This window comes from Halosolutus amylolyticus (genome assembly GCF_023566055.1).
Classification (GTDB): domain Archaea; phylum Halobacteriota; class Halobacteria; order Halobacteriales; family Natrialbaceae; genus Halosolutus; species Halosolutus amylolyticus.
Map to the genome: position 1 here is coordinate 1 of NZ_JALIQP010000001.1, position 54,184 is coordinate 54,184.

Sequence of the window (54,184 nt, forward strand, 5' to 3'; positions counted from 1 at the left end):
CGCCGATGAGCGGCGCTCCTTCGCTCTCTCAACTGCACCTCCACTCACTGGATCAATTACTCCGTCACTTTCGGTGACGAAGCAATCTGTTTCAGCTTGTTCTACATCTTGGTTCGGCAACGACTGTAAACGGCGAGGTTTTGCGCCTGTTCATCCCATAACCCGATCGGTCCCGTTCGACGCCGGTGAACTCCGCCGTCGGGTCGGGACGACAACCGCACGCTTTTGGGCGGTCCCTGTGAACTGACAGACATGGATTCCGCGGCGTGGCTCGCGGACGACGACCCGATCGTCGGCGTCGTCGATCCCGATCCGGACGCGATCGACCCCGAAGCCGACCGAGACGCGGTCACAGCGATCGACGCGGCGCTCGTCGATCGAGACGCCTCGATCGCGACGGGGACAGTCGAGGAAGTGCTCGCCGCAGCGCCGTCGATGCTGGTCGCGATCCGAGAGGCCGGACTGACGGCCGTCGCCCGAGCGGAACCCGACGCCCCCGTCCTCCCGATCGGCCCCGTTCCAGGAGTCGAGACGGTCCCCGTCGACGCGATCGAGGCCGGCCTCGGGGCGGTTCTCGACGGCGACGCAGTCGAACGGGATCGGCCCCTGCTCGGCGTCGAACGCGAACCGGGATCGACGACGAGCGGGAGCGACCGCAAGCGCGCGCTGTTCGACGTGACGCTGGTCACGGAAGAACCGGCCCGCATCTCGGAGTACAGCGTCCGGAGCCGCGGCGAATCGATCGCGCAGTTTCGCGCCGATGGGGTCGTCGTCGCGACGCCGGCCGGGAGTTACGGCTACGCCAGCGCGGTCGACGTGCCGCGTCTCTCCGCGGCCGTCGACGCCGTCGGCGTCGCACCGATCGCACCCTTCGTCACCGCGACGCGCCGATGGGTGCTCCCCGCGGACGACCTCGCGCTCGCCGTCGAACGCGACGAGGGCGACGTCTCCTTGCTCGCCGACGATCGGATCGTCGAGACGATCTCGCCCGGCGAACGCGTCACCGTCGGCGTCGACGGGACGCTCGCGACGCTCGTCGTTCCCGAATCGAGTCTGTAACCGACAGCGTCCGCGTTGGCGCCGTTCTAGCTGTTGTACGGCTCCTCGTCCCGGTGGTTGTCCGGGTTCACGTTCTCGAGCGCGTCGTCCTCTCGATCGTCGGACTTGTGTTCGATGTCCTGTCGGCGCTGCTCCTCGTCGTGCCGTTCGCGTGCCTCTTTTTCCTCCTCGGTGAGTTCCTCTTTCTCGTCCTCGGCGTCGGCGTCCTCGTGTGCGAGTTCGACGTCCCGTCCGTGCTCGTCCTTGCCGGTCTCGTCGCGGTCGTCACTGTCGTTGGACATAGTGATCCCGATCGGGGCTACCGTCGGTCTCCGAAAAGGCATTGGGCTTGCGACGGTCGGCAAAGCGGACGGCCGATGCGATCGCCGTCGTCTCGACTACCAGGGCTCGCCGGACGCGAGATCGATCTCGCTGTCGCCCTTCTCCGAGGGGCAGACGTCCGCGAGTACGCAGTCGCTACAGTCCGGGTTGCGGGCCGTACAGACCGCCCGCCCGTGGTCGATACAGAGGTGGGTGAACTGCTGCCAGTAGCCCTCGGGGACGATCTCCATCAGCTCCTGCTCGATCGCCTCGGGACGCTCCTCCTCGGTGAGACCGAGTCGGCGGGAAAGCCGCTGGACGTGCGTGTCGACGACGATCCCCTCGACGACGTCGTGGCCGTGCTGGAGGACGACGTTCGCGGTCTTCCGGCCGACCCCCGAGAGGTCGGTCAGTTCGTCCATCGTGTCCGGGACCTCGCCGTCGTGGTCCTCGACGATCGCCTGGCAGGCGCTGCGGATGTACTCGGCCTTGTTGTTGTAGTAGGTGATCGAGTTCAGGTCCGCCGCGAGTTCCTCCTGGGGCGCGTTCGCGTAGTCTTCCGGGCCGTCGTACTTCTCGAAGAGTGCCTCGGTCTCCTGGTTGACCCGCTCGTCCGTACACTGGGCCGAGAGGATCACGGCGATCAGGAGCTCCAGCCGGTTCGAGTACCGGAGCGAGATCGTCGAGTCGGGGTAGGCCTCCTCGAGTCGATCGACGATCTCCGCCGCCTGCTCGCTCCGCGTCGCCAGTGGGGTTCCCATGCGCGACCGATGGACTGTCCGTACTAACTATCTGTTGGATTCGTCGGCGTGGGGCCGATCCGCTCCGGGTCGGTGAACCGCCGTCGCGTCACCGGGGAGCGGCCGTCACTCCGGCCTCGAAGATCGGCCGTCGCGGGGCGGGCGTGCCTGTCTCTCCCATGTCACTTCGTGGGACACTATTATTACGATGACTGTCGTACGTATCGAAACGACTCACGGAGGGATACGGATCGTTGTAACGGTTTACCGGTGATCGCCGCCTCAGTCGGGCGATCTCCGGTGACGAATTACAACAGACCGTACGAGTCGCGCGTCGATCACACGGTGGGGACCGAAGGGATCGACGGTGGGGGGAGAACCATGACGGTACAGGACGACACACTCACGCTCGACACCGAATCGCCAGCATACCACCGCGACAGCGTCGTCGACGCACTGCTGACCGAACTGAAAGACGACCAGGGGGGAATCAGGCGCGCGGCGCTCAAGCGCGCGCTCGAAATCGATGCCGGCGTCGACGGCGACGCCGAGACGGCGGGGACACCGCACGACCCGACGACGGCCGCGGCCCCGACCAGCACGAGCGACGCGGTCCGCATCGAACGACTGCAATCGACCGTCGAATCGCTCGCCGCCTACACCGACGCGCTGGAGGCGTTCCTCGACGAGAACGGGACCGCCGAGACCGTCCTCGCGGAGGTTCAGGAGGGACTCGATCGGGCTCACGACGAGATCGACACGCTACACGCGGACCTCGACCGTCTCGACGACGCCGGCACCGAGCGGACGGACCGCATCGACACGCTCGAAACCGAGGTCGAACGCGTCGACGACGCCGTCGATCGCCTCGACGATCGAACCGCAGCTCTCGAGACTGCCACCGAGGAACTCCAGGCGGACGTGGCCGAAACCCACGACTCGATCGACGACCTCGAGTCGACCATCGAGACGGTCGCCGACGAGATGGCGGCCCGCACCGACGCGCTCGAGGACCGGATCGCGTCGCTCGAGGATCGCGTCGACGACGCCGAGTCGACCATCGAGTCCCGAACGGGGACGCTCGAGTCGGCGATCGTGGACCTCGAATCGACGCTCGACGATCGGCTCACCGAACTCAGGACGGCCCTCGAGGGCGACGTTCGGAACCTCGAGGCGGACCTGGCCGACACCGACGACGAGTTGCGATCGGAACTGGGCCGCATCGAAACCCGCCTCGACGATCGGCTCGGGGAGTTCAAAACCGACGTGGACGAGGACCTCGAAACCCTGGCGGAGACGATCGACGCGTCGGTCGCGGATCTCGAGGGCGAGTTCGACGACCTCGAGTCGGACCTCGAGTCGCTCGCGGCCGACCTCGACGACGTCGAGACGTGGCGGGAGTCGCTCGAGACGGCGCTCAAGTAGCGGGTCGCCGTGATGACGGGCGATCGCCGCGCCAGCGCGGCATGCCGTGACCTTTAAGCGGCCGTCTTGCGCGTATGCGGGTATGAAAGCAACGGCCATGGCCCACCCGATCCAGGGGCTGGTCAAGTATCACGGGATGCGCGACGACATCGAACGGCTCCCATATCACGACAGTATCAGCGTCTGTACGGCCCCGAGCCACACGCGAACGACCGTCGAGTTCTCGATGGACCACGACGAGGACACGTTCGTCGTCGACGGCGAGGAACTCGACGGGCGCGCGTACGAACGCGTCGAGGCCGTCGTCGAGAAGGCCCGGAACATGTCGGACGCGGCACACACCGTCTACCCCGTCCGGCTGGAGAGCGAGAACAGTTTCCCATCGAACGTCGGGCTCGGCTCTTCTTCCTCCGGGTTCGCCGCCGCCGCGATGGCACTCGCAGAGGCGGCCGAACTCGACGCCTCGAAGCAGGAGATTTCGACGATCGCGCGCGTCGGCTCCGCGTCGGCGGCCCGCGCCGTCACCGGCGCGTTCTCTCAGCTTCACACCGGGCTCAACGACGAGGACTGTCGCTCCCGTCGGATCCCCTCGAACCTCCACGAGGACCTGAAGATCGTCGTCGGGCTCGTCCCCTACCACAAAGAGACCGAGGACGCCCACGACGAGGCGGCCGACAGCCACATGTTCCAGGCGCGCAACGCCCACATTCACGGCCAGATCGCCGAGATGCGCGACGCCCTCCGCAACGACGACTTCGATCGGGCGTTCGAACTCGCCGAACACGACTCGCTCTCGCTCGCCGCGACCACGATGACCGGACCCTCGGGCTGGGTCTACTGGCAACCCGCGACGCTCGCCATTTTCAACCGCGTCCGCGAACTCCGCGAGGAGGATGACATCCCGGTTTACTTCTCGACCGACACCGGCGCCAGCGTCTACGTCAATACGACCGAGGAACACGTCGATCGCGTCGAGGAGGAAATCGCGGACTGCGGCGTCTCCACCACCGTCTGGGACGTCGGCGGCCCCGCGAAGCTGTTGGACGAGGAGAAGCACCTTTTCTGAGCCGACCTTTTGCTCTGCGTGCGGTCGCTTCGCGACCGTACTCGGCAAAACGTCGGTGAAAAGCCTCTTCCCTCTATTCCGGGCCGCTTCACGGCCCGTTGCATCGGTCGTCGGCCCGCGCTCCCATCGGTCGTCGGCCCGCGCTCCCGTCGGTCGCTCGCGGTCGGCATCGATGTGGCCGGCCTGCCCTCCCCCGGATCGCACGATCAGCCACGGGCCGTGGCTGATCGAGACTCTCGGCCGTCGGGTTCGAGTTCGTACTCCTCGAGCGATCCGAGCGCTCGAACGCACTGTCTCGACCGACCGAGAAACCGCGGCCGATCGGTCGGCTCCTCGAGTCCGTTGACTCCGACCTACTTCTCCAGCGGTCGCCACGTCCGCGGCGAGTCGTTCAGTCGCTCGCAGCCGTCCTCGGTGACGACCACCAGATCCTCGATGCGGACGCCGAACTCGCCCTCGAGATAGACGCCCGGCTCGACGCTACAGACCATTCCCGGCTCGAGTTCGCGGTCGTTCTCGCTCGTGACGTACGGCGGCTCGTGGACGTCGAGTCCGACCCCGTGGCCCGTCCGGTGGACGAACGCGTCGCCGTAGCCCCGATTTTCGAGGACCTCGCGGGCGGCGCGGTCGACCTCGCGGGCCTCCACGCCCGGTTCGACGGCTTCGACGCCGGCGTTGTGGGCCTCGAGGACGGCCTCGTGGACGTCGCGGAACTCGTCGGACGGCTCTCCGTCGAAGACGACGGTGCGGGTCTGGTCGCCGGGGTAGCCCTCGACGCAGGTGCCGAAGTCGAGGACGACGGGGTCGCCCGACTCGATCGTGCGCTCTCCGTGACGGTGGTGGGGCCGGGCCCCGTTCGGGCCGGAGCCGACGACGGTCTCGAAGGAGACGCCATCACCGCCGGCCGCGGCGAGTCGATCCTCGATTTCGGCCGCGAGCTCCCGTTCGGTCATTCCGATCGCGTCCGCGCCGAGCGCGCGAATCGCTTCGCTGACCCCGTCCGATATTCGTGCCGCCTCGCGGAGCCGGTCGAGTTCGGCCTCGTCTTTCCGGACCCGGAGGTCCTCGAGAACCTCGCTCGCGAGGCCGAACGTGGCCTCGGGGAACGTCGCCCTGAGGTCCTGGGTGAACAGGGCCCACATGCGATCGTCGACCAGCAGGCGGCCGCCCTCGAGCCCGAGTTCGTCGCCGATCGTCTCGAGGGACTCCGTCGGATCCTCGTCGTCGCCCCACGTGCGGACGTCCGTAATCGGAGACCCGTCTCTGATCTGCGCGTCGTACATCTCGGGCGCGACGAACAACTCCGTCTCGGGCGTGACGAACAGGAACAGGTGGCGTTCCATCGGCTCGTCGTCGAACCCCGAGAGGTAGTACATGTTCGAACTCGGGAAGCAGACGACGGCGTCGGCTCCCGCGTCGATCAGCGCCTCGCGGACTCGCTCGAGTCGGGTTTCGATGGCGGTGTTCTCGATCATGTGCCGTTTGTTTCTATCACTCCGACTAGTGCGTGTATACCCTACATTTCTCCCTGACTATAGTTTCGAGGTACCGTCGCTCTCCGACCCGCGTCGAGCGCTGGGAGAGTCGGCGTCGCTGGATCGCCGTCGCCGCCCAGTATATGTAACTCGAGCCACTCTGTGAACCTATGCACGTCGTCGTGCTCGGCGCGGGCTACGCCGGCCTGACGCTGACGCGCCTGCTCGAGCGAGACCTCCCTTCGGACGTCGACATCACGATCGTCGACGAGTCTCCCGACCACCTCGTCCAGCACGAACTCCACCGCGTGATCCGCCGCCCGGAACTGGCCGCCGAGATTACGGTGTCGCTGCCCGCGGCGCTCGATCGGGCGACCGTTCGCGTCGCGCGCGTCGAGGCGATCGATCGGGACGCGCGCGTGATTTCGCTGTCGGACGGCGATCTCTCGTACGACCTGGCGGCGATCTGTCTCGGCGCGCAGACCGCGTTCTACGGGCTCGAGGGCGTCCCCGAGTACGGGACGCCGCTCAAGCGACTGTCACACGCGTCCCGGATTCGCCGGCGCGCGCTCGCGGTGTGCCGGCGCGACGACGCCCGGATCGTCGTCGGCGGGGCTGGCCTGTCCGGGGTACAGGTCGCTGGCGAACTCGCGGCCCTCGCACGCGAGGAGGGCAGTACGGCGTCGGTGACGGTCCTCGAACAACTCGATCGGGTCGCGCCGGGGTTTCCGGCGAACTTCGGGCGAGCGGTGCGGCGGGCGCTCGAGGACTGTGGCGTCGAGGTTCGAACAGACGCGACCGTCATCGAAGCCGACGCGGAGCGAGTGACTCTCGAATCGGACGACGCCGTCCCCTACGACCAGTTCGTCTGGACCGGCGGGATCCGCGGACCCGACGCGCTCGCGGGCGATCGACCGACCGTGGACGGCGACCTGCGCCTCGACGAGCACATGTTCGCGCTCGGCGACGCCGCACGGGTCGTCGATGCGGACGGCGACGCCGTGCCGGCGAGCGCACAGTCGGCCGTCCGCGAGGCCCGGACCGCGGCCGAGAACATCGCTCGTCTCGTCGACGCCAGATCGTCCGAGAGCGCCCCGCTCGACCCGCACCTCGAGACGTTTTCGTTCGACTCGCCGGGCTGGCTGGTCAGCGTCGGCGACGACGCGGTCGCACAGGTCGGCCCGGCCGTCTTCACCGGCCGTCCGGCGAAGACGCTGAAGACGAGCGTCGGCGTCGGCTACCTGTCGTCGATCGGCGCCGCCCGCAACGCGGTCGACCTCGTCTCCCGGGAGTTCTCGTCGGAGTCGTCCGACTGATTCGTCCCGATCGACGGTCCGGGTGAGGACGAGACACAATAAATTAGGGATGAGACGGTCGAGCAATGATTGTGAGCGAGACGGTGGAGATTCTCCTCGGACTGCTCGTCGGCGCGGCAGTACTGGCCGTCGTCATCGGTCTCTGGTTCCTGTGACGGCCAGTTCGTTCCCGCCGATCGAGAGCGGGACCGATCGAAACGGGGACTCAATCGGGACAGGATGCAGTCGCGCCGCGTCGATCGGCCCGGACCAGACCGTTAGCCGACGTACCGCAGTCGCGATACTGCGACCGGAGAGAAGGCGTTCGAACGTGCCGATGGGATCGTCGACTGCGGACGCCGTCAGGTCCAGCGGTCGAGCCCCGTCTGGGTGACGCTCTCCTCGATCCGCTCGAATCCGCGTTCGACCTCGTCGGCGTGGACCTCCCACTCGTCGGTGACGTACTCCCGCGCCGCCGCGAGGTCGGGGTCGAGCGTCGTGTCGAACTCGTAGTCGTCGGTCACGTTCGGGTCCCGGAACAGCTGGCGGACCCGATCGCCGTACTCGATGCTCTCGCCGCGGGCCTCGAGAACGCTCCAGAGGTCGCCGTGGTCGGTGATCTCCGCGATCGCCGTCTTCGGGCCGATCCCCCTGACCCCCTCGTTGAAGTCCGTCCCGATCAGGATCGCCGCGTCGATCAACTGTTCGAGGGTGAGGTCGTGGCGATCGAGCGTCGCCTGGAGGTCCATCAGTTCGGGATCGCCCTTGCTCGTCAGCTGGCGGAGCGTCCGAGGCGCGCCGAACAGCAGGGCGTCGTAGTCCTCCGACCCGACGTAGTCGGCGTCGCCCCGCCGGGCCATGTGCGCGGCCTGGGCCTCGCCCTCGGCCGGCGCCTCGACGATCGGGACGTCGAGCAGGTCGAAGAGTTCCCGGCTGGTCTCCTGGATCGTCGACGTCAGGCGCTGGGTGCGCGATTCCAGTTGCGCGATGGCGACCTCGTCGCCCTCCTCGCGGGCAGTCTCTAGTTGCGCCTCGTAGCTCCGTCGCTGTTCGCGCCGGGACTCGATCTCGTCGTCCTTGAGTTCGGAGGGGCCGCCGTCGAAGACCATCACCGGGACGACGTCGTTCTCGAAGAACTTGGGGAGCCCCTGGACGATCCCTACGAGGTTCGCCACCTCGGTTCCGTCGGCGGTCGTGTACACGTCGCCGTTCGTCCACTTGACCGTCGTCGTCAGGTACCGGTAGAGCCAGTTGTGCGCGTCGACGGCCACGACGCCCTCGATTTCGTCGAACGGGATCTCCTCGATGACCGCGATGTCCCGGAGTGCAGCGTTGCCCATTACCGGGGAATTGTCGGGGCTGGGATTTGAAACGTTGGCTTCCACCGTTGACCCGTCGTCTTCGAAATTATTACCGCAACTCGTGAGCCGCCGGCTGATTCGGATAATACTGTCCAGTAGCTCACCGCTTTAGCCCGTCTGGGACGTTTCTCCAACTGTGAGTCAGCCAATGACGCAGCGACACGACCGCAAGCCGTTTGCCAGTTCCCTGTTCGTGACCGGCGTTACGATGGTCCTCGCGAGCGTCGCCACGGCCGTCTGGATGTTCAGACTCGGCGACATCGTCACCGCGCTGGGGCTCGGACTGCTCGTCGTCGCCGGACTGCTACTGGCGGGGATCGGGCTTCCCCCCGAGGCGGCCGCCAACTGAACCTCGCGTGGTACTGTCTCCGTTCCTGCGAGACACGCACGCCACTCGATCAGGCGACCCGAAGCACCCTTCCAGGAGCGATCGCAGTCGTCTCTCCTCGCCACTGTCGGGGTGTGAGCCCCTGAGAGTGGATCCGACGGACGCAACCGACACTTGGGTCGCCGGGTCCGGACGACGTCAGACCGGACACCGCTCGCGGAGTCGTTCGACGGCACGGCCGATGCGCGACGCCGCGTCCTGCAGACCCCGCCGTCCCGCTTTCGCGCGCCGGGCGAGCGCGAACCGGACCCCGTCGTAGGTGTTGCCGAGCAGGTTTCCGAAGTAGATCGCGCGGACGAACGCGAGGACGTCGGCCGCCGTCTCGCGGCCGTAGGCGTCTCGCAACGCCATCACTGCCTCCCGGCCCGGCTTCTCGTCCGTTTCCGCGTACTGCTGTGCGAACAGGAGCGCGGGCAGTTCGGTGTCGTCGACGGCCGCGTCGACGTCGTTCTCAAGGATCCGGGCGATCGTCTCCCCGTCGACGCCGGTCTCCCGTGCGAGATCGGTGTGATACCGGGTACAGTACTGGCAGTCGTTGACCGCCGTGACCGCGAGCATGATCTTCTCCGCGAACTGATCGCTGACTCTGTCGGCACGCTTTGCCCGCACGAGTCGTGGGACGTTATGCACGAATCGAACAATACCGGTGGCCAACGATCGGATCGTGAAGGTTTTCTTCTGGAAGTCGCCTGGAGATCTCCCTGTAGCGCTCATCTAGATATCGGCTTTTCGGGACACCCAGTAAGTCGATTTCGATCCCCTGCTCTGGCTGGCCACGTTCCTTCCTGGACGCCAGCCGGCTCGTTCCCAGTTCCTTATCTTGCTCTTTGTGGGCAATTCTGGTCGGTAGGTAAGCGCCCGAGTCATCCGTCGTGTGACTCGATCGCCGGTGGCTCACTGTGACGTCGCGAGTCGAGAAACGTCTCCTCCTCGGCGGAGAGATCCCGATCGCGGAACTCGTCGAGGCCGGCCTGGTAGCGCCCGCGGCTCGGCGGTCCCTGGCCCGGTTCGTACGCGAGAACGAGTTCGGCGATCCCCGTCTGCTCCCCGGTGTACTCGAATCCCGTTCGATACAGGGCCTCGTAGGCGAACGGGTTGTTGACGGCGATCCGGAGCCGATCGTAGCCCCGCTCGAGGGCCCGATCGCGAACCCTGCCGAGTAGCTCTGGCCCGATTCCCTCGCCTCGGCGATCGTGCGCGACCGTGACGTATCGGAGCCACAGGGTGTCGGGGTCGGTACGGTCCTCGTTGAACGCGACGGCGGCGACGACCGGCTCGTCGGCCTGGTCGTCGTCCCGCGCGACGGCCTTCCCCGTGTTCGTCATCACGAACTTGCCGGCGTAGCTGAACCGCTCGTGATCGAGTCGCAGTTTCGGCCCGTCCGGCGGCCACCCCAGTAGCTCGTACTCCACGGTCGGCGTTCGAGCCCCAGCCACTACAATTCTCCTGCCGAGCGTCCTGTCGGGTTCCGGAACTACCGCCACGCTCCGATCCGCGTTCGGCGGGCCCTCGCAGTCGCGACCCCCGATCGAGCGTTCGAGACGCCGCTCTCGCGCTTTCGATGGCGAATGCAGGGACAGTAGTGATCCATCCCAGTCGCGTAAATCGTGCCAATGAGTGGCAAAGATGGGGCCGGGGAGGCGGACCCCGACCGGGCGACGATCGACCACGGGTTCGTCGCCCTCCGGAACCAGGAGCGGCGGTACGCGCTCTACTTCCTGCTGGAACAGGAGACCGCCTCGGTCGCGGAACTCGCCGACGTCGTCGTCGGCTGGATGGGGGCGTCGACCAACGGCATGGCGACGCGCCGGGAGCGCGATCGGGCGTACCGGACGCTGGTCCACCAGCACGTACCGGTCCTGGTCGAGTTCGGAATCGTCGACTACGACGGCGGAACGAAGACAGTCTCGATGACGCCCTGCCCTGACGCGATCCGCGAGTTCGTTCACCTGGCCTGTCTCGCCGAAACCGGAGCGTAATCGTCACGAGCCCTATAATGACTCTCTCCGACGTGTTCGACCGACTGGAACACCCTCGCCGGACGATCACCGTGTACGCGAGCACGCCGCAACCGGACGTCACGGCACAGTTCGAACCGAGAGGGGTCACGGTCCGCCACTGCTCGCTCCCCGAGGAGACGACCCAGGGATTTCTCGTTATCAGGGACGCGGACGGGTTCGCCGGTGCGATCGGCCTCGAGGAAGCCCGCGACTTCCTCGAACCCCCAGTCTACCGGCCCTGGGACGAGGCGTTCGTCGACGCCCAGTACCGGACGCTACTCGAGGTCCTCGACGCGACGCTGTGGCACTCGCTCGATCGCCGACAGCTGCTGGCGACGACCCGGGAAATCGAGGACCGGGCGTGGCGAGTCGGCCGCGGGACCTTGCGGGTCGGGTTCCAGCGCCTCTCCGCGATGCGGGCACAGCTTCCGGTGTACGCACGGATGGCCGACGAAACGGCGCTCGGGATCCACGTCTACGGCAGCGACGACTGGAACCCGCCGACACTGCCCGGCGTGACGATCCACACCGACCCGAGCGACGAACTCGCGCAGTTCTGGTTCCTCGCGTTCGACGGCGGTCCGGACGATCGGCAGGCCTGCGGGTTGCTCGCCGAGGAGCGCGATTCCGGTTCGTTCGCCGGGTTCTGGACCTACGACGCCGATCTCGTCGACGAGATCGCAACCCGGGCTCGCGAGACCGCCGACTGACGTCCGCCGGTTCGAACGGTGACGACCGCGGGGAGCTTTTTTTCGGCCCGGTGGTAGCCCCGATCAATGACCGACGACGAACTCCTCGAGATCGAACGGGAACAGACGCTGGCCGAGGTCGCGGACTGGCTTCGGGCCTTTGCCGACGACCTCGACCGGAACCGGCGACTTCACCGTCGCGGGCGACGACAACTCGGTCACGATCGATCGGCCAGACGAAACCCTCGAGTTCGAACTCGAGGTCGAACGCGAACCGGGCGAAGACGCCGACGAATCGGACGACTAACGTCCTGCTCCTCGAACGCAGAATCGGCACCCACGTTCCGGTTGCTGCGGCTCACGGAGTTGTTCGCCGCAGAAATGTGCGGACCGGGATTTGAACCACGCGAAGACGGTCGCGTTCGCTTCGCTCACGCGCTGCGACTTCTCTAATTCAAATCCCTCTATCGCGCATTTTCTCCTCACGTCCGTTCGTCGAAAAGTGCGCGGACCGGGATTTGAACCCGGGCCATGAGCTTGGAAGGCTCAGGTCCTACCACTAGACCATCCGCGCGCATCTCCCGCTTTTCGCTCTACCATTAAGGCTCTTGCTTTTCGGATCGAGTTCCGGCGGGCGATTACGTCGATCGCGATCGCTCGAAACCGAAACGAACGGCCGCTCGAAACCCGATCGTGACGGGTGGTCCGGATTAGCGCTCGGCGGGAGTGACTTCGGCGTAGCAGTTCCCGCTCGAAAGCTCCCACTCGAGCACGTCGAGGTCGCTCGCCGCGAGATCGCGCTCGAACTCGTCGGGGGCGTAGATGTGGTAGAACCGATCGACCGTCTCGCCGCCGGGGAGGGTCCACTCGATCGTGGTGTCGAACCCCTCGGTCTCGTCGAACCGATCGTGGGCGGTCGACCACGCGCTGACGAGAGCGCGCCCCTCCGGAGCGAGCACGCGGGCGAGTTCGTCGAGGCTCGCCCGGCGCGCGTCGGCCGTCGGCAGGTGGTGAAGCGTCGCGACGTAGACGGCTACGTCGACGCAGCCGTCGGCGATCGGGAGCGTCGCGGCGTCGCCCTGGCAGAGTGCGACGTCGAACTCGCGATCGGCGGCCCGCTCGCGGCCCGTCTCCAGCAGGCCGCGGCTGACGTCGAGGCCGACGACGGGCTCGAGGCCGGCCCCGGCGAGCAACTCCGCGTGCCGGCAGTTTCCGCAGCCGAGATCGAGTCCGACGCCGTCGCTCTCGTCGACCGACTCTCCCACGAAGGTCTCGACCTCGGGCCAGGCGTACTCTCGCGTCGAGGCGAAGTGGCTCGCGATCCGATCGTACGTGTCGCGGACGGCCGCCCGACGTTCCATCGGTTCGCACTCCGGGTGGCGGGTGCAAAAAGCGTTCGCGATCGATCGCGCAGACGGATTGCTGTACTGATGTCCCGGCGCAACCGCAACCGAGTCGTGATTGGGCCGGGCTGACGCACAGCAAGTCCGCATCACACGACGACGGCGAACAGGAGGACCGAGAGGCCGACGAGCACGACCGCGTGTTTCGCGCCGGCCCGGACGTCGCCGGTACTCAACTGGCCGGCGATCAGCCCGGAGAGCAGCCCCTGAATGAGCGTGGCGTGGTAGAACAGCGTGCTGTAGGCGGCGGTTTCGCCCTCGGAGAGGCCGCCCAGTCCATCAATATCGCCGCCGGCACCGCTCGCCGTCTCGACCGTTTCCGCCGGAAGGTTCGGCAGGAGATAGGCGCCCAGTACGGTGATGATAAACAGGAAGACCAGAAACGAGACGTAGACGACGATCGTGTACTCGACCATCGCCTGCCGGCGCTCGCGTTTGAGTCGCCGATCGGCCGCCGCCTGGCGGGCCGCGATCCGGAGCACCGTCGCGAGGTTCCCGCTCGCGTTCATCGCCTCGGTGAGCAGCGTGACAACGCGGGACGTCGAGCGCGTGCGGACGCGTCGTCCGAAGCGGCGGAGCGCCGTCTGGATGTCGGCACCCCACTGGACGTCGGCCCAGACCCGATCGAGTTCGCGCCCGAGCGGCCCCAGGTCGGAGTCCCGGATGTGGTCGACCGCCGAGATCATCGGCATCCCGGCCTCGTTGACGCTGGCGAGTCGATCGAGCAGGTCGGGAATCGCGGCTTCGATGGCGTCGATCCGACGACGGTGGCGTTCGTAGAAGCCGGCGAACACCGCGAGGACGAACAGGAGGCAGAGCGCGACGACGTCGTCGATGGCCGTCACGTCGAACCCGGCCCCGGCGACCGCGGCGGGAAGCCGGGAGAGAACCGCCGCGAGCGCGATCGGCACGGTGACGACGAGCGTCAGGCCGGGTCGATCGAGAAACGTTCGGAGCGGGTCCCCGATCCGATCGCGAACCCCGTCGAGCAACCGGTAGTAGCGGAGGCGATCGACGTTCTCTCGCTGGCGGGCGTGTGAGACGCCGCCGTCGGTCGCGGCCGCCGTCGGGACGGCGCTCGTCGGGGTCTGAGGGGTCGACTCGTCGTCGGTCGCCTGCCCCGGATCGATCGAGTCGGTGATCATACTCAGGTAGATTACGAACGCGAGGTTCCCGAAGGGGAGGATCAGGTAGATCAGGACCTGGAGCGGATCGAGCGTGTCACCGACCGCGATTCCGATGATCACCAGGATGGTGATCAGGAAGAGCGGACCCGCGACGAGTACCGTCACGTAGGCCTCGGCGAGCGTGGCGAGCAACTCGAGCATCTGCTCTTGCTGGGACTCGGACTCCTCCTGGTAGTCGTGGTACTGGCGCTCGAGAAAGTCAGAGAGGCTGTGACCGCTCTGGAGGACGCTGACGAGGTTCTCGGAGAACTCGCGAAACTGGGGGCTCGGACTGCGCCGCCCCATCTCCTGGACGGCGGAGATGACGTCCATGCCGAAGGTGTCCATGTTCCGGACCGCGACCTCGAACTCCGCGGCCGTCGCCCCGTAGGTGCCACGCTGTGCGGCGACGATCCGGATCACCTTCGGGAACTCCATCCCGCTTCGCGAGAGGGCGTAGATGAACGCGACCGTCGACGGGAGTCCCGATTCGATCCGTCTGGCACGGGCGTCGGCGGCGTAGGTCGGGTACCACCACCGGAGCCAGTACGTGCCGCCGCCGGCGATCGCGCCGAGCGTGAGACAGGACCCAAGCAACAGGACGAACAGTTCGGCGAGCGACAGCGCCGGCACGCCCCCGAGGTTCGCGAGGACGGAGAGCGCGCTCGGCAGCGCTTCGCGCATGGTCTCGGGATCGATCGCGAGCACGAGCAGGCCGGCCCAGATGACGTAGATGCCGAAGATCGCGCCGGCGACGCCGAGTAGCCCGGCGTACAGCAACGTCCGGGCGCCGTACTCCCGGTAGGTCGTCGGGAAGTGGGCAGCCCGGAGGGCGGACTGGCGGTGGGGGTGTTCGCTCCGGAACTCGTCGACGTAGCCCCCGAACACCTGCACTGCCGCCCGCGTGAGGACGCGATCGACCCGGTCGCTGACCCTCGCGACGACGAGCGGGGAACAGCACAGAAGTGCGATCACCAGCGGGACGAAGTTCGAGAGCGCCACCGGTGGTCACCCCGTCTCGAGCGTGCCGTCGCCGTTCCCGCCGGTCGCCGCGCCGTCGCTGCTCCTTTCGGTCGCCGCGCCGTCGCCGTCCCGGATATGCCCCGCGTTCCGGTTCGACGGCGCATCGTCGGTTCGAGCGCGCCGACCGCTCGCGACGCGACGGTCGCCGTCCCGGTCGTCCGACTCGTCCGCGTCGATCGCCTCCAGCACGCTGTCCCTGTCGGTGTAGTACTCGTTGACGAGCGCGGTGAACCGTCGGTAGTCGGCGATGTCGTTCTCCCGGAGGTACTCGAGGAACCGCTCTCGGTGCTCGAGTTCGGTGAGCAACTCCCGCTGGGACCAGCCGCGTTCGTCGCGGATCGCTTCGAGGACGTGACTGCCGCTGCCCCGGAAGCTGTCGGTCTCGCCGTCCCACGTGTACGCGGTGGAGTAGTCGAGTTCGCCGGTCCGCTGGTCGATCCCTTCGATTTCGGCCAGTACCTTGTTCCGACGGACGCGACCGTCCTCGAGCCGGGTGAGCGTCTGGACGGAGAGGATGTCGAGGCTCTGGACCATCGATCGGGGGACGTTTATCGGCTCGTTCTCCAGCCGATTGATGACCGTCTGGACCGAGTCGGCGTGCATCGTCGAGTAGGTCGTGTGGCCGGTGTTCATCGCCTGGAAGAGGGTCATCGCCTCCTCGCCGCGGACCTCGCCGACGACGATGTACTCGGGGCGGTGCCTGAGCGCGGATCGGAGCAGGTCGTACATCGTGACGTCTTTTCCCTCGTGGATGCGCTCCCGGGTGACCGAGGAGAGCCAGTTGTCGTGGTAGAGTTCGAGTTCGCGAGTGTCCTCGATCGTCAGCACCTTCGATCGGGGCGGGATGAACATGGAAATGGCGTTCATGCTCGTGGTCTTGCCCGACGCCGTGCCGCCGGCGAAGATGAGGCTCTTGTTGTGTTCGATCGCGAGCCAGAGGTAGGCCATCTGTTCGACGCTGAAGGTGCCGTACTCCAGCAGATCGACGGGCGTGAACGGCTCGTCCGCGTACTTGCGGACCGTAAAGGCCGATCCCCGCGGGGTCACCTCCTCCCCGAGCGCGAGTTCGGCACGGGAGCCGTCGGGCAGGGTCGTCTCGACCATGGGATCGCCGATCGAGATGTGCCGCCCCGAGTGCTGGGCAAGCCGGACGACGAACCGATCGAGGTCCTCCTTCGCGAAGGAGACGTTCGTCTCGACGTCGGTGTACTCGTCGTGGTAGACGAAGATCGGGAGGTCGTAGCCGTCACAGGAGACGTCCTCGACGTGGGGATCGTGCATGATCGGCTCGAGTCGACCGTACCCCCGGAAGTCCCGATGCACGTAGTAGAACAGCCGGTAGAACGTCGACATATCGATCTCCGCACCGTACCGCTCGAGGTACTCGTGGATCGTCTCCAGCAACAGCGTCTCGACGTCGTCGGTCCCGTCCTCGCGGTACAGCAGGGGGTCCCGGACGTCGTCCAGCAGGGTCTCGAGCAGGGCCCCCTCGTCCTCGCGCAACGTCGGTTCGACGGTGTAGTACCGGTACTGGTTCGTCTCGGGATCGTCCCGGATCGAGACGAACGAAAACGGCGCGTCGACCCAGTAGCGATCGATCTCGTCGAACTCCGAGGGGCCGTCGAACTCGAGCAGGGGGCCGTGGGTGGCCGGATCGTAACTCGTGACCTCGATGGTCGACCCCTGGAGGACCTCGACGACGCGTCGGATCGTCCGGCGACCCCGCTCGATCGTCGACGAGAACCGTCCTCCGCTGTCGCCCCTCGCGGTCCCGGTGGACGAGGAACCGTCCGCGTCGGGATCGTCGGCCGATCGAGCGGGGTCGCTCGCGTCTGACGGGTGTGGGTCTACCATCTGGGTCTCCGTCGGTGCGCCGAACCCGACCGTTCTCGTGCTACCTCGCGACCCCACCCCAATAAATCAGATGGCCGATTGGCGGGCACCGCTACCCCGTCAGCGATCGGATCCGTTCCGATCGGCTCCGGTTCGTCGTGCGTTACGTTCATACGGCGGGAGTGCGAACCAACTGATACGGAATGAGGCGCGAGCACTTCACGTTAGACGTCAGCAATGTCGACTGGGTCGAAACCGACGGCCAACCGAAAAAGCCCGCGGTATCGATCGATTTCACCGGCCCAGCGACGGAACTTCGCGAGCGCCTTACTGGTCCCGACGGAGACGTTCTCGACGCTGCCGAAACCGATGCGGCCCTTCGCCTGCAGGAACCGCTCGGGAACGACACTGCGGGAGTAGTGAGCGTGACCAACCGGATCACCGGCGAGTACGTCCTCGAACTGAACGAGGAGGCGGAAGACGTGCTCCGGTTCATCCGTGCGGCCCGCGGCTACGGCGAAGAGGCGACGGACGAGGAGGGACGGTACGAGGTCGAGATCACGCTGGACGGCGAACCGTTCGTCACCTTCGACAAGAAGATGTTTCTCGTCTACGACGACGACGGCAATCTCCTGCGCCAGCACAGTCTCATCCCTGGCGGCGTCGAACTGTAGCCGCACCATCAGCTCCCGACCCGCTGGAACCAACCGGCAATTATAAGTGTTTTAGGGCCGCCTAAATCGAATGTGCGCCGGCTGACGCCGGGGAGTCGAGAATGGCAAACGGACAACTGCTCACGACGGCGACCGACGAAACGTCTCCAGAACCCACGAAAGCGGCGTCCACGGCGGACGACGTAGTTCTCGAACTGGACGACGTCGCCAAACAGTACGGGAGCGAAGCCGTCATCTCGGACCTCTCGCTGACCGTCCGGGACGGCGAGATTCTCACGCTGCTCGGTCCCTCCGGGTGCGGCAAGACCACGACGCTCCGACTCATCGCCGGCCTCGAGGAACCTAACGCCGGCCGAATTCGACTCCAGAACGATTCCGTCGCGGGGAACGGGCGGTTCGTCCCGCCCGAGGACCGCGGTGTCGGCGTCGTCTTTCAGGAGTTCGCGCTCTTCCCTCACCTCACCGCCCGCGAGAACGTCGCGTTCGGCCTTCAGGACTGGGACGAGTCCGCCCGCGACGCCCGGGTCGACGACCTCCTCGACCTCGTCGGCCTCGCGGACCACGGCGAGAACTACCCCGACGAACTCTCCGGCGGCCAGCAACAGCGGATCGCCCTCGCCCGATCGCTCGCGCCGGAACCGGAGATGCTCCTGCTCGACGAACCGTTCTCGAACTTAGACGTCGACCTGCGCGTCGAGATGCGCGAGGAAGTCCGCCGGATCATCAAGGAGGCGGGCGTCACCGCCATCTCCGTCACGCACGACCAGGAGGAGGCGCTGTCGATCTCCGATCGGGTCGCCGTAATGAACGAGGGGCGGATCGAACAGGTCGACACGCCGGAACAGGTGTTCCAGCAGCCGGAGTCGCGGTTCGTCGCGGGCTTTCTCGGCCACGCGAGTTTCCTCTCCGGCGCGGTCCAGGGCGACCACGTCGACACCGCGCTCGGGCGGGTCCTCCGCGACAACGTCAACGGCCTCGCCCAGGAGTACGACGGCACCGACATCGATCTCCTGGTTCGGCCGGACGACGTGACGGCCTTCCCCGCCGACGAGACGGGCGAGGAGGCGGACGGAACCGTCGTCTACCGCCGATACCTGGGTCCGACCGTCCTCTACCGGGTCGAACTCGACACCGGCGAGACGATCGAGTGCATGCACAACCACTCCGATCGGATCGACCTCGACGAGCGGGTCCGCGTTCGCGTCACCGCGGATCACGAACTCGCGTGGTTCCCCGCTGGCCAGCGCAACAGGGCCCCCTCGGTCGCGGCGGACTGAACGCGGATTCGTTCGGCAGTTCTGTACCGGCAGTATCGAGTCCCCGACCGGTTGTCGTTCCTGAACGATCAGATACTTGTTTTTCCCCGACGATTTCGTCCCATGAGCGACAGGGACTGGAACCGGATCGCGACGCGGTGCGGGATCGCGGCACCGATCGTCGCCCTCGGGGCGGTCGTCCTCGCGACGATCGTTGCCTCGCCGGAGACGTTCACGTGGCGCGGCCGGGCGCTCTCGGACATGGGCCGGTACGGTGCGGAGACGTTCGCGCTGTTCAACGGCGGGTTGATCGTCGGCGGACTGCTCGGCCTGCCGTTCGCGTGGCGCCTCTGGCAGACCAGCCGCGGCGTCGTCGAGCGCGTCGGCGTCGCCCTGCTCGTCGTCGCGGTCGCCGGACTGATCGGCGTCGGCGTCTTCTTTCTCGATCACACGGCGGTCTACCTCGAGACCGAACGCCACTTCCTGGCGGCGCTGACGTTCTTCGGCGTGGCCCCGATCGCCCAGTGGGTCTACGGGACGGGGCAGGTCCTCGCGGACGATCGGCGGGGCGGGCTCGTCTCGATCTGGCTCGGGATCGCCCACCCGATCGCGTGGCTCGGGTGGTTACTCTATCGCGCCGGTTCGGCCGATCCGTGGGCGTGGTTCGCCGTCCCCGAGTTCGTCGCCGCGCTCGCGTTCGGCGGCTGGATCCTCGTGGTCGCGGTCGATCGGCCGTCGGCGGTCCCGGGCGGCCCGATACCGTCCCGTTGAGCACGTGACGCCGGCTTTGCGATCGATCGGCACACAACGCTTAAACCGAAACCCTCCCTATACGCGTCCATGCATAAAGACGAACTCCTCGAGCTCCACGAAGAACTCGTCGTGATCATGGAGTACTTCTCTGAGCGCGAGGAGGTCGACGAAGAGCTGTTCGACCCCTACCGGGAGCTCGACGTCGATCCCTCGCACGTTCACAAGTCGAAGAGTGAACACAAACACGCCGTCTTCGTGCTCGGCAACGCGCTGGCGAAGGCGATGAGCGAGGACGAGTTCTCGAGCGCGGGTCGGATCGGCAAGCGGATGAAAGAACTCGCCGAGGACGCCGAATCGAAAATCTAGGCGTCCCGGAGTGTTAGGCAAACGGGATATCTAGGCGAAACGTATTTGGTGCGGTTCCCGCTTGTTGGCGTATGGACTCGCGCACGCAAGAGCGCGTCGAACGATGGGACTCTCGTCCGTTCAGTGGCGGTTACGACGGTCTCTCTGATCTCGCTGCGGCGGACTTCTCGGGTGCCGTGACCGCGGCCGGCACGTGGCTGTTCATGCTCAACGGCCGAATCGTCGGCGTCGTCGACGGCGACATCGAGGACTTCGAGAGCGCGTCGGGAACCCGCTACGATGCACCGCACCCGTCACTCCCCCTGCTCTGTGCGATGGAGGAACGCGGCGGCGAGACGAGAGCGAAGTACTACACCAACGAGACGCCGCTCCAGGAGGTCGATCGCACCCTCCAGGACGGGTCGTTCACCGGCTACGTCGAACTGAGCGAGAACGTGCTCAGCGGCGACTACTACGCCGTCTACTACGGCGGTCGCCGGATGGCCGCCGCCTACATCGGCAACGCCGAACGGCTGATCACCGGGGACGAGGCCTTCGAACGGGCCGACGACGAGGTCGGCATCTACGAAGTGCTCACCGTCGACGTCGAGGTCACCGACGTCCCGGGAACCGGCGGCACCGACCCGAGCGACGCTGCGACGGACGCCGATGGAGCCGCGACCGACGCCGGCGGAACCACCTCGACCACCGCAACCGAGACCGGCGGGACCGCCGACACCGGCGGAGCGACCGACGACTCGTCCGCGATCGACGACGCGACGTCGACGATCGAGTCGATCGACGTCGGCGGGCTCGACGGGTCGACGGCGGACGCGCCCGAAGACGACGCCGCTACGGATTCGTCGTCGCTGATGTCGGACATCGATCTGACGGAGGATCCGACCGGGATCACCACGACTGAGGAGACGGAACCGGAACCGACCTCGACGGGGATCACCGACGCCGATCCGGAGTCGACGCAGACGTCCGCTCCCGGTCCCGACACCGCGGACGACCACGGCCTCGACTCGACCGTCGACATCCCGGGCGTCGACGATGCGGCCGACGACGAAGCCGACGAGACGGCGTCCGGGTTGCCGATCGACGAAGCCGAAGCCGATATCGACGACGCGGACCCCGAACCCGGGATCGCGGACGACGGACGGGATCGCCACGGGGACGTCCGGGACCGGAACGCCGTCGAGAACGCGACGTCGACGGCCCCGGAGGTCGAGTCGGAGCAGGCGGAGACGACGGAGTCGGCGACCGCGACAGGGTCGGAAGCCGACGCATCGGCGGGGATCGAGTCGGCCTCGACCGAGACGGACGACTCGGCGTCCAGTCCCGATCTGGCCGAGGTCGAGGCCGCCGCCGAGGAACTCGATCGAAACGACATCTCCTGGGTCGCAGACGAGTCCGACGAGTCGCCGGCCGACGACGACGCGGCAGGCGCCACGTCGGAGCCGGCGACCGAGGAGGCCGATCTCGAGGAGCGATTCCAGGAGGAAGAGCAGTGGCGCGAGGCCCGGAGCATTCCGTCGATCGATCCGGACAACAGCGAAACGCCCGCCTCGCCGAGGTCCGAAGCGCAATCGGCCGGCGGTCCCGACGGGTCCCAGCAGGCCAGCGCCGGGGGATCCGGTCCCGATCGAAGGGCCGGCAGCGAGCAGACGGCGACGGCCGAGTCGCGGGGTCGGTCCGAGCAGCCGTCGGCCGGCGGGGACGCCACGGGCCGCACGCAGGAGGCCGATCGGACCCGATCGGAGGCTCAGGAACGGATCGCGGCGTTGACGGAGCGCCTCGAGCAGTACGAGGAGCAACGCGACGCGCTCCGGGCGAAAGCCGAGGAACTCCAGACCGAGCGCGACCGGCTCCGGTCGAAGAACCAGGAACTGGTCTCGACGGTCGAGCGACTGCAGTCGCGGATCGACGAACTCGAGACCGAACTCGATCGGGCACGGGACGCGGCCGCGACGGCCGAGACGGCCGGGACCGGCGTCGACGCCCGGACCGAACTGCAGCCCCAGCGAGCGCTCTCGGAGACGAACCTCTTCGTCAGGTACGCCTCGAAGAGCCAGCCGACGCTCGAGCGGGCCCACGGCGGCGAGGCGAATCGCGACGAGGTAGCCGGGAACCTGCGGCTCGAACACCACACCGGGTTCGACGCGGCCGACGTCGCCGTCGCCGGACAGCCCTACGAAGAGTTTCTCGCCTCGACGATGGAGTACCGGTTCGTCGACTGGCTCACGGAGATGGTGCTCTTCGAGATCAGGGACACCGGCCACGCCGACGGGCTGGGTGACCTGTACGACGCCATCCCCCGGATCGATCGGGCCGAACTCCACGCGTCGATCTCGCTCGAAGACGACGACACCGAGGAGGTTCCCGACCAGGTGACGTTCGACGTCGTCGCCTACGACAAGATGGGGAACCCGCTGGTGGTCGCGAACCTCAACGATTCGCGGAGTCCGGCGACCGAGGGAATGCTCGCGGAGATGGAGGAGGCCGCCTCCGCGGTGAAGGCGAACTATCCTGATCTCGCGGCGGCGATCGTGGTCACGTCCAGTTACTTCGAACCCGGGGCGCTCGAGGTCACGGAGCAGGCAACGAGTAGCGGATTCCTCACTCGCGGCTCGAAACTGAGCTACGTCAACCTCTCACGGAAAGCGGGCTATCACCTCTGTCTGGTGGAGTCCCGGTCCGAGGGATTCCACATGAACGTTCCGGAACTGTAGAGGAACGACCCGTTAGCCTTCGATCTCTGCGACGTCTTCGATCTTCATGCCCTCGAGCTTGTCGACGATATCGTCGAGTTTGCCGTCGAGTTCGTCGACGAACTCAGCGGTGCGCTCGGTCTTGATCGCACCCTGGCTGGAGGGCTCGATGAGGTTTTCCTCTTCGAGGACGCGGAGGGAGTAGCGAACTTTGTGGTGCGGGTAGCCCGTCTCGTTCGACATCTTCACGATCCCGATCGGCTCGTTCTCGATGACCATCTTCAGGACCTGCAGATGTCGTTCCAACATATCGACTTCCTTCTCAAGTCGGTCTATCATGGCATTTGTTAACTTGTCTTTGGACCCTTTAAAAGTTACTCTCGACAACTGAAAGGACCACTCTCAACTCGATGGTCGTTCCTGTCAGTAGTTAACGCTTCCGTTCCCGGTAACCGATTTCCGGGGGCGATCGACGGAACGCGGTCCCGGCGCGCGCCGGAGTACCACACGTCCGTGTATATCCGAGATCGAGCCACCCGGCAATACCGTAATCTGTTTATCGACCCGGCAAGAATCCGCCGCTGTTATGACCGTCACAATCGTCGGGTCGCAACTCGGCGACGAAGGCAAGGGCGGAGTCGTCGACCTCTACGGCGACGCCGCCGACGTCGTCGCCCGGTACCAGGGCGGCGACAACGCTGGCCATACCGTCGTTCACGACGGTGAGAAGTACGAACTGTCGCTCGTTCCGTCGGGAGCCGTCCGGGGGAAGATCGGCGTGCTCGGCAACGGCTGTGTCGTCAATCCACGAACGCTGTTCGACGAGATCACCACGCTCCAGGAGCAGGGGCTCGATCCGGACGTCCGGGTCGCAGAGCGTGCCCACGTCATCCTGCCGTTCCACCGCGTTCTCGACGGCATCGAGGAGGACGTCAAGAGCGATTCGGACCAGGAGGTCGGGACGACGGGACGCGGTATCGGCCCGACCTACGAGGATAAGGCCGGCCGCCGGGGCGTCCGGGTCGGCGACCTGCTCGACACCGACGTCCTGCGCGAGCGACTGGAGTACGTCGTCCCCCAGAAACGAGCGCTCGTCGAGGACGTCTACGGCGTCGACGTCGACGAACTCGAAGATCCCGACGCGTTCGACGTGGACGCGCTCTTCGAGGAGTTCAGCGAGTTCGGCCGACGGCTCGAAGCGGAGAACATGACCGTCAACGCCAGCGCGTTCCTCACCGACGCGATGGCCGACGGGAAGACCGTCATGCTGGAGGGCGCACAGGGGACCATCATCGACATCGACCACGGCAACTACCCCTACGTCACGTCGTCGAACCCGACCGCGGGCGGTGCCGCGGCCGGGACGGGCCTCAGCCCCGGCGTCGTCGGCCGGGGAGAGGTCATCGGCATCGTCAAGGCCTACCTCACACGCGTCGGGAGCGGGCCGCTCCCGACCGAACTCGGCGGCGTCGTCGGTGACACGCCGGGGTACGACGAGGAGACGGACGGTCCCGACGAGGAACTCGCGACGTACATTCGCGAAGAGGGCGGCGAGTACGGCACCGTCACGGGTCGGCCCCGCCGCGTCGGCTGGCTCGACATGCCGATGCTCCGTCACTCCGCCCGCGTGAACGGCTTCACCGGCCTCGCGGTCAACCACGTCGACGTCCTGGCCGGACTCGACGAGGTCAAGGTCGGACACAGCTACGAGGTCGACGGCGAGGAAATCGAGACGATGCCGGCGACCACCGAACGGTGGGCCCGCTGTGAGGCCACGTTCCGGACGTTCGACGGCTGGCCCGACGTCGACTGGGGTGCGGTCGCCGAGGACGGCTACGAGGCCATCCCCGAGAACGCCCGGACCTACCTCGAGTACATCGCCGACGAACTCGAGACGCCGATCTACGCCGTCGGCGTCGGCCCCGGCCGCGACGAGACGGTCGTCGTCGAGAACCCCCACGAGTAGCGACGCGAGGGGCCCTATCTCGGATCGATCGGTTCGAACGATCCCGAAACCTTTTGCTGACGGCGGAAATGCTGTATACCATGAACGAGTCGTTGCTGGAGATCCTCTGCTGTCCGCTGGACAAACACGACCTGGAACTCGAAGACGCCGAATACGACGACGACGAAGTCGTCGCGGGCGACCTCGTCTGCACCGAGTGCGGCGAGCGATACCCGATCGACGACGGTATCCCGAACCTGCTGCCGCCGGACATGCGCGAAGAAACGCCGGCCTGAACGACCGTGTCTCCCCTCGACGTCACCGTCCACGTCAATCGCGGGTCCGCCGACGCCGTCCTGGAGACTGACGTGGATACCGTCGAGACCTGTGAACCGATCCAGCTGGTGTTGCGGGGCCACGAGACGCCCGCCCACGTCCACTGCCGGCTGGACGAGCGCCTCGATCGCGTCGCGTCGATCGACGGGTCGAACTACTACGTCGAACCCGACGACGTCACGCCCGTCCCGATCCGCGTCGACGCCGAGGCCATCGAGAGTCCGGTCGAGGGAACGCTCGAGATCGTCGGCGGCTACGGGGCCGAATCGGTTTCGATCGACGTCACCGTCACGCCGGGCCCGCCACAGGTCGACGTCGACGACTCGCTGGCCGAGCCGACCCGCTCGGAGCCCGAACCGACGCCGATCGAGCGAGCAGTGACCGGCTTCTCGGCGCTCACCGGCATCGAAATGGGGACGATCGCAGTCGTCGCGCTCGGCCTCGTCGCGATCGGGATCGCGACCGCGACGGCGGCGACGATCGGCGGTCCCGTCGCGATCGGCGGGCTCGCGATCGTCGTCGTCGGCGTCGCCGTCGGTCTCGGCCTCTTGATCCGGTAGCCGCTCGCGTTCTGTACGGATCGCTGTACGTCAGTTCCGGCACAACAGCGACCCGCTCGCGGTTGCGCCGGGACATCGGTACAGCAATCCGCATTACCCGTCGACCGCGACGATCGCACGATACCGCTCCCCGTCGAACGCGGCCGGCGTCTCGAACCGCGTCTCGAAGTCGATCGCAGTCTCGTGGTCGACGTGCCGGGCGATCGTCTGGAGAACCATCCGGAACTCCATGGTGATCGGTTCCCGTCCCGGGATCGATCCCCAGCTCACGTCGTCTTCGGCGTAGGCCCCCGTCCGAACCGCCTCGTCCACGAGCTCCCGCTGGCCGAACGACAGCCCCTCGTGGTCGAAGTCGAGGATGGCGCTTCCGTCGGGATCCGGCCTCGGATCGGCCATCGACAGCGTGTACGAGCGGACCGCGTCGTCGTTCGACTCGCCGAGTCCGGCGGCGGTACAGCCGGCACCCAGCGCGGGCAGCGACGCGACGGAGAGACGACACAGGAACGCGCGCCGGTTCACACTCCCGTCTGTTCGGCGCGAGAATACCAAGATTGTGGCCGTTCCGGTGGCGGCCACTGGTCTCCGTAGACGGGCGTTCGCGATCGTCTACTCGTCGACCTCGCGGGCCGCGAGGGAGTCGTCCTCGTCGAACCGCTTCGCGCGGAGGTAGCGCGCGCGATACCGGTTGGCCCCGTCGTAGACGTCCGCCTCGCGGATCTCGTCGGTCCGCCCCTCCGCGACGGCGTCGATCAGTTCGGTGAGCTGATTCAGTTCGCTCGTGGTCAACTCGAGTTCGTAGGTCCGCTCTTCTTCGGACTCGAGGACGGTCCACTTGCGGGCGGCGGCGACCACGAGCGAGCAGGGTTCACGGCAGGGGAACGGGCCGTCGCCGCCGTCGGGATCCAGTTCGCCGCCCTCCTCGTACTGCCACTCCCGGCGGCGGAGACACTGTGAATCGACGCAACAGGCCTCGGCCATCCAGTCGACGGCTTCCCGGGGGAGTTCGTCGATGACGTCGTAGATGCCGCTCTGGCGCTCGGCGGTCTCGAGCCAGTGGTCGACGTCGAGTTCGCCCCGCAGTTCGCGGTGCCAGTTGGCGATCGTGGCCGGGTAGAAGAACTCGATCGTCTCCACCAGTTCTCCGCCCGAGAGGCCGGTAAACGCCCACCCCGAGACCAGCGTCGGGGCGGTCTTCAGCGGTCGGTACCGATCGTCCGCGTCGTAGGTCGCGATCTCGCGGGCGTCCCGCGGATCGTCGTACACCTCGAGGGCCGCGAGATCGGTGTCGGCGTCGTCGACGTGCCAGAGGTCGTAGACGCGTTCGCCAGCGGGTTCCTCGCCCGCGTCGCTCTCGACGAGTCGAGCCGTCACGCAGATTTCACCCCACTCGCGATCGAGGCCGTCCCGGAGCAACTCGTACCGCGCCGGGACGGACAGCGTCTCGCCGTCGTCGGGCACGTGGGGGTGATCGCCGCTCCCCGCCGCGTCCTCGAGTTCCCCGTCCGCGATCGGGGCCCGCTCGCACCACCGGAGGAACGCCCGGCGGGCAGTCCCCTCGCCGCCGACCGTCTCCTGCCAGTATCGCCAGTTCGTCACGTACTCCCCGATCGTTTCGAGAGCGTCGCGGAGAGCCGCTTCGTCGAGTCCGCACCAGTCGCCGTCGGGAGTCTCGAGGACGTACCCCTCGTCGCCGCGTTCGAGGTGGAGGCCGTCGAACGCGATCGCGCCGTCGGCCTCGACGGCCGCACGCAGGTCCTCGACGTCGGCTGTCGCCACCGTCACTGTCAGTCCCCCGCCTCTGCGCCGGGGTTCGGACCCCGATCGCCGTCCGGGCCGGCGGTCGTCGCTGCGTCCTGGATCACGTCACGGGCGTCGCCGACGTCGGCACCGGCGTCCGCGGCCCGCTCGAGGATGACCTCGGCCATCAGTTCCTCCGTACCGACGGCACCGGCGTACCAGATCCGGTGGCCGTCGACCTCGGCGGGAACGTCCCACCCGAGGCGGTAATTCTCCGTGAGGTCCATGTCCTCGGGGATGTCCTCCTGCGTGTGGTAGCCGTCCGCGACGAACAGCGGGACGACCACCACGTCGTCGCTCTCGAAGTAGTCGGTAACGTCGTCGACCTCCGGCTCCTCGTCCATGAACAGGGCCTTCGCCTCGTCGAACCGATCGCGCTCGCGGATCCGTTCGGTGTGGTACTCGATCGCCTTCGCGGAGTTCTCGTTCCGCTCGGTACCGTGGCCGACGACGGCGAGTCCGACCCCCTCGCCGACGTCGGGATCGTCCGTCACGCTCTCGGCCCGCTGGACGATGACGTCCGTCATCGCGTCGTGAGTTCCGGTCGGGCCGCAGTAGTGGATCGTCTTGTCCACGTCCGTCGCCTCGAGCGTCACCTGCGAGGCGTCGGTGCCGTCCGAGTCCCACAGGTCCGGGTCCCACTCCTCGAGTCGGAGTTCGCGGGGAATGACCTGCTCGGTGAAGTACCCCTCGCTGATAAACAGCGGGACGACGAACACCTCGTCGGACTCGAGCGTCCGGATCACCTCCCGAAAGTGGGGTTCTTCTTTCCAGAACGCCTCGCGGACCTCGTCGAACGCGCCCGTCTCGCGGACCGCGTCCGCGTGGGCGTACGTCGGGTCCGAGGCGTCCGGGTTCAGGTGCGAGCCGTGCGCCGCGATGACCAGCGCTTGCATAGCCGGGCGTTAGGATGGGGACGGTTTAGTGACTTCGCTGGCGGCCCGCGTCGCCGCTATAGTCGCCGCCGAAACTGGTCCGCACCGATCGAACTCGAGTGGGGACGGACTGTCAGTGGCTCCTACAGGTCGACCCCGCCGTTGATGTCGATCACTTCGCCCGTGATGTACGACGACTCCCGACTCGCGAGATACCGGACGAGACCCGCAATCTCCTCGGGTTCGGCGAACCGTTCCAGCGGGACGTCCGATCGGATCCGCTCTTTGATCTCCCCGGGGATCCCCTCGACCATCGAGGTCCGGGTAAAGCCCGGCGCGACGCAGTTGGCGGTCGATCCCCACTCCGCGAGTTCCAGCGCGAGCGATCGCGTGAAGCCGAACAGGCCGCTCTTGGCGGCCGCGTAGTTGGCCTGCCCGACGTTGCCCTGTTTGCCGATCACGCTCGAGACGGTGATCAAGCGGCCCTCGTCGGCCGATCGGATATCGTCGTAGAAGACCTTCGTGGTGTTGAACGCGCCGTGGAGCGAGACGTCGATGACGCGGTTCCAGTCCGCGACGGTCATGTCGTCGAACGTCCGATCGACGTTGATCCCCGCGTTGGTGACGACGACGTCCAGGTCGCCGACCGCCTCGTGGACTCCGGTCCGCATCTCCTCGACCGCATCGAAGTCGGCGACGTCGGCCTGTGCGGGGAAGCCCCGTCCGTCGCCGTCGGCCTCGTCGATCCGGTCGGCGACCTCGTGGGCGGCCGCCTCCGACGACCGGTAGTTGACGACGACGGTCGCCCCTCGTCGGCCCAGTTCGATCGCGATCGCGCGGCCGATGCCCCGCGACCCGCCGGTCACGAGACAGGTTCGATCGGAGAGCGTCGGATCAGTCATCGCCGATCGCGCCTCCGGGACCCCGATCGATGGTCCGGTTCGCCCGCCGGAGTCCCGTCCCGGGATCACGTTCGTGCATAGCCGCCCTCCGTTCGTGCCACGAGGTCCGCACCGCGAGTGCCGACGACTGGGGTTTCGATCGTTGCATCCTGTAGAACGGCCAACGAATCTACGTATATAATTTAGGAATAGAACAACATGATTCAAAACTGGCCAACAGTTTTACTCGGTCGGTCCCGCGTCCGGTCACACCGTGAACTCGGTCCGCGCTTCGCAGGTCGCGTTCTGTGCTTCGAGTTCGGCGACGGCGGTGTAAGAACCGGGCTGGGGATCGCTCCACTCGCCGTCGTAGGTCGCCGTCTCGTCCGGTGCGAGCCGGTCCGATCCGAGGACCTGTGCGAACATGCGACCGTCGGTGAATCGCCAGACCTCCTGCCCGTCGGCCCGGACCACGAACTCCGCCTTGCAGGCGTCGGAAAACTGCAACTCGATCGGGTCCGCGCCGGCGTTGGTGACCGAAAACGTGAACGCGACCGTCCCGTCTCCCGCGTCCGTCGGTACCTGCACGTCGAGATCGCCCTCCAGTTCCATGCGCGGGCATTGTCGCCGTCGATTATAATTCTTTTCTCGCCGTCCGGAAAAATCGGCCCGGTACGGGACCGTGATCGGCGAGGCGAACAGTTCGATCGGACTCGTTGGGTCTCGGATCGTACTCGTCGGGCCGTGACCCCGGAGAACGCACAGTATTTCAGGTGGGGAACCCTACCCGCAGTCGTGCAACTGGTCGGCTACGAACCGAGCGCCAGGGGGTCCGCGGTGCTCGTGAGCGACGGCGACGCCGTCGACCGCCGTCCGCTCGACCCGGGGACGACCCTCTCGTACACGCTGGGGTCGCGCCACTGTGCCGGCGTCGTCGACGGCGACGAACACGTCTCCTGTGACCGCCCCGCCGCGCCCTACTGCGACTACCACACCAGCACGTGGGTGTGTGCCCGCTGTACGGGCACCTGCCTGAAAGACGAGATGGACTGCTACGAGGAGCACGCGGTCTACGTCGCGGCGTTCGCGCCGGACACGTTCAAGGTCGGCGTCACCAAGCACCGGCGACTCGAGACCCGCCTGCGCGAGCAGGGGGCCGACCGGGCGGCCCACGTTCACACCGTCTCGAACGGTCGCATCGCCCGAGAGATCGAGGCCGAAATCGCCACCCGGCTCGTCGATCGGGTCCGGACCGACGCGAAAATCGCGTCCCTCGCGAGCGCGGTCGACGATGGCGCCTGGCGCGACGCCCTCGCGGAGTTCGACGTCATCGACGAGTACGCGTTCGACTACGGGATCGACTGCGACGCCCGGCCGGTCCGGGAGACGATGGCGGCGGGAACGGTCGTCGGCGTGAAGGGGCGCCTCCTCGTGCTCGAGCGGACCGGCACGACCTACGCAGTGGACATGCGGGATCTCGTGGGGTACGAACTCGAGGACGGCGCGACGGACCGACGGCTCCAGTCGTCGCTGGGGTCGTTCGGCTAGCCCGGCGCTCTCCCCGTCGCGGGATCGATTCGAAACATGGCAACCCTTTTCCCCGGCCGAGATGAATCCGGTTATATGACGGACGACAGCGAAGCCAACGGCGAAGCGGACGAGGGTGAGAGCGAGGAGAAATCCTTCCGGGAACGCGTCGAAGAGATCCGCGAGAAGCGTGCGGAGGAAGGCGAAGGCGAGGGCGAGCCACCGGAAAGCCCGTTCGGCGGCGGCGGTGGCGGCCCCGGGATGGGCGGCGGCGGCAACCCGTTCGCCCAGATGATGGGCGGCATGATGGGCGGCGGCCCTGGCGGCATGGGCGGCGGCCCCGGCGGCCGCGGCCAGGAAGAGAGCGGCAACGAGGAACTCGTCCGCGAGGTCCGTCAGCTGCGCGACGAGATGCGCGACCAGACCCGCGCCCTCAAGCGCATCGCTGACGCGCTCGAGGACCAGTAAGGCCGTCCCGTTTTCCAGTTCTCCCCGGTTTCCAGCGACGCGTTCGCCGATCGTGGCCGATCGCCACCCTGGGCCGGTTCAGCCCCGGCGAAGCGCCGTGGCCCAGTTCTCGAAATCGAGGCGCTCGGACAGCGACCAGCGGCCCACGAGGAGGGACGCGAAGTCGACGCTGAGGTAGGCCAGTCCGATCCCCGCGACGACGTCGATCGCCCAGTGGATGCCGAGGTACATCGTCGAGATGGCGACGCAGATCGCGAGCGCGATCGCGACGACGGCCCACTTCGGGTAGACTGCTCGCGTCCGGTACGCGAGGAACGCGACCGTCGCCGACAGCGACGTGTGGAGCGACGGGAAGACGTTCGTGTTGCGGTTGACCTGTCGCGTGAGGTGCTGGTACTCGGGGTAGGTGTCGTACAGCAACGCCTGGACGAGTTCGGGCATCATGTTTCGCGGCCCATATGCAATGACGAACGTGTACAGCAGGAGGCCGATCGCGTAGTTGAGCGTGTACGCCGTCAGCAGTTCCCGGAGCGGCCTGGTGTTCGAGAGCGCGAAGTACGCGACCAGCGGGAAGACGAGCAGGAAGACGTAGCCGTAGATGTAGACGAACGAGAAAAACGCGGTCAGTGCCGGCGTCGCGAACGTCTGGAGCCAGGGGATGAACTCCCCCTCGATATCGAAGATGGCCCCGGTCAGGTTCCACTCGATGATCCACGAGAGGTCGGGGACGACCTGCCTGGCGACGCTGTTGAAAAGCAGGACGATCGCGAGCACGACCGTGATCGGGACGGCCGCACGGACGCGGGCTCGCCACTCCGCGCGGGTATCCCGGAGTCGATACCGGCCGACGAAGACCGCGATTCCGACGAGGATCATCGCCGTCACCGCCACGACGAGCTGTGTGAGGACCTGGACGAGCATCAGTGTCTCACCCGGAGGCGGCCCTCCTCGCCGTACCTGAAGCCGGCCTCCTCGAACGCCGATCGGGCCGTCGCGACGTCGACTTCCCCGTCGGATCCGAGAAACGGCGTCTCGGGATCCGATCCGTTCCACGCGAGGGAATCGGGCGTCCACTCGTCGGTCACCGGGGTCGCGGTCGGCGTCGCGTAGCCGTCGAACACCTCGTCGACGAGCCACGCCTTGTCGATCAGCGACGCGACGACGCGCCGGAACCGCGGGTTGGAGAACGGTGCTTTCCGCGCGTTGAACCCGAGGTGGTAGACGGTCCACGACGGCGACTCGAGCAGGCGCGTTTCGGGCGACTCCTCGACGGCGTCGAGGACGTACGTTTCGATCGTATCGCTCGTGACGTCCGCCGCGTCGGTCTGGACGAGTTCAATCGCCGACGTGCTCCGGGGATCGATCTGGATGCGCATCGTCTCGACGGTCGGGGCAGGGAGATCGACACCCGCTCGCCGCGTGAAGTGGTCGTCGAACCGTGCCAGGGTCACGTAGTCGCGCTCGGCGCGGGTGTCGAACTGGAACGGCCCGCTCCCGATCGGCGGCCAGTTGTCCGTGACCACGGCCTCGGTCGTCCCCTGTGCGACCCGGACGCCGGGAACGTTCGCGGCGTCCGATCGGGGTTTCCAGACGTGTTTCGGCAGGATCGGGACCGTAAGCGCACGCTCCGCCACCGGCTGGTTCGTCCCGACGGTGAACTCGAGTCGGGTTCGATCCACGGCCTCGACGTCGTCGATCGCGCTGACGAGGCCCCGGTACCGCGGCGACGGCGACGACAGCTCGCTCGCGCCGAGGGAGGTGTCGTCGAGGAATCGGTAGGTAAAGGCCACGTCGTCGGCGGTCAGTGACTCGCCGTCGTGGAACCGACAGTCATCCCGGAGCGTTACCGCGAGCGTTTCGTCGTCCCACTCCCAGGCGTCGGCCAGCCACGGCACGAGGTCGGCGTCGACCTCGGCCGCCAGCGAATCGTACAGCAGGTCGACGAACGTCCCCCGCTCGCGGTACTCGGCCATCAGCGGGTTCGCGTTCTCGGAGGGACGGGCGTCGGTGTGGACGGCCCGGAGCCGATCGACGTCCGCTGCCGGATCGAGACCGAGATAGCCACGCCCCGTCGCGGGGTGGCCCTCGCCCCAGCCGTCGAACCGATCGGTCCGGACGAGACGGTGTTCCTCGGGGACGCAGATCGGGACGAACGGCTGTTCGCGGACGAACGCCTCGAGCAGGTCCGTCACCGCGTCCGTCCGCTCGTCCGGGTCGACCGTCCGCTGGGCCTCGAGGAGGTCGTCGACGACGAGGTTCGTGTACCCGAACGGGTTCTGCCAGCCGGACTCGTCGGCGTACACCGAGTGAAGCGCCTCGTAGAGAAAGTCGGGATCGGTGCCGCCGGGGTGGTTGCCGACGTAGACGTCGAAGTCGTGGTTGAGCAGGACCGCCCGGAGGAACTCCTCGTTCGAGCGCATCTCGATCGAGACGTCGATGCCGACGGCCTCGAACACGGCGGCGAGTTCCCGTGCGAGCCGGATGCTCTCCCGGTCCCCGTCGGCGGGGAGGGTCGTGATCGTGAGCGACAGCGGGTCGAGATCGTCCCGGTTGACGATGCTACGGACCTGGCGGACACAGCCGCTGGTCGCGACCGTCACTCCACCCGTCGTCGCCAGCAGCGCTCGTCGGCTGAGTTGCCCGCCGTCGTTCCGGGCGGGCCGTCCCTCGGTCATTTCGGTCAGTAGTTGCACTTCGAAGGTGGTGATATAACAGTATTGTGTTGCCTTGTGGCGGGATCGATCGGCCGATCCGCCTCCGCGGCGGTTTCAGGTCCGATCGGTCAGCCGGGCGGTCGCCGCCGTCCAGATGGCGGCGAGCCTGGCCCGAAGCCGCGCCAGCAACCCCCGATCGACGAGCCGATCGGCCAGGACGACCGAGAGGGTCGCGAGCACGAGTCCGCCGACGACGTCGATCGCCCAGTGGATGCCGAGGTACATCGTCGAGATGACGACGCTGACCGCGAGGAGGAGCGCGACGGGGAACCACCGCCCGTACTCGTCCCGGGTCCGGTAGGCGAAGATGGCGACCGTCGTGGCGAGCGAGGTGTGCAACGAGGGGAAGACGTTGACGTTCCGATTGACCTCCGTGGTGAGATAGATGTACTGCGGGCTGTTGTCGTACAGCATCGTCTCGGAGACCAGTGCGGGGATGTAATTGCGGGGGCCGTACGCGAAGATCAGGATGTAGAGCGTGACGCCGATCGCGTAGTTGAACGAGTAGGCCGCCAGCAGCTGACGGAACGGCCGCGTATCCGACAGCGCGAAGTACGCGACGATGGGAAAGATCAGCAAGAACGTGTAGCCGTAGACGTACACGAGCGAGAAGTACGTCGTCAGCTCCGGGAAGGCGATGTCTTGGAAGATCAGGACGAACTCTCCCTCGACTTTCCAGTACAGCCAGGACACGTGAATCCCGATCTCCCTGGAGATCGACGGCCCTACCTGTCGCATCACGCGATTCAGCCCCAGCACGACGAGTAACACGGCGATGATCGGGGCGCTCGTCCGTAGCCGGGACCACCACTCACGGCGGGTCGTTACGAGCCGATCGCGTCCGATGAAGACGACGATCGAGAGCACCAGCATGACCGCGACGGCGGCGAGGACCCGCATCAACACCTCGGCGAGTTCTTCGGCGACCATCAGTACTGTTTCAGTAACCGACCCGCGTCGTCGTACCGGTAGCCGGTCACCTCGAGGAACCGATCTCGCGCCGCCTCGACGTCGAGTTCGCCCTCGGAGCCGACGAACGGGACCACGGGATCGACGTCGTCTTCGTCGGTCCACGCGAGGCTGTGGTCGTCCGGAACCCACTCGCCAGTCACCGGCGTGGCGAGCGGCGAGGCGTAGCCGTCGAACACGGTGTCGACCAGGTACTGCTTGTCGATCAGGCGAGCGATCGCGCGACGGACGTTGGGGTTGCCGAACGGGGACCGTTGCGCGTTGAATCCGACGTGGTAGAACATCCGCGAGGGGGACTCGATCCGAGTCACGCCGGGCTCGTCGGGGATGTTCGCGATCGAACTGGCACCGAGCATCGTGGCCGTGACGTCGGCGCCGCCACTCAGGACGCGTTCGACGGAGGACTTGCTGCCGGGATCGACGGTGAACCGGATCTCCTCGACGGTCGGTTCAGGGAGGTCGACGTCGGCCCGACGCGTGAAGTGGTCGTCGAACCGTTCGAGCGTGAGGTGCTCGCGATTCTCGTGGTCCGCGTACCGGTACGGTCCGCTTCCGGTCGGCGGGATGTTGTTCATCGTGACGAGCCCCCACTCGGCCTGGGGCGCCTCGAAGTCGTCACCATCGGCACGATCGATGACCTGATCGCGCCAGCGGTGTTCCGGCAGGATCGGGGCGGTGAGCGCCCGTTCCCCGACCTCCGTTCCGGTCGATGTCGTGATCGTCAGCTGGTGGGGGCCGTCGATCTCGACCCTGTCGATCGCCGAGGCGTGGCTCCGGTACCGCGGTGCCGGCGACGGGACGTCGGCCAGCCCCAGCGACGTGTCCGCGAGGAACTCGTAGGTGAACTTGACGTCCGTGGCGGTGACCTCCTCGCGTTCGTCCTCCCAGGCGGGGTCGTCCGCGTCCTCGGAGTCACCGTTCGGGTCGTGGAAGAAACAGTCCTCTCGAAGCGTGACCGACGCTGTCGCGGACCCGTCCTCGACCTCGATCCACTCGACGTCTTCGGCCAGCCACGGAATCAGTTCGCCCTCGCGTTCGGTCAACAGCGAGTCGTACAGCAGGTCGATCGTCGTCCCGCGCTCGCGAAGCGTCGCCGAGAGCGGGTTGACGTTCCGGGACATGCGCGAGTCGGTAACCAGGGCGTGGAGTTGCTCGGCGTCCTCCTGCGGGTCGAGCCCCAGGTAGCCCGAGCGCGTCGCGAGGTGGCCGTCCTCCCAGCCATCGAATCGATCGGATCTGGCGACCCGGATCTCGTCCGGGACGCAGATCGGGACGAACGGCTGTCGGCGTGCGATCGCCTCGAGCAGGTCCGTCACTACCTGTTTCCGCTCTTTACCGTCGATCCGCCGCTGGTTCTCGAGGAGGTCGTCGACGCGGGGGTCCGAGAATCTGAACGGGTTCTGCCAGCCGTCCTCGTTCGCGTTCGCGTACGCGGAGTGGAGGGCCTCGTAGAGGAAGTCGGGATCGTAGTCGGCGGGGTGGCGGCCGACGTAGACGTCGAAATCGTGCTCGATCAGCACGGTTTCCAGAAACTCCGATCGGGACCGCATCTCGACGGAGACGTCGATTCCGACCGCCTCGAGGTTCTCCTGGAGGTGGGTGGCGATCTGGACGTTCTCCCTGTCGCCGTCCGCGGGGACCGTCAGGATGGAGAGCGAGAATTGTTTCGCTCCACCGTCGTCGACGACGCTTCGAACGCGGTCGATACAGCCGCTGGTGGAGAGGGCGAGGCCGGCTGCGCCGGCGGCCAGGACCGATCGTCGACTGACGCCGTCAACGGGGGTGCTTGGATTTCGATTCATTCCAGTGTACCTCACTGATTCGGATTTGATATATAACAATTTTGTGTCCTACGGACGAACATGGGGCAGGGGGTGTATTTCCGGAGACCTATCTATGTGGGACATTGACGCACGTCTGGAGTCGATTTCATATGCTGACTGTCTCCGCGATACTACTTAATTACCGGCTCCAAACGGTGACCGGATCGAGTGTGGCAACCGCGACACGAACTCCACGTCACCGGAACGATAGTAGTAACTGAAAGTCAAGGCGCGGCTGATCACAGGACTGCTGTGCGATCAGTGTGTAACTCGTTTCAGTTGCTACGATAATCGGATCGTGGTCCGTCGGCCCGGGAGATTCGAGTTGCGGATCGATTAGGATCTCTGACGTGGGCGACGGTGTGGACTCAGGTTCGAGGACGCTGAAAGCGGTACCCTGGGGTCTGGTAACGGCCCCATACCGGCAGCAGGACGCCGGCGGAGCGCAACACCAATAGGGAAACCGACGAAACGATTCCCCATGACGATCGCCGCCGAACGGATCGAGCGGTTGCACGACCTCGCTCAAGCGGCGGCTGCCGACGGCGACCACGATCGGGCGCGATACTACGTGCGACTGGCCCGCCGCGTCGCGGAGCGAAACCGGCTCACCCTCCCAAAGCAGTTCCGGCGATTCACCTGCGACGAGTGCGACGCGTACCTCCGTCCGGGAGAAAACGCCCGTGTCAGGCTTCGAGACGGTCACGTCGTGATAACCTGTGACTGTGGTGCACAGGCGCGGTATCCGTACGAGGACTGACCGGAGCGCGAGGGTCGTACGAGGACTGGCCGGAACGGCGTGTGCCAGTCGAGGGGGACGACTGTTCGCCGATCGAGGACATTCCGTTTCGCGAAGATTGAAACGGTTCGCACCGTTATCCGGGTCCATGGACGAAACAGAGCGAAAGCGGCAGGCACACGACCTCGACGTCACCGTCTGGGTCGGCAAGAGCGGCATCGAATCCGTCGTGGAGGAACTCGACGACCAGCTATCCGATCGCGACCTCGTGAAGGTCAAGTTCCTGCGGGCCGCCCGGGCGGGGAGTTCGACCGAGGAGAAGGCGGCCGACCTCGCCGACAGGGTCGGGGCGGACCTCGTCGACACACGGGGCCACACCGCAGTGATGTACCGATGAGCGTCGGCCTCCTGCAAGCGGAGCCCCGGCTCGGCCCGATCGGCCGCGCGCTCGACGACGCGGGTCTCACCGCGGCGCAGGCGGCGAGCGCGGAGGGAGCGATCAGGTTCGTGGTCGCCTTCGTCGCCCTCTGGACGATCGGCCGCGTCGTCGTGCTCCCGCTCGTCAGCCGGGCGATGGACAGGCGCGAACTCGACGAACACGCCCAGAACCCGCTGTTGATGATCACCCGGTTCGGCGTCGTCTTCGTCGCGATCGCGATCGCCTTTGGCTTCGCCGGGTTCGGGAACTTCCTCGTGTCGATGGCCGGCATCGCCGCGGCCGGGGCGCTGGCGATCGGTCTCGCGATGCAGAACGTGATCTCGAACTTCGTCGCCGGCGTCTTCATCTACACCGACAGGCCGTTCAAGATCGGCGACTGGATCGAGTGGGACGACGGGACCTACGGGGGCGTCGTCGAGGACATCAGTCTCCGGGTCACTCGCGTGCGAACGTTCGACAACGAACTGCTGACGGTGCCGAACTCCGAACTCACCGGTGGCGTCGTCAAGAACCCGGTCGACGCGGACAAACTCCGCCTGAAGTTCGTCTTCGGGATCGGCTACGGCGACGACATCCAGCGGGCGACGGACGTCATCGTCGACGAGGCCGAACGCCACCCCGACATCATGGACGATCCCGCCCCGTCGGTTCGGCTGACGGAACTCGGCGACTCCGACGTCGGCCTCCAGTCGCGGTTCTGGATCGCTGACCCCTCGCGGGCCGATTTCGTCCGCATCAGGGGCGAGTACGTGACCGCGGTCAAGCGCCGATTCGACGAGGAAGGGATCGACATTCCCTACCCCGTCCGGACGCTCGAGGGCGGACTGGCGTTCGAAAACAGCCAGTCGATTCCACAGCAAGCCGAGTGACGATCGGGGTACTGATCCTCGATCGGGACACCCGATACGGCGGACGGTTTCTGCGTTGAGGGGGACGGCGACCCGATCGGATTCGCTCCCGGCAGTGGAGACGCCGCCGTACTCGAAAACGCGATCCCGCACGAGGGCGACCGACGGGCCGTTTGGCCGCCGAACGTGGGGTCCCGACCCCAGCGTCAGTTCGTCCGTCGAACCGTGACGACCGGCGCCGGAGACGTCGCCGCGACCCGCTGGGAGACGCTCCCGACGGCGAATCGCTCCATACTCGAGAGCGTCTCCGTTCCGACGACCGCGAGGTCGATTCCGCGATCGCCGACGTACTCGGTAATCTCCTCGTGTGGCCGGCCGCGCTCGATGGCCGTGACGACCTCGACGTCCTGCTCGGCCGCCCGCGAGGCGACCGCGTCCGTGGCGGCCTCGGCTTGCTTCTCGAACGACTCGACGACGACGGAGAGCGACGTGTCGGCGTCGTCGACGACGGAGAGCGCGTGTAGCGTCGCGTCGAACGCCGCCGCGAGTTCGATCGCGTGCCCGACGGCGGCCGCCGCACCGGGACGGCCGTTCGTGGCGACGAGCAGGCGATCGACAGTGCGCGGGACGTCGACCGCTCGGGGGCCGACGGTGAGCACGGGCCGGCGGGCACCGCGGACGACGCCCATCGCGACGTTGCCGAGCAACCACCGTCGGACGCCGGTCCGGCCGTGGGTCCCCAGGATCAGGAGATCGACGTCGTGTTCGTCGGCAACGGCCAGAATCTCGTGGTGGGGCCGCCCGTCGCGGACGGCCGTGGTGACAGACACGTCCCGCGCGGTGGCCTCGTCCGCGACCGCGTCGACGAACTCTCGGCAGTCCGCTCGTACCTGTTCGCGCGTCGAGTCCCTGGCGATCGCGGGAACGTCGGCGACGGACAGTGCGTGGACCCGCGCCCCGACGTCGTCGGCGATCGACAGTCCCTGCTGGGTCGCCCGCGACGCGGGGTCGCTGCCGTCCGTCGCGATCAGCACGTCGTCGTACATGATCGTCTACACGGGGTCGACGGTAATGAAAGGTGTATGAGACGGCATCGAAACCGGGAGTGCGAGACGCCGTCCACGAGCGTTCCAAACGCGGCCGTTCGCGGACGGGAGCCGTCGGTTGCCGGCGACGATCGTCGACCGCGCCCGATCGCGAGTGTAGTCGCTCTCTCGAACCTAGAACGGATGAAGTATGAGTGTGGAAGCCGCGATTGCCCGGCGTTCCGGCCGGGGGAATCCCGGTTGCCTCCTCCACCCCGCGACCCGTCGAGCGACAGGTGTCCGGCGGTCCACTGCTCGCTTCCGCGCCTGATGGGCTGTCGCCGGTTAACCACGATGGTGCGTCCCTGCGGACGGCCATCGTGGACCGCTGCCCCCGACGGACGAGGCTTCCACGTTGGCTCCCGGGGCCCCGGCCGGTCTGACCGGACGCCCGCGGTGTTTGGTCCCCGCTGAAGGCCATACTGCGGGTGACGAGCAGGGCCTAACTGCCCGACCTATCCATCCACAGGTAGGCGATCGGCACTTAAGGACCTTTCGTCTCGATAACCGCACGACGGAACGGCGTCATCGGTGGAACCGGTGGGCGTCGTCAGGCCTCGCCGCCGGTACCCTTGAGCACGTCGTCGAACCCGCCGCTCCCGGCCTCGAACGCCGCGGTCGCTTCAGGTGACACCTCCTCCATCGCGTCCTCGAAGTGCTCGGCCGTGAGTTCGTCGGACGAGCGATCGACGGCCCGAGCGGGAGTCGGAGAGCGGTTCCGAAGACGGTCGTCCCCTCCTGGGTTCCGTGCCGATCGGCCCGTCCCGAGGAAAAGGCCCATTAGTCAGTCGATACATCTCCCGGGTATGGGACTCGGCAGTACGGCAAAGAAGATCCAGGCGCTCTCGGACCGCGCCGAGGCGATGTACAGGCAGGTACAGGAACTCCAGCAGCGGATCACGAACTTAGAAGAGGAGGTCGACGACACCCACGACACGGTCTCCCGAATGGACCACCAGTTGACCGAACAGCGAGCGCTCCTGCTCGCGATCGCCGACGAACACGGTCTCGACGGCGAGGAGATCCTCGCCCAGGCGGCGATCGACGAGGCCGACGAACTCGCGGCCGAGGACGAGGGCGAGGCCGACGCCGCGGACGCGACGACCGACGAGTCGGACGAGGCCAGCGAGGCCAGCGTGGAGTAGCGCGCCGTAGCGACCGCTGCTGGCCGGTTCCGGGCGTCGATCGATCGCCGTCCGGGCCCGGACGCATCAGTAACAGCTAACAACCGGGGCAACATTTGCCAGGACGATGGCGACCCACGAGCGACCGCTGGACTCGGTGCTGGAGACGATCGGTCGGACGCCGCTCGTTCGACTCCACGACGCGCCGGGCGACGTCAGGATCTACGCGAAACTCGAATCGTTCAATCCGGGCGCGAGCGTCAAGGACCGCATCGGCCGGTACATGCTCGAGCGCATGCTGGAACGGGGCGACGTCCCGGCCGGCGGAACGATCGTCGAGCCGACCGCCGGAAACACGGGGATCGGGCTCGCGATCGCGGCCGAACAGCTCGGCCTCGACGCGATCTTCGTCGTCCCGGAGCGGTTCAGCGTCGAGAAACAGCAGCTGATGGCCGCCCTCGGCGCCGAGATCATCAACACGCCCACCGAGGACGGGATGGGCGGCGCGATCGAGCGCGCCCACGAACTCGCAGCGGAACTCGAGGACGCAGTCGTCCCCCAGCAGTTCTCGAACCCGCTGAACACCGAGGCCCACTACGCGACGACCGGGCCGGAGATCTACGAGGCGCTCGACGGCGACGTCGGCGCGGTCGTCGCGGGCTGTGGGACGGCGGGGACGCTCATGGGGATCGCCCGCTACGCCCGCGAACAGGACCCGGAGACGTACGTCGCGGCCGTCGAACCCGAGGGATCGCTCTACGGCGAGTCGGTCGGCGAGGACCGCGAGGAAGGCGAGTACAAGATCGAGGGGATCGGCACGCACAACCTCGAGACGAACGAACTCTTCGACCCGGCACTCGTCGACGACGTCTACGCGATCCCCGATCGGCTCGCCCACGAGGAACTGAAACGGCTCGCGAGCGAGGAGGGCCACCTCGTCGGGTCGAGCGCGAGCGCGGCGAGCGTCGCCGCGAAACGCGTCGCCAGGAAGATCGACGCGGGGACGATCGAGGCCCCGTCCGACACTGTCGTCACGGTCTTCCCCGATTCGAGCGAGCGCTACCTCTCGAAGGGGATCTACCGCTCGTTCGAGGAGTGGACGTCGTAGCCGGGAGTCACCGGAGAAACGGGCCTACGTCGGCGGTTCCAGTTCGCCGATCGCACGGAGCGTCGCTTCCAGTTCGGTTCCGCGACTCGTCAACGCGACGTGGCCGCGCTCGTGATCGTAGTCGACGACCTTCGCCGCGCTCAGCTTCGGCAGGTGAACGTGGTACAGCATCGTGTGGATCTCGGTGACGATCTCACCGGGAACCTCGGTGATCGGTCCGTCGCGTTCCCGAACGGCGAGGTCTTTCGCGAGGTCCTGCACAGTTACCTGCCGGTCACGGTCGGCGAGAAGAGTGAGAAGCGCCCGGCGACGACGATTCCGGCAGAGATCGAACGCGGTATCGAGCGCCAGTGACTCCCGTCTCATAGGGCTCGTACGCTGGGGCAACGGATGAGGAAATATACTGTTATCACAGTCCTTTTTGTGCAGACGGGCCCGGTCGGTATTCCTACGTGCCCTCCTCGGCTGGCGGCGAGACGATCAGCGTCTCCTCGATCAGCGACTGGTAGCCCCGGTGGAGTCGCTGGGAGAGCGACTGCTGGCTGATACCGAGTTCGGCCGCGACGTCGGTGAGCGAGACGTCCGTCGACGTGAAGTAGTTCAGTTGCCACGCGGTCACCAGGGCGTCGTGTTGTTTCCGGGTGAGCCCGTACTGCCTGCCCGTTCGCGGCTGGGTGAGTTCGTGCAGCTGGATCAACTGGAACGGGATGGTCTCGTCGTTGCAGTAGGTCTGGAACTGGTCGAGACGGTCGCGATCGTCGAACCGCATCTGCAACTCCCACCGGTCGCCTGCCCCGGTCGCCTCGAGGATCGTCGCGCCGACCTGCGTGTACGCGTAGACGATCGTCTCGACGTTCTCCGTCCAGTTCGCTCGGTAGAGGGTGGCTCGATCGAACTCGTCCAGCTGCTGGAGGTTCTCGACGGTCGGGTCGTCCTCGATGGCCGTCTCGAACCTGGCGAGGTCGCCGCCGGAGACCCAGAAGTAGGGCGTCAGGATCTCCTCGGCCGCGACCACCCGTTCGATCTCGACGGTCGTCTCCGGTGCCGCCTGTAACGTCCGGTAGAGGGCGAAGACGTCCGATGGAACGTGAAATTCGGCGAAGAGACTCATGAGTTCCGCAGGCAGGCAGCGGTAATAAGGAGTCGAGGTCGACGGAGGGGAGTTCGACTTGCCGTCCGGGCGGCGGCCGATCCGAAGAGACCGACAACGGTAACTGGCGTCCCGTTGCGAGTGGGCCTATGACCCTGATCGTCGAGTTCGTATTGGGGTCGCCGATCCTCCGGGAGGCGTCGACGGAGATCGAGCGGCGCAAGATCGAAGATATCACCCAGCCAGCGACCGGACCGGCGAAGGTGATCTTCTGGGCGTTCGGGGACGCGTTCGACGCGTTCGAATCCGGACTCGACGCGGACGAAACCGTAGACACGTACTCGATGATCGAGGCCACGGGCGATCGGCGACTGTACCGGGTGACGCTGTCCGATCGTGGGATGGAGTCGCTGACCTATCCGCTCGCGGCGGAACACGATATCACGTTTCTCGACGTCACGGGCTTCGAAGAGACCGAGATTCGGGCCAGGGTCCCATCGAGGGAGGCGCTCGTCGCATACCGTAGCGTCTGCCAGGAGAAAGAGATCCCTTTTCGTCTCCAGCGAATTTACCAGGAAGAACCCGTAGAGGCCGATCGGTACGGCGTCACCGACCGGCAGCGAGCGGCGCTGCGGGCCGCGCTCGAGGCGGGCTACTTCGACGTCCCCCGCGACGCGACGCTCTCGACGGTCGCCGCGACCCTCGACATCTCGGACCAGGCGCTGTCGGCCCGGCTTCGTCGAGGGCAAGCCAATCTCCTCCGGAACACGATCGCGACGGATCACGACCCGACTTAAAGGATTTACCATCCAACCCGGTTCGTTTCCCCGGTCGCCCCGGTATGAGTGATATCCGAATGTCTCCCTTCAACCCACAACTGACGAGCGGATCGGCCGACGCTACCCCGGACCGGACCCCCAGTGAGGCAGTGATCGACGCCGTCGCGACGGCGTCTGAAACGGACGCGATCGAACTCGCGGACGAGTTCGGACCGCTCTACGACGCGATCGATCCCTCCGCGCTCGATGCCCTGTTCGATCGTGAGGACGCGATCGGTACCGTACGCTTTCGCTACGCCGGCTACCAGATCGTGGTCGACCACGACGGCCGGATCGAACTCGCAGACGCCGCTCCGGACGCGTAACCCCCGTTCTCTCTCGTCCCCGCGTTCGCCATCTCGTCATCCGCTGCCCGCCGCGTTCGCGGTCACGGCGTCACCGTTCCTCGCCGTGGGCGACCCCGCAGTCACACCCGCTCGTGGAGCCTCTCATACGGATTGCTGTACCGATTTACCGGCGTAACCGCCGCCCGGATCGCGGTTGCGCCGGAACTGACGTACAGTAAACCGTATCACTCGTGGGGGACCGTCCGATCGGCGAACCGCGCCGGAACGGCACCGACGATCGTGGCGAGGACGGCCCCGACGATCGTGCCGTAGACGAGGTGGCCGACGGCGAAGGTCGCCGCGCCGAGGAGTTCCGCGGCCAGCCCCGGCAACGGCAGGTACGGAAGCGGGAGCACCGCCACGCCGGCCTGACTGACCGCGAGGGGGAGGATCAGCCCGCCCGCGAGGATCCCGAGCACCGCGCCGAAGGCGATCCCGGCCCCGACGTAACTCTCGAACGTTCCGACGAACTCCGCGAGTGCGGGCCGCGAGACGATCGTCGCGAACGCGATCCCGAACAGGATGCTCAACGCGAGGTGGACGAGCCACCCGGCGACGATCGTCGACGAACCGATGAGCGCACCCAGGATCTCGAAGACGTTCGGCCCGACCTGGAGGACGAGACCCATCCCGATGCCGCCCGCGAGCCCCGCGGTGAGGCCGCCGGTGAGAACTTCGACCCCCTCGAGCGATTGATTGTTATTCACACCCATGAATGTCGGTTCCCGATTGAGCCGAATAACGCTAATTTCGCGAAAGAGAACGGTTAACTGGCATCGATTGCGGGTGAAGGTAGTCCGATCGAGTAGCCGCCGGGATTTAACTGTCCGAATCGATCCGTCTGAACCCTTACGGGGCTGGCCGCGAGCCCGAGTTTCGCGGGCGGACTCGACTACGCCGACGCGCTTTCGGTCTTCCTGATCGGGGAAGATCCACACGACGTCCGGGGGATCCGTCGCAAACTCGACAGCGTCAACCTCGTCGGCCCGCGGCCCTGGCACGTAGAGATCTCGCTGTGGGACATCATCGGAAAGGACGCCGGCAAACCGGTGTCCGAACTGCTCGGCGGAACCGGCGACCCGATCCCGGTCTACGCGAGCACCGGCGAGGTCCAGCCCCCCGAAGCGCGGATCGAGTACGTCCGCGATCGGGTCGCGGAGGGGTTCGACGCGGTAAAGCTCCGGGTGGCAAGCGTCGACGACGTGGCGATCGTCCGCGAGGTCAGGGAGGCGTTCCCGGACCTGACGCTCATGGTCGACGCCAACAAGGGCTGGTCGGTGCGCGTGATGGAGCACGAAGAGCAGTGGAGCTACAGCGACGCGCTCGCCGTCGCCCGCGAACTCGAGTCGATCGGCGGGATCGCGTGGCTCGAGGAACCGCTCCCGCGTCACGACTACGACGGCTACGCCCGTCTCCGGGCGGCGACCGACGTCCCGATCGCGGGCGGCGAGTTCAACGACGGGATCTTCCAGTTCCGGGAGTTCGCCGACCGTGACGCGCTCGATATCTACCAGCCCGACGCGGCGCTCGCGACGGGCGTCCTCGGCGCGACCGAGGTCGCGAGCATGGCACGCGAGGCCGGGGTGCAGTTCGTTCCCCACACGTGGACCAACGGGATCGGCTTCGTCGCGAACCTCCACGTGATCGCCGCGGTCGACGCGCCGTGGTGCGAGTACCCGATGGAACCGCCGTGGACCCCCGACGTCCGGGACTTCCCCCTGGCCGAGCCGATCGAGCAGGACGGTGGGACCATCACGCCGCCGTCGGGGCCGGGGCTCGGCGTCGAACTCGATCGCGACGTTCTGGATCAGACGGAGTGACGACCGAGATGGTACGGGACTGGTCCCTCGGCGACGACAGGCTTATCAGATGTGTCAGTGAATACCACGAAAATGAAGGCGGTTCGACTCCGCCTCCGGCCGCCCGAGGGATCGTTCCCGGGCGTCGACGCGGCGCTCGCGACGACCGAGGGCATCGACCGCGAGGCGCTCGTCCACTTCGAGTGGCTCGGGAACGGTTCGTACTCGATGCTGTACCGACTCGGCGTCGACCCGGGCACCGAACTCGACGCCGTGCTCGCGTCCACCGACGAGGTCATCGACTACGATTTCGTCGCGTCGGGCGATCGCGAGCAGTACTGCTACGTCCACGTCGAGGAACGCGAACTGCTGTCGGACCTGCTTGCGATCGCGGACGCACACGCGCTCGTGCTCGAACGGCCGATCCGGTTCGTCGACGGCGATGCCGTCCTGACGATCGTCGGCGACGCGAGCGCGATCCAGGAGGCCTACCGCGACGCCACCGGGACGATCGACGTCAGCGTCGAGTGGTCCGGCGGCTACGAACCCGGGGAACCGGACGCGATCGGACGACTCACCGCTCGCCAGCGCGAGGCCGTCCGGACGGCCTACGACCTCGGCTTCTACGAGACGCCCCGCCGGACCAGCTACGAGGAGATCGCCGATGAACTCGACTGTGCCCCGAGCACGGCCAACGAACTCCTGCGCCGGGCGGAGGCCGCGATCGTGGCGGCGACGCTCGACGGCTAGATCGGCACCCGCCGTCGAGACTCCGTTCTCAGACCGCCAGCCGTCGGTGCTCGACCCTCATACAGCGATCCTGCACGACGTCCCTGCCGTCGCGTTCCGCGCGGGCGGCCGCCTCATCGTCGCGGATCCCCCGCTGGGTCCAGATCACGTCGACGTCGTCGCGCGCCAGTACCTCGTCGACGATCCCGCTCACCTCCTCGCTCGGCCGGAAGATGCAGACGAGATCGATCGTCTCGTCCACGTCCGACAGCGAATCCGCGACCGGGCGGCCGAAGATTTCGTCGGCGTACGGGTTGACCGGGATCACGTCGTAGCCCTGCTCGAAGAGGTACTTCGGGACGTCGTGGGCCGCGTTCCCCGGCGTGCTCGAACAGCCGACCACGGCGATCGTCTTCACCCGCGACTCGAGGATCTCTCGAACGACGGCGTCGGAGTCGACTGGCATACCTCCCCTTCGCTCTCGATCGGGAAACGTTCGGGGATCGGTCTCAGGACTCGTGATAGTTCGATCTCCCTGCCCGCCGCTGGTGGCAGTCGTTTCGCGTTTCTGCCCCGGGAGAACCCGTTCCCGATCGATCGTCGCACTGTGGTGTGAGACAGCGCTCAGGTGGAGAGGCCAGCGGTCCGGATCTCGGGGTCGCTCTCGTCATCGCTCTCTTCGACCTCGATGACGGCGTCGAACAGCTGTTTGAGCGTGTTCATCGTCTGGTCGTCGTGTGCCGTCGAGTCGATGACGTAGACGCCGAGCGCGTCCGCACTCTGGATGCGCCCCGTGAAGACGTGGAGGAACCGGAAGACGGTCTGGAGGTTCGAGTACATAAGCAGCGTCGAAACCGAGTGCAAGAGGACGCGATTCTCGGTGAGCCCTCGCGTCTCGTAGAACTCCTGGAGGAACTCGGAGAGTTTGATCCCGATCCCGGTCATGTCGACCGGAGAAGAGGCGTACTTGATCCGCGGATCGTCGTCCACCGTGCCGATGCCGCGCTGTTTCGTGACGCAGTCGACGACGCCGACGTCGAACGAATCCGCCGTGACGTGTCCGGCAAACTCCTCGAGCACCTTGTCGGCACTGTCTTTCGTCGTGACGACGATCGACCCGTCACCCCGGTCCGCACCGCCTGCGAGAACGTCGAGCGCGATTCGCCGTTTACCCGTCAGTGGAGGACCCGCGATGAGCACGTTCGTCCCGGGATCGAGTTCGGCGTCAGGGAGGACGTCTGCGAGGTCATACATGCCAGATACACACATCCATCGACAGCGTTGCGTCCACCGCTGCTGGTACCGCTATCCACACCGTCGTATGGTATGTAGATGCAGTATCCAGCTTATAATACTTTTCATTAGGTATCTCTCGGCAGTCACGGGGCCATCGATTCCTGTCACGTCGCCGGTCGAGCGTTCCGACCGCGTCACTCACCCGATCGTCGGAACCGCGAGTGCCGCCCGCCCGACGATGAACGCGAGCGCCGCGAAGAACATCCCGTACTTGAGGTGTGACTGGCCGGCGGTCGGATCGTCGAAGCTCTCGTAGGCCGCGTACAGCATGATCGCGTCGGCGGGAACCACGACCAGCAGGTAGGCGATACCGAAGTACTCGAGGGCGTACGGGATCGGACTGGCGAGGACTGCGAGGATGAGCAACGCGATCGCGAGGACGAGCGCACGCCGCTCGCCGATCGCGATCGGGAGCGTGTTCAGTCCCTCCTCGCGATCGCCCTCGACGTCCTCGACGTCCTTGATGATCTCCCGCGTCAGCGTCGCCACCGCGGCCAGCAGGAAGAGCACGGCCGCCGCGCCGACGTCACCGACCGTCCCGACCGCGGCCGCGCCGAACAGGAACGTACTGCCGACCAGATAGGCGACGAGCGCGTTGCCCAGACCCGGCAGTCCCTTGAACACCTTCGTGTACGCCACCAGCGCCACGAGGTTGATCGTCGCGATCGCGATCGCCAGCGAGGGGAGTGTCAGCGCGAGCACGACGGCACCCAGGAAGAGCACGATACTGAACGCGAGCGCCCCGCGTGGGCTGACTGCCCCCCGTGGGATCGCCCGATCCGGCTGGTTGATCCGATCGATCTCCCGATCGAAGTAGTCGTTGATCGCGTTCCCGGCCCCGACCGCCAGGGCCGTCGCCCCGACCGCCGCCGCGACGGCGATCGGCTCGGCGGTCACGCCGCCAGCGACGAACGCCCCGATGAACGTCAGCACGCTCGCCGCGATCACGTTCACCGGCCGCGTCAACTCGAGCACCCCGCGAATCGTCTCCCCCGCTGTCATACCCGTGGGTGCTCAGTCGTCGTGGTTAAACGGTGCGATCCGCCGCTGTACGCGCCGTCCGCTGACGGAGGTTCGATACACCAGCGTGAGGACCGCGCAGCCGGGAGTTACCGCCACTCCTCGAGATCACAGAGGGCGTCCGTCTCGACGGAGAGCCACTTCGTCACCCGTTCGTCGCCGCTCGCGTCGACGGGAACGGCCGTCCAGACCGTCTCGTCGTCGTCGGAAAGCAACTCGAGCGGTGCCGTTCTCTGCTGACCGTCCTCCGGCTTCGGGGCTTCGTTCACCGTCATTGCACGTCCGCCACTCCTCCCGCCAGCACAAAGACCCCCGAAGGCAGTTTTCATCGCGTGAGAAGTGGCGCGGGTCGATCGGTGTGTCGACGGGTGGCGAAACCGATGCAAATCGAGTGACTTATACGGAGTCGGCAGGAAAACACGGGTGCGGGCGCTTAGCTCAGCCTGGACAGAGTACTTGGCTTCGGACCAAGCTGCCGCGGGTTCAAATCCTGCAGCGCCCATCCGTTTTCCGATCGATCGACGTTCGACAAGACGTCAGCGATATCGTCAGTCGTCAGACATCGCTCGTGACCGATCCTCGGGAGCAGGAGCCGGTGGTTCGTGGGTGCCGAAGTCAGGGTGGGTTTCCTCCATCCACAGGTACACGATCGCGCCGGAGACGAACATCGAGATCGCAGTCAGGTAGAAGGCGGCTTCGGCGTTCACGAACTGCATGGAGAGGCCGATCACGATCGCGCCGACGCCGTAGCCGGCGTCGCGCCACATCCGGTAGACGCCCATGCCGGCCGATCGCCACGTCGGGTGGGCGGCGTCGCCGGGGACGGTCATCAGGTTCGGGTAGAGCAGGGCCATCCCCAGGCCGGAGACGCCGGCCAGGAGCGCCCACTGGAGGTAACCGTCGACGAATACCATGCCGAGGACGCCCGCCCCGGCGAGGAACATGCCCGCGACGACGGGCGGCCGGCGCCCGATGCGATCGGCGAGACCGCCGGTCCCGATCTGGAGGAAGTACATCGCGCTGTGGACGCCGACGACGACCCCGACGGCCTCGATCGCGAGCCCCTGACTCGTGAGATAGAGCGGGACGGCGATCCAGAACAGCGTGTCCACGAAGTTCTCGATGTGGCCGGCCTGGGCCGCCGCAAACAGCGTCCGGTCGCCGTAGGTGGCTCGCTTCAGAACCTCGTTGAACGGCAGGTTCGCATCGTGGTGGTCCTCGTCGCCCTCGAGTTGTGCGAGGTGGACCGTCTCCTTGATGAGGAAGATCGAGATGAGCGTCGCCAGCACCACCACGGCGGCGAGGAAGTAGAACGGCTCGGGCCGGAGACTCGTCCGGCCGGCGATGACGCCGGTGATCCACGCCCCCGCTGCGACGCCGGTGTAGCCGAACGCCTCGTCGATGCCGACGGCGAGCCCGCGCTGGTCGGGGCTCGCGAGGTCGATCTTGGCGTTGATCGCCATGCTCCAGGTCAGCGCCTGATTGATCCCTAACAGAATGTTCCCGACGGTGATCCAGCTCCAGCTCGGGGCGTAGATGAGAACGATCGGGATCGGGACGGCGGTGAGCCAGCCGAGCACGAGCACCGGCTTGCGCCCGTACTCTTCGCCCCACTTGCCCGCGTAGAGGTTGAGCAGCGCCTTGACGAAGCCGAACGAGACGACGAACGAGCCGATGACGAGGAACGACTCGACGCCGAGGACGTCCTCGCCGAGGATGGGGACGACCGTGCGTTCCGACCCGATCGTCAACCCCGTCGCGAACACCAGCAGGACGTGCAGGGAGAACTGCCCGAGGTGTTCGCGAATGCCCTGGGTAAGGTTCGTTTGCTCAGTCATCGATTACGCGGCGACACAGCGATCGATGGCCTGTTTCCGTTCGGATCGCTTTGCGCCAGCGCCGCCCGCGCCAGTTCGTGATCGTACGCCGTTGTCGTCAGCACTCGCAATTGTCATCGACTCGCTCTACGAAGCACACCCGAATATGGGTGGTGCCGGTCATGACCGGTACCGTTTCCCGGCCGGAACCCGAACGGTGGCGTATGAGTCTGTACGAGGCTTCCTTCCGGGTGAAACACGAGTGCCCCTACCGGGAGATTTCGGAACGGCACCCGGACCTCACCATCCGCGAGTGGTACTTGAGCGACTGCCAGGTCCTCGAGATCACCTCCCCGGAAACCCCGACGGACGACCTGCTCTCCGAGATCGACGGGCTGGGAACGATCCTGCATCGATCGATCGACGAGTCCGGCCTCCACGTCGTCACGCAGTCGTGTCTCTGTTCGCTCGAGGGATCGATCATCGATCGGTTCGAGGAGTACAACTGCCTCTACCAGCCGCCGACGATCCACCGCCAGGGGTGGGAACACTACACGGTGATCGCGTTCGACGAGGCCGACGTTCGGGAACTGATCCGGAACCTGGAGGCCGATCGAAACATCGACGTCCTCTCGAAGACCGCCATCGCGGAACAGGCGATCCCCCACAGCATGCTGGCTCCGGTCGATCGACTCTTCGAGGGGCTGACCGATCGACAGCGAGCGGCGCTCCGACTGGCTCTCGAGAGCGGCTACTACGAACAGCCCCGGAAGACCTCGCTTCGCGACCTGGCCGATCGGACCGCCGTGGCCCGATCGACGTACGAAGAGCACCTCCGGAAGGCCGAGAACAAACTCCTCACGAACGCCGGGGAGTTCTTGCGACTGGTGACTGCGACCGGAACGGGAGATCCGCTGGACGTCGATCGGTCGGGAGCGCCCGAGCAGAGCGCCGACTGAACGCCAGTGGGTCGAACTGCGACCGGACTCGCTGGTCGGCGCGTGAGCGGTCGGACCCGCCGATCGGTTCGTGCGCACTCGTACTCGATGATCGGTGCGTTTTTTTGATCGCTGTCGGTATATACCACGGAGATGGGTGCTGGTGAGCGCCGACGCGACGACGGCCGTCCCCCGACGTGGAAGGTGAGCACATGGTCTCTATAGTCGAGTTGTTCGTACGCGTCGCCGGCGAAGACCCGGTAATCCAGGGTCTCGTCGGTGGGATATTTATCGCGACGTTGAATCTGATCGGCGCGTCGGTGGTGCTGGTCTGGCGGGATCCCTCGGAGCGGGCGCTCGATGGTGCGCTCGGATTCGCGGCCGGCGTGATGCTCGCTGCAGCGTTTACGAGTCTCATCATCCCGGGGATCGAGCAGTACTCCGGCGGCGATCCGATTCCCACGCTCGTCGGCATCGTGCTCGGTGCGCTCTTTCTCGATCGAGCCGACCTGCTCGTCCCGCACGCCCACTATCTCCTGACCGGACGCACGCGGCCGGATCAGGCCGACCCCAGTACGTCGCTCCCCCTCGACAACGAGCGGGTGGTGCCCGTCGTGCTGTTCATCCTGGCCATCACACTCCACAACATGCCCGAGGGGTTGGCAGTCGGTGTCGGCTTTGGGTCCGGAAACGTCGAGAACGCGATCGCGCTCATGCTCGCGATCGGGATCCAGAACGTTCCGGAGGGGCTCGCGGTCTCGGTGGCCGCGATCAACGCCGGACTGGATCGACGCTTCTACGCGATCCTGGCCGGATTGCGATCGGGGATCGTCGAAATCCCGCTCGCCGTCCTCGGCGCCCTGGCAGTGAGTACCGTCGAACCGTTACTGCCGTACGCGATGGGCTTCGCCGCGGGGGCGATGCTCTTCGTGATCTCCGACGAGATCATCCCCGAAACCCACACCCGCGGTCACGAGCGAATCGCCACCCTCGGCGTGATGGCCGGCGTGGTCGTGATGCTCTACCTCGACATCAGTCTGGGATGACGCCCGCCCGCGTACACGCGTACGAAACACCAAGCATAACGGCGCCCGCCGATCGAGATAGCGGGACTCCGTCGATAACGCGATGGACGCGATCGGGTCAGTGAACGGGCTCCGGGCTTCCGGTTCGTGGCTCCTCGGACGCGGTCCAGTCGTCGGCCTCGGAGCGCGCCAGGCCGATGCCGAACCAGGCCGTCCACAGACCCATCACGATCGTGGCTCCGATCCAGACGAGGCCCCCCAGAGCGATCCCGACTCCGAAGACGAGGACCATCCCTGCGAAGGCCGCGATCGCCGCGACGGCACCGATCCACGACGCCCAGGTCGGCGTCGTTCGGGGGCCACTGCGGGCCTCGTTGCCGGCGATCACCGCGATCGCCAGGAGGAAGGCGAGGAACACGGCGCTGTGTGCCTCGGCGAAGGCCGACCACGTTTCGAACGTTGTCGTCTCACCGGCGATAGCGGCGTCGGTGATCACGGTCGCCTCGACCACGGCAGCCGTCGTGACCAGGAGTGCACTCACGATCAGCACGGCCCACGCCGTCGTCACCCACCAGGTCCGAGTGAGCCGTGACCCGGTCGTCAGCACGATCAACCCTCCGATCGCGAACGCGGAGAGACCGATCGCCGTTACCGCGTGTGCCGTCACCCACCGGGTCGGCGCGTCGGCGATGGTCGCCACGAACTCGGCCGGATCGGGAGCGGGCGGTGGGTGGAGGGCGAAGCCGACCACGAGCAGCACGGATCCGATCGCGAGCCAGATACCGCCCGCCCGTATCCTCGCGCTCGTGTTCGGCGTCGATCGGGTGGCTGTGTCTGCAGTTGTTGGCATAGTGTCCTCCGGCGCGTTCATCTCGACGCCCCTCGTCGCCGTCGATGTCTCGGCGAGAACGCTACGTGGCAGTTGGTTGTGGTGCATGTTAACATTTATCACTATATGGCTAGCGGTGTTCGCGTCCGCGGTATTTCGGCGCGAGTCGTCGGAAACAGTGACCTATCTGCGATGGGAACTGAACGCCTGTAACGACTATAGTGAACGCGTAACATGCTACGGTTATCCACCTGCACGGGGTATCTCCAGGAT

At 66.6% G+C, this 54,184-nt stretch carries 59 protein-coding genes, 2 tRNA genes and 1 other RNA gene; 30 read left to right on the plus strand and 32 right to left on the minus strand.

Annotated features, from left to right (window positions below):
- Positions 1–252: 252 nt before the first annotated feature.
- Positions 253–1,059 (plus strand): NAD(+)/NADH kinase, encoded by an 807-nt coding sequence (locus MUN73_RS00005; RefSeq protein WP_250138400.1) that lies wholly within the window; start codon positions 253–255, stop codon positions 1,057–1,059.
- Positions 1,060–1,085: 26 nt separating this feature from the next.
- On the opposite strand, the gene MUN73_RS00010 is transcribed toward MUN73_RS00005, so the two are convergent.
- On the minus strand, positions 1,086–1,340 hold the full coding sequence (locus MUN73_RS00010) for a hypothetical protein (protein ID WP_250138401.1): 255 nt from the start codon (positions 1,338–1,340) through the stop codon (positions 1,086–1,088).
- A 96-nt stretch (positions 1,341–1,436) separates the two neighbouring features.
- Positions 1,437–2,120: an endonuclease III gene (gene nth / locus MUN73_RS00015; protein WP_250138402.1), complete on the minus strand. Its 684-nt coding sequence runs from the start codon at positions 2,118–2,120 to the stop codon at positions 1,437–1,439.
- 360 nt (positions 2,121–2,480) lie between these two features.
- Here nth and MUN73_RS00020 point away from each other — a divergent pair, with 360 nt between their 5' ends.
- Both MUN73_RS00020 and mvaD read left to right on the plus strand, forming a co-directional pair.
- Positions 2,481–3,524: a coiled-coil domain-containing protein gene (locus MUN73_RS00020; RefSeq protein ID WP_250138403.1), complete on the plus strand. Its 1,044-nt coding sequence runs from the start codon at positions 2,481–2,483 to the stop codon at positions 3,522–3,524.
- A gap of 82 nt (positions 3,525–3,606) precedes the next feature.
- Positions 3,607–4,590 (plus strand): phosphomevalonate decarboxylase MvaD, encoded by a 984-nt coding sequence (mvaD, locus tag MUN73_RS00025; RefSeq protein WP_250138404.1) that lies wholly within the window; start codon positions 3,607–3,609, stop codon positions 4,588–4,590.
- 353 nt (positions 4,591–4,943) lie between these two features.
- Here mvaD and MUN73_RS00030 read toward each other — a convergent pair whose 3' ends face one another.
- Entirely contained in the window at positions 4,944–6,065 is a 1,122-nt protein-coding gene (locus MUN73_RS00030) for a M24 family metallopeptidase (RefSeq protein WP_250138405.1), read from the minus strand.
- A gap of 170 nt (positions 6,066–6,235) precedes the next feature.
- Here MUN73_RS00030 and MUN73_RS00035 point away from each other — a divergent pair, with 170 nt between their 5' ends.
- On the plus strand, positions 6,236–7,381 hold the full coding sequence (locus tag MUN73_RS00035; RefSeq protein ID WP_250138406.1) for an NAD(P)/FAD-dependent oxidoreductase: 1,146 nt from the start codon (positions 6,236–6,238) through the stop codon (positions 7,379–7,381).
- Positions 7,382–7,722: 341 nt separating this feature from the next.
- Here MUN73_RS00035 and fen read toward each other — a convergent pair whose 3' ends face one another.
- Positions 7,723–8,700 carry a flap endonuclease-1 gene (gene fen, locus MUN73_RS00040; protein WP_250138407.1) on the minus strand — a complete coding sequence of 326 codons (978 nt, stop codon included), beginning with the start codon at positions 8,698–8,700 and terminating at the stop codon, positions 7,723–7,725.
- 169 nt (positions 8,701–8,869) lie between these two features.
- On the opposite strand from fen, the gene MUN73_RS00045 reads away from it, so the two are divergent.
- Positions 8,870–9,070 carry a hypothetical protein gene (locus tag MUN73_RS00045; RefSeq protein ID WP_250138408.1) on the plus strand — a complete coding sequence of 67 codons (201 nt, stop codon included), beginning with the start codon at positions 8,870–8,872 and terminating at the stop codon, positions 9,068–9,070.
- 177 nt (positions 9,071–9,247) lie between these two features.
- Here MUN73_RS00045 and MUN73_RS00050 read toward each other — a convergent pair whose 3' ends face one another.
- Positions 9,248–9,823 (minus strand): carboxymuconolactone decarboxylase family protein, encoded by a 576-nt coding sequence (locus tag MUN73_RS00050; protein WP_265339083.1) that lies wholly within the window; start codon positions 9,821–9,823, stop codon positions 9,248–9,250.
- Between the two features lie 149 nt (positions 9,824–9,972).
- Entirely contained in the window at positions 9,973–10,521 is a 549-nt protein-coding gene (locus MUN73_RS00055; protein ID WP_250139590.1) for a GNAT family N-acetyltransferase, read from the minus strand.
- A 201-nt stretch (positions 10,522–10,722) separates the two neighbouring features.
- On the opposite strand from MUN73_RS00055, the gene MUN73_RS00060 reads away from it, so the two are divergent.
- The 3 genes from MUN73_RS00060 (at position 10,723) to MUN73_RS00070 (ending at position 12,105) form a co-directional block, all read left to right on the plus strand.
- Complete coding sequence (locus MUN73_RS00060) at positions 10,723–11,088, plus strand: DUF7344 domain-containing protein (RefSeq protein ID WP_250138410.1); 366 nt, start codon at positions 10,723–10,725, stop codon at positions 11,086–11,088.
- A gap of 17 nt (positions 11,089–11,105) precedes the next feature.
- Positions 11,106–11,819: a DICT sensory domain-containing protein gene (locus MUN73_RS00065; RefSeq protein WP_250138411.1), complete on the plus strand. Its 714-nt coding sequence runs from the start codon at positions 11,106–11,108 to the stop codon at positions 11,817–11,819.
- A 139-nt stretch (positions 11,820–11,958) separates the two neighbouring features.
- The gene (locus MUN73_RS00070; RefSeq protein WP_250138412.1) at positions 11,959–12,105 is read left to right on the plus strand and encodes a hypothetical protein; all 147 of its coding nucleotides are present in this window, start codon (positions 11,959–11,961) and stop codon (positions 12,103–12,105) included.
- Between the two features lie 196 nt (positions 12,106–12,301).
- Here MUN73_RS00070 and MUN73_RS00075 read toward each other — a convergent pair.
- The 4 genes from MUN73_RS00075 to MUN73_RS00090 all read right to left on the minus strand — a co-directional run bounded on the left by MUN73_RS00075 (position 12,302) and on the right by MUN73_RS00090 (position 17,244).
- Positions 12,302–12,372 (minus strand) — tRNA-Gly (locus MUN73_RS00075).
- Between the two features lie 136 nt (positions 12,373–12,508).
- Positions 12,509–13,159 (minus strand): class I SAM-dependent methyltransferase, encoded by a 651-nt coding sequence (locus MUN73_RS00080; protein WP_250138413.1) that lies wholly within the window; start codon positions 13,157–13,159, stop codon positions 12,509–12,511.
- 131 nt (positions 13,160–13,290) lie between these two features.
- On the minus strand, positions 13,291–15,369 hold the full coding sequence (locus tag MUN73_RS00085) for a type II secretion system F family protein (RefSeq protein WP_250138414.1): 2,079 nt from the start codon (positions 15,367–15,369) through the stop codon (positions 13,291–13,293).
- A 6-nt stretch (positions 15,370–15,375) separates the two neighbouring features.
- On the minus strand, positions 15,376–17,244 hold the full coding sequence (locus MUN73_RS00090) for a type II/IV secretion system ATPase subunit (protein ID WP_250138415.1): 1,869 nt from the start codon (positions 17,242–17,244) through the stop codon (positions 15,376–15,378).
- A gap of 182 nt (positions 17,245–17,426) precedes the next feature.
- On the opposite strand from MUN73_RS00090, the gene MUN73_RS00095 reads away from it, so the two are divergent.
- The 5 genes from MUN73_RS00095 (at position 17,427) to MUN73_RS00115 (ending at position 22,986) form a co-directional block, all read left to right on the plus strand.
- Positions 17,427–17,897 carry a DUF5793 family protein gene (locus MUN73_RS00095; protein ID WP_250138416.1) on the plus strand — a complete coding sequence of 157 codons (471 nt, stop codon included), beginning with the start codon at positions 17,427–17,429 and terminating at the stop codon, positions 17,895–17,897.
- A gap of 101 nt (positions 17,898–17,998) precedes the next feature.
- Complete coding sequence (locus tag MUN73_RS00100; RefSeq protein ID WP_250138417.1) at positions 17,999–19,174, plus strand: ABC transporter ATP-binding protein; 1,176 nt, start codon at positions 17,999–18,001, stop codon at positions 19,172–19,174.
- Positions 19,175–19,276: 102 nt separating this feature from the next.
- Positions 19,277–19,924 (plus strand): DUF998 domain-containing protein, encoded by a 648-nt coding sequence (locus MUN73_RS00105; RefSeq protein WP_250138418.1) that lies wholly within the window; start codon positions 19,277–19,279, stop codon positions 19,922–19,924.
- Between the two features lie 69 nt (positions 19,925–19,993).
- Positions 19,994–20,272 carry a UPF0058 family protein gene (locus MUN73_RS00110; RefSeq protein ID WP_250138419.1) on the plus strand — a complete coding sequence of 93 codons (279 nt, stop codon included), beginning with the start codon at positions 19,994–19,996 and terminating at the stop codon, positions 20,270–20,272.
- Between the two features lie 71 nt (positions 20,273–20,343).
- Entirely contained in the window at positions 20,344–22,986 is a 2,643-nt protein-coding gene (locus MUN73_RS00115) for a DUF7527 domain-containing protein (RefSeq protein ID WP_250138420.1), read from the plus strand.
- A gap of 12 nt (positions 22,987–22,998) precedes the next feature.
- Here MUN73_RS00115 and MUN73_RS00120 read toward each other — a convergent pair whose 3' ends face one another.
- Positions 22,999–23,304, minus strand: coding sequence for a hypothetical protein (locus tag MUN73_RS00120; protein WP_250138421.1), 306 nt, complete (start codon positions 23,302–23,304; stop codon positions 22,999–23,001).
- Between the two features lie 247 nt (positions 23,305–23,551).
- Between MUN73_RS00120 and MUN73_RS00125 the strand changes: the two genes are divergently transcribed.
- The 3 genes from MUN73_RS00125 to MUN73_RS00135 all read left to right on the plus strand — a co-directional run bounded on the left by MUN73_RS00125 (position 23,552) and on the right by MUN73_RS00135 (position 25,806).
- A complete protein-coding gene (locus MUN73_RS00125) occupies positions 23,552–24,931 on the plus strand; it encodes an adenylosuccinate synthase (RefSeq protein ID WP_250138422.1) in 1,380 nt (459 codons plus the stop codon).
- A gap of 80 nt (positions 24,932–25,011) precedes the next feature.
- On the plus strand, positions 25,012–25,206 hold the full coding sequence (locus tag MUN73_RS00130; RefSeq protein WP_250138423.1) for a methytransferase partner Trm112: 195 nt from the start codon (positions 25,012–25,014) through the stop codon (positions 25,204–25,206).
- Between the two features lie 6 nt (positions 25,207–25,212).
- Positions 25,213–25,806 carry a DUF7524 family protein gene (locus MUN73_RS00135; RefSeq protein WP_250138424.1) on the plus strand — a complete coding sequence of 198 codons (594 nt, stop codon included), beginning with the start codon at positions 25,213–25,215 and terminating at the stop codon, positions 25,804–25,806.
- 93 nt (positions 25,807–25,899) lie between these two features.
- Here MUN73_RS00135 and MUN73_RS00140 read toward each other — a convergent pair whose 3' ends face one another.
- From MUN73_RS00140 to MUN73_RS00160, 5 genes are all read right to left on the minus strand, one after another.
- Positions 25,900–26,325, minus strand: a complete 426-nt coding sequence (locus tag MUN73_RS00140) for a hypothetical protein (protein WP_250138425.1) — start codon at positions 26,323–26,325, stop codon at positions 25,900–25,902.
- Between the two features lie 87 nt (positions 26,326–26,412).
- Positions 26,413–27,588, minus strand: a complete 1,176-nt coding sequence (locus tag MUN73_RS00145; RefSeq protein WP_250138426.1) for a DR2241 family protein — start codon at positions 27,586–27,588, stop codon at positions 26,413–26,415.
- Between the two features lie 2 nt (positions 27,589–27,590).
- Positions 27,591–28,499 (minus strand): CbiX/SirB N-terminal domain-containing protein, encoded by a 909-nt coding sequence (locus tag MUN73_RS00150; protein ID WP_250138427.1) that lies wholly within the window; start codon positions 28,497–28,499, stop codon positions 27,591–27,593.
- A gap of 122 nt (positions 28,500–28,621) precedes the next feature.
- Entirely contained in the window at positions 28,622–29,380 is a 759-nt protein-coding gene (gene fabG, locus MUN73_RS00155; RefSeq protein ID WP_250138428.1) for a 3-oxoacyl-ACP reductase FabG, read from the minus strand.
- A 246-nt stretch (positions 29,381–29,626) separates the two neighbouring features.
- On the minus strand, positions 29,627–29,971 hold the full coding sequence (locus MUN73_RS00160) for a BsuPI-related putative proteinase inhibitor (RefSeq protein WP_250138429.1): 345 nt from the start codon (positions 29,969–29,971) through the stop codon (positions 29,627–29,629).
- 183 nt (positions 29,972–30,154) lie between these two features.
- Between MUN73_RS00160 and MUN73_RS00165 the strand changes: the two genes are divergently transcribed.
- Together MUN73_RS00165 and MUN73_RS00170 are read left to right on the plus strand one after the other, a co-directional pair.
- Complete coding sequence (locus tag MUN73_RS00165; RefSeq protein WP_250138430.1) at positions 30,155–30,907, plus strand: DUF2797 domain-containing protein; 753 nt, start codon at positions 30,155–30,157, stop codon at positions 30,905–30,907.
- 36 nt (positions 30,908–30,943) lie between these two features.
- On the plus strand, positions 30,944–31,354 hold the full coding sequence (locus MUN73_RS00170) for a hypothetical protein (protein WP_250138431.1): 411 nt from the start codon (positions 30,944–30,946) through the stop codon (positions 31,352–31,354).
- 78 nt (positions 31,355–31,432) lie between these two features.
- On the opposite strand, the gene MUN73_RS00175 is transcribed toward MUN73_RS00170, so the two are convergent.
- From MUN73_RS00175 to MUN73_RS00190, 4 genes are all read right to left on the minus strand, one after another.
- Positions 31,433–32,275 (minus strand): phosphatase PAP2 family protein, encoded by an 843-nt coding sequence (locus tag MUN73_RS00175; RefSeq protein ID WP_250138432.1) that lies wholly within the window; start codon positions 32,273–32,275, stop codon positions 31,433–31,435.
- Positions 32,275–34,029: an ABC transporter substrate-binding protein gene (locus tag MUN73_RS00180; RefSeq protein WP_250138433.1), complete on the minus strand. Its 1,755-nt coding sequence runs from the start codon at positions 34,027–34,029 to the stop codon at positions 32,275–32,277. Before MUN73_RS00180 ends, MUN73_RS00175 begins: the two co-directional genes overlap by 1 nt.
- Positions 34,030–34,122: 93 nt before the next feature.
- Positions 34,123–34,998 carry a phosphatase PAP2 family protein gene (locus MUN73_RS00185; protein WP_250138434.1) on the minus strand — a complete coding sequence of 292 codons (876 nt, stop codon included), beginning with the start codon at positions 34,996–34,998 and terminating at the stop codon, positions 34,123–34,125.
- Complete coding sequence (locus tag MUN73_RS00190) at positions 34,998–36,839, minus strand: ABC transporter substrate-binding protein (RefSeq protein ID WP_250138435.1); 1,842 nt, start codon at positions 36,837–36,839, stop codon at positions 34,998–35,000. The genes MUN73_RS00185 and MUN73_RS00190 overlap by 1 nt, the downstream gene beginning before the upstream one ends.
- Positions 36,840–37,341: 502 nt before the next feature.
- Here MUN73_RS00190 and MUN73_RS00195 point away from each other — a divergent pair.
- The 3 genes from MUN73_RS00195 (at position 37,342) to MUN73_RS00205 (ending at position 38,907) form a co-directional block, all read left to right on the plus strand.
- Positions 37,342–37,620: a ribonuclease P protein component 4 gene (locus MUN73_RS00195; protein WP_250138436.1), complete on the plus strand. Its 279-nt coding sequence runs from the start codon at positions 37,342–37,344 to the stop codon at positions 37,618–37,620.
- Positions 37,621–37,747: 127 nt separating this feature from the next.
- Entirely contained in the window at positions 37,748–37,996 is a 249-nt protein-coding gene (locus MUN73_RS00200; RefSeq protein ID WP_250138437.1) for a YhbY family RNA-binding protein, read from the plus strand.
- A complete protein-coding gene (locus MUN73_RS00205; RefSeq protein ID WP_250138438.1) occupies positions 37,993–38,907 on the plus strand; it encodes a mechanosensitive ion channel family protein in 915 nt (304 codons plus the stop codon). The genes MUN73_RS00200 and MUN73_RS00205 overlap by 4 nt, the downstream gene beginning before the upstream one ends.
- Before the next feature lie 185 nt (positions 38,908–39,092).
- Here the strand turns inward: MUN73_RS00205 and MUN73_RS00210 are convergent, their stop codons facing one another.
- The 3 genes from MUN73_RS00210 to MUN73_RS00220 all read right to left on the minus strand — a co-directional run bounded on the left by MUN73_RS00210 (position 39,093) and on the right by MUN73_RS00220 (position 40,752).
- Positions 39,093–39,932 (minus strand): universal stress protein, encoded by an 840-nt coding sequence (locus MUN73_RS00210; protein WP_250138439.1) that lies wholly within the window; start codon positions 39,930–39,932, stop codon positions 39,093–39,095.
- A 193-nt stretch (positions 39,933–40,125) separates the two neighbouring features.
- An RNA gene (gene ffs / locus MUN73_RS00215) (signal recognition particle sRNA) lies at positions 40,126–40,437 on the minus strand.
- A gap of 84 nt (positions 40,438–40,521) precedes the next feature.
- Positions 40,522–40,752 (minus strand): hypothetical protein, encoded by a 231-nt coding sequence (locus tag MUN73_RS00220; RefSeq protein ID WP_250138440.1) that lies wholly within the window; start codon positions 40,750–40,752, stop codon positions 40,522–40,524.
- A gap of 25 nt (positions 40,753–40,777) precedes the next feature.
- Between MUN73_RS00220 and MUN73_RS00225 the strand changes: the two genes are divergently transcribed.
- Both MUN73_RS00225 and MUN73_RS00230 read left to right on the plus strand, forming a co-directional pair.
- Positions 40,778–41,116 (plus strand): DUF5798 family protein, encoded by a 339-nt coding sequence (locus MUN73_RS00225; RefSeq protein WP_250138441.1) that lies wholly within the window; start codon positions 40,778–40,780, stop codon positions 41,114–41,116.
- 106 nt (positions 41,117–41,222) lie between these two features.
- Positions 41,223–42,203, plus strand: a complete 981-nt coding sequence (locus MUN73_RS00230; RefSeq protein ID WP_250138442.1) for a PLP-dependent cysteine synthase family protein — start codon at positions 41,223–41,225, stop codon at positions 42,201–42,203.
- A 24-nt stretch (positions 42,204–42,227) separates the two neighbouring features.
- On the opposite strand, the gene MUN73_RS00235 is transcribed toward MUN73_RS00230, so the two are convergent.
- Together MUN73_RS00235 and MUN73_RS00240 are read right to left on the minus strand one after the other, a co-directional pair.
- Entirely contained in the window at positions 42,228–42,569 is a 342-nt protein-coding gene (locus tag MUN73_RS00235; RefSeq protein ID WP_250138443.1) for a DUF7344 domain-containing protein, read from the minus strand.
- 82 nt (positions 42,570–42,651) lie between these two features.
- Entirely contained in the window at positions 42,652–43,314 is a 663-nt protein-coding gene (locus MUN73_RS00240) for a bacterio-opsin activator domain-containing protein (protein WP_250138444.1), read from the minus strand.
- A 128-nt stretch (positions 43,315–43,442) separates the two neighbouring features.
- Between MUN73_RS00240 and MUN73_RS00245 the strand changes: the two genes are divergently transcribed.
- Positions 43,443–44,090: a helix-turn-helix domain-containing protein gene (locus tag MUN73_RS00245; RefSeq protein WP_250138445.1), complete on the plus strand. Its 648-nt coding sequence runs from the start codon at positions 43,443–43,445 to the stop codon at positions 44,088–44,090.
- Positions 44,091–44,134: 44 nt separating this feature from the next.
- Complete coding sequence (locus MUN73_RS00250) at positions 44,135–44,437, plus strand: HalOD1 output domain-containing protein (protein WP_250138446.1); 303 nt, start codon at positions 44,135–44,137, stop codon at positions 44,435–44,437.
- A 206-nt stretch (positions 44,438–44,643) separates the two neighbouring features.
- On the opposite strand, the gene MUN73_RS00255 is transcribed toward MUN73_RS00250, so the two are convergent.
- A complete protein-coding gene (locus MUN73_RS00255; RefSeq protein ID WP_250138447.1) occupies positions 44,644–45,171 on the minus strand; it encodes a hypothetical protein in 528 nt (175 codons plus the stop codon).
- A 336-nt stretch (positions 45,172–45,507) separates the two neighbouring features.
- On the opposite strand from MUN73_RS00255, the gene MUN73_RS00260 reads away from it, so the two are divergent.
- On the plus strand, positions 45,508–46,278 hold the full coding sequence (locus MUN73_RS00260; protein WP_250138448.1) for a mandelate racemase/muconate lactonizing enzyme family protein: 771 nt from the start codon (positions 45,508–45,510) through the stop codon (positions 46,276–46,278).
- Between the two features lie 72 nt (positions 46,279–46,350).
- A complete protein-coding gene (locus MUN73_RS00265) occupies positions 46,351–47,007 on the plus strand; it encodes a helix-turn-helix domain-containing protein (RefSeq protein ID WP_250138449.1) in 657 nt (218 codons plus the stop codon).
- Between the two features lie 28 nt (positions 47,008–47,035).
- Here MUN73_RS00265 and MUN73_RS00270 read toward each other — a convergent pair whose 3' ends face one another.
- From MUN73_RS00270 to MUN73_RS00285, 4 genes are all read right to left on the minus strand, one after another.
- Positions 47,036–47,452: a CoA-binding protein gene (locus MUN73_RS00270; protein ID WP_250138450.1), complete on the minus strand. Its 417-nt coding sequence runs from the start codon at positions 47,450–47,452 to the stop codon at positions 47,036–47,038.
- Positions 47,453–47,610: 158 nt separating this feature from the next.
- A complete protein-coding gene (locus MUN73_RS00275) occupies positions 47,611–48,240 on the minus strand; it encodes an RAD55 family ATPase (protein ID WP_250138451.1) in 630 nt (209 codons plus the stop codon).
- Between the two features lie 180 nt (positions 48,241–48,420).
- Entirely contained in the window at positions 48,421–49,284 is an 864-nt protein-coding gene (locus MUN73_RS00280; RefSeq protein WP_250138452.1) for a geranylgeranylglycerol-phosphate geranylgeranyltransferase, read from the minus strand.
- Positions 49,285–49,391: 107 nt separating this feature from the next.
- Positions 49,392–49,577, minus strand: a complete 186-nt coding sequence (locus tag MUN73_RS00285; RefSeq protein ID WP_250138453.1) for a DUF7511 domain-containing protein — start codon at positions 49,575–49,577, stop codon at positions 49,392–49,394.
- Positions 49,578–49,729: 152 nt separating this feature from the next.
- On the opposite strand from MUN73_RS00285, the gene MUN73_RS00290 reads away from it, so the two are divergent.
- Positions 49,730–49,804: transfer RNA gene (locus MUN73_RS00290), tRNA-Arg, on the plus strand.
- A gap of 46 nt (positions 49,805–49,850) precedes the next feature.
- Here MUN73_RS00290 and MUN73_RS00295 read toward each other — a convergent pair.
- On the minus strand, positions 49,851–51,140 hold the full coding sequence (locus MUN73_RS00295) for an MFS transporter (protein ID WP_250138454.1): 1,290 nt from the start codon (positions 51,138–51,140) through the stop codon (positions 49,851–49,853).
- Between the two features lie 203 nt (positions 51,141–51,343).
- Between MUN73_RS00295 and MUN73_RS00300 the strand changes: the two genes are divergently transcribed.
- Positions 51,344–52,078 (plus strand): helix-turn-helix domain-containing protein, encoded by a 735-nt coding sequence (locus tag MUN73_RS00300; protein ID WP_250138455.1) that lies wholly within the window; start codon positions 51,344–51,346, stop codon positions 52,076–52,078.
- 191 nt (positions 52,079–52,269) lie between these two features.
- Positions 52,270–53,103 (plus strand): ZIP family metal transporter, encoded by an 834-nt coding sequence (locus tag MUN73_RS00305; RefSeq protein ID WP_250138456.1) that lies wholly within the window; start codon positions 52,270–52,272, stop codon positions 53,101–53,103.
- Between the two features lie 97 nt (positions 53,104–53,200).
- Here the strand turns inward: MUN73_RS00305 and MUN73_RS00310 are convergent, their stop codons facing one another.
- A complete protein-coding gene (locus MUN73_RS00310; RefSeq protein WP_250138457.1) occupies positions 53,201–53,932 on the minus strand; it encodes a hypothetical protein in 732 nt (243 codons plus the stop codon).
- Between the last annotated feature and the right edge of the window lie 252 nt (positions 53,933–54,184).

What these genes read in the sequence shown, in the direction of transcription:
- MUN73_RS00060 (WP_250138410.1), top strand. Translation starts at nt 10,723, where the DNA reads ATGAGTGGCAAAGATGGGGCCGGGGAGGCGGACCCCGACCGGGCGACG.
- MUN73_RS00245 (WP_250138445.1), top strand. Translation starts at nt 43,443, where the DNA reads ATGACCCTGATCGTCGAGTTCGTATTGGGGTCGCCGATCCTCCGGGAG.
- MUN73_RS00100 (WP_250138417.1), top strand. Translation starts at nt 17,999, where the DNA reads ATGGCAAACGGACAACTGCTCACGACGGCGACCGACGAAACGTCTCCA.
- MUN73_RS00150 (WP_250138427.1), bottom strand. Translation starts at nt 28,499, where the DNA reads ATGCAAGCGCTGGTCATCGCGGCGCACGGCTCGCACCTGAACCCGGAC.
- MUN73_RS00300 (WP_250138455.1), top strand. Translation starts at nt 51,344, where the DNA reads ATGAGTCTGTACGAGGCTTCCTTCCGGGTGAAACACGAGTGCCCCTAC.
- MUN73_RS00045 (WP_250138408.1), top strand. Translation starts at nt 8,870, where the DNA reads ATGACGCAGCGACACGACCGCAAGCCGTTTGCCAGTTCCCTGTTCGTG.
- MUN73_RS00110 (WP_250138419.1), top strand. Translation starts at nt 19,994, where the DNA reads ATGCATAAAGACGAACTCCTCGAGCTCCACGAAGAACTCGTCGTGATC.
- MUN73_RS00230 (WP_250138442.1), top strand. Translation starts at nt 41,223, where the DNA reads ATGGCGACCCACGAGCGACCGCTGGACTCGGTGCTGGAGACGATCGGT.
- MUN73_RS00265 (WP_250138449.1), top strand. Translation starts at nt 46,351, where the DNA reads ATGAAGGCGGTTCGACTCCGCCTCCGGCCGCCCGAGGGATCGTTCCCG.
- MUN73_RS00180 (WP_250138433.1), bottom strand. Translation starts at nt 34,029, where the DNA reads ATGACCGAGGGACGGCCCGCCCGGAACGACGGCGGGCAACTCAGCCGA.
- MUN73_RS00190 (WP_250138435.1), bottom strand. Translation starts at nt 36,839, where the DNA reads ATGAATCGAAATCCAAGCACCCCCGTTGACGGCGTCAGTCGACGATCG.
- MUN73_RS00130 (WP_250138423.1), top strand. Translation starts at nt 25,012, where the DNA reads ATGAACGAGTCGTTGCTGGAGATCCTCTGCTGTCCGCTGGACAAACAC.
- MUN73_RS00170 (WP_250138431.1), top strand. Translation starts at nt 30,944, where the DNA reads ATGGCAACCCTTTTCCCCGGCCGAGATGAATCCGGTTATATGACGGAC.
- MUN73_RS00285 (WP_250138453.1), bottom strand. Translation starts at nt 49,577, where the DNA reads ATGACGGTGAACGAAGCCCCGAAGCCGGAGGACGGTCAGCAGAGAACG.
- MUN73_RS00115 (WP_250138420.1), top strand. Translation starts at nt 20,344, where the DNA reads ATGGACTCGCGCACGCAAGAGCGCGTCGAACGATGGGACTCTCGTCCG.
- MUN73_RS00310 (WP_250138457.1), bottom strand. Translation starts at nt 53,932, where the DNA reads ATGCCAACAACTGCAGACACAGCCACCCGATCGACGCCGAACACGAGC.
- MUN73_RS00120 (WP_250138421.1), bottom strand. Translation starts at nt 23,304, where the DNA reads ATGATAGACCGACTTGAGAAGGAAGTCGATATGTTGGAACGACATCTG.
- MUN73_RS00080 (WP_250138413.1), bottom strand. Translation starts at nt 13,159, where the DNA reads ATGGAACGTCGGGCGGCCGTCCGCGACACGTACGATCGGATCGCGAGC.
- fen (WP_250138407.1), bottom strand. Translation starts at nt 8,700, where the DNA reads ATGGGCAACGCTGCACTCCGGGACATCGCGGTCATCGAGGAGATCCCG.
- MUN73_RS00090 (WP_250138415.1), bottom strand. Translation starts at nt 17,244, where the DNA reads ATGGTAGACCCACACCCGTCAGACGCGAGCGACCCCGCTCGATCGGCC.
- MUN73_RS00195 (WP_250138436.1), top strand. Translation starts at nt 37,342, where the DNA reads ATGACGATCGCCGCCGAACGGATCGAGCGGTTGCACGACCTCGCTCAA.
- MUN73_RS00240 (WP_250138444.1), bottom strand. Translation starts at nt 43,314, where the DNA reads ATGAGTCTCTTCGCCGAATTTCACGTTCCATCGGACGTCTTCGCCCTC.
- MUN73_RS00050 (WP_265339083.1), bottom strand. Translation starts at nt 9,823, where the DNA reads ATGAGCGCTACAGGGAGATCTCCAGGCGACTTCCAGAAGAAAACCTTC.
- MUN73_RS00280 (WP_250138452.1), bottom strand. Translation starts at nt 49,284, where the DNA reads ATGACAGCGGGGGAGACGATTCGCGGGGTGCTCGAGTTGACGCGGCCG.
- MUN73_RS00270 (WP_250138450.1), bottom strand. Translation starts at nt 47,452, where the DNA reads ATGCCAGTCGACTCCGACGCCGTCGTTCGAGAGATCCTCGAGTCGCGG.
- MUN73_RS00020 (WP_250138403.1), top strand. Translation starts at nt 2,481, where the DNA reads ATGACGGTACAGGACGACACACTCACGCTCGACACCGAATCGCCAGCA.
- MUN73_RS00010 (WP_250138401.1), bottom strand. Translation starts at nt 1,340, where the DNA reads ATGTCCAACGACAGTGACGACCGCGACGAGACCGGCAAGGACGAGCAC.
- MUN73_RS00185 (WP_250138434.1), bottom strand. Translation starts at nt 34,998, where the DNA reads ATGGTCGCCGAAGAACTCGCCGAGGTGTTGATGCGGGTCCTCGCCGCC.
- MUN73_RS00065 (WP_250138411.1), top strand. Translation starts at nt 11,106, where the DNA reads ATGACTCTCTCCGACGTGTTCGACCGACTGGAACACCCTCGCCGGACG.
- MUN73_RS00225 (WP_250138441.1), top strand. Translation starts at nt 40,778, where the DNA reads ATGGGACTCGGCAGTACGGCAAAGAAGATCCAGGCGCTCTCGGACCGC.
- MUN73_RS00095 (WP_250138416.1), top strand. Translation starts at nt 17,427, where the DNA reads ATGAGGCGCGAGCACTTCACGTTAGACGTCAGCAATGTCGACTGGGTC.
- MUN73_RS00125 (WP_250138422.1), top strand. Translation starts at nt 23,552, where the DNA reads ATGACCGTCACAATCGTCGGGTCGCAACTCGGCGACGAAGGCAAGGGC.
- MUN73_RS00200 (WP_250138437.1), top strand. Translation starts at nt 37,748, where the DNA reads ATGGACGAAACAGAGCGAAAGCGGCAGGCACACGACCTCGACGTCACC.
- MUN73_RS00005 (WP_250138400.1), top strand. Translation starts at nt 253, where the DNA reads ATGGATTCCGCGGCGTGGCTCGCGGACGACGACCCGATCGTCGGCGTC.
- MUN73_RS00030 (WP_250138405.1), bottom strand. Translation starts at nt 6,065, where the DNA reads ATGATCGAGAACACCGCCATCGAAACCCGACTCGAGCGAGTCCGCGAG.
- MUN73_RS00205 (WP_250138438.1), top strand. Translation starts at nt 37,993, where the DNA reads ATGAGCGTCGGCCTCCTGCAAGCGGAGCCCCGGCTCGGCCCGATCGGC.
- MUN73_RS00305 (WP_250138456.1), top strand. Translation starts at nt 52,270, where the DNA reads ATGGTCTCTATAGTCGAGTTGTTCGTACGCGTCGCCGGCGAAGACCCG.
- MUN73_RS00235 (WP_250138443.1), bottom strand. Translation starts at nt 42,569, where the DNA reads ATGAGACGGGAGTCACTGGCGCTCGATACCGCGTTCGATCTCTGCCGG.
- MUN73_RS00220 (WP_250138440.1), bottom strand. Translation starts at nt 40,752, where the DNA reads ATGGGCCTTTTCCTCGGGACGGGCCGATCGGCACGGAACCCAGGAGGG.
- MUN73_RS00275 (WP_250138451.1), bottom strand. Translation starts at nt 48,240, where the DNA reads ATGTATGACCTCGCAGACGTCCTCCCTGACGCCGAACTCGATCCCGGG.
- MUN73_RS00295 (WP_250138454.1), bottom strand. Translation starts at nt 51,140, where the DNA reads ATGACTGAGCAAACGAACCTTACCCAGGGCATTCGCGAACACCTCGGG.
- MUN73_RS00210 (WP_250138439.1), bottom strand. Translation starts at nt 39,932, where the DNA reads ATGTACGACGACGTGCTGATCGCGACGGACGGCAGCGACCCCGCGTCG.
- nth (WP_250138402.1), bottom strand. Translation starts at nt 2,120, where the DNA reads ATGGGAACCCCACTGGCGACGCGGAGCGAGCAGGCGGCGGAGATCGTC.
- MUN73_RS00160 (WP_250138429.1), bottom strand. Translation starts at nt 29,971, where the DNA reads ATGGAACTGGAGGGCGATCTCGACGTGCAGGTACCGACGGACGCGGGA.
- MUN73_RS00035 (WP_250138406.1), top strand. Translation starts at nt 6,236, where the DNA reads ATGCACGTCGTCGTGCTCGGCGCGGGCTACGCCGGCCTGACGCTGACG.
- MUN73_RS00250 (WP_250138446.1), top strand. Translation starts at nt 44,135, where the DNA reads ATGAGTGATATCCGAATGTCTCCCTTCAACCCACAACTGACGAGCGGA.
- MUN73_RS00175 (WP_250138432.1), bottom strand. Translation starts at nt 32,275, where the DNA reads ATGCTCGTCCAGGTCCTCACACAGCTCGTCGTGGCGGTGACGGCGATG.
- fabG (WP_250138428.1), bottom strand. Translation starts at nt 29,380, where the DNA reads ATGACTGATCCGACGCTCTCCGATCGAACCTGTCTCGTGACCGGCGGG.
- mvaD (WP_250138404.1), top strand. Translation starts at nt 3,607, where the DNA reads ATGAAAGCAACGGCCATGGCCCACCCGATCCAGGGGCTGGTCAAGTAT.
- MUN73_RS00255 (WP_250138447.1), bottom strand. Translation starts at nt 45,171, where the DNA reads ATGGGTGTGAATAACAATCAATCGCTCGAGGGGGTCGAAGTTCTCACC.
- MUN73_RS00105 (WP_250138418.1), top strand. Translation starts at nt 19,277, where the DNA reads ATGAGCGACAGGGACTGGAACCGGATCGCGACGCGGTGCGGGATCGCG.